This is a genomic window from Ruegeria sp. J8 (genome assembly GCF_056531925.1).
This window is the reverse complement of record NZ_JBQFMR010000008.1, coordinates 1-55943: the sequence shown is the minus strand read 5'-3', so window position 1 is coordinate 55943 and position 55943 is coordinate 1. Positions and strand designations below refer to the sequence as shown.

Genomic DNA, 55943 nt, shown 5'->3' with positions numbered 1-55943 from the left:
GGATATCCCGGTTGAAGCCGTGAAGTGGGAAAACGGTTGCGCCGTGCCTTCGGGCCCGAACGCGGGCGACTTTGACCCGATGCCGCTGGCAGATATCACTGCCAAAATGGGACGCACCGGGGGTCCGATCTCGGGCCATTTTGAGGCGACGCCCGAAGGCGCAGGTGTGTCCTTTGGCACCCACATTGTTGACGCCGAGGTCGACCCGGAAACCGGCAAGACCACGATCACCCGCTATACGGTCATTCAGGACGCTGGTAAGGCGATCCATCCGACCTATGTCGAGGGCCAGTTCCAGGGCGGTGCCGCGCAAGGTATCGGCTGGGCGCTGAATGAGGAATATATCTATGGCGAGGATGGACGGTTGCAGAACTCGATCTTCCTTGACTATCGCATTCCGGTCGCCAGCGACCTGCCCATGATCGACACGGTGATCGTCGAAGTGCCCAACCCCGGCCACCCCTTCGGAGTGCGCGGCGTGGGTGAGACGGGCATCGTGCCGCCCTTGGCCGCCATCGCCAATGCTGTGTCCAACGCAGCTGGCGTGCGGATGAAGCAACTGCCGATGTCCCCGCCGCGCATTCTGGCGGCGCTCAAGGACAATGGTTGAGGTCCACCTCTGGTCCGGCCTCCGGTCTTTGACCGGGGGTCAGCAGGTGGTGGAAGTCGAGGCCAAAACCACCGGCGATCTGCTACGGGAACTGGTCAGGACGCATCCGCAACTGGAAGGCCCAATTGAGGCGGGCGTGTCCATCGCCATCGACGGACGCGTCATCGCAACCGGTTTGACGGAACCGATCCCCGAAGGCAGTGAAGTTTACCTAATGCAGCGTCTGCGCGGCGGTTAGGACGGCGACCAAGGCTCGCGGCCAACCATGCGGTCGGCCTCGGCCGTGATGTCATTCATATGTTGTTCAAGGCTGAGGCGCAGATCTTCTATCTGCTCGTCAGACGCTTTGCGCGGCACGGTTTCCGTCCATTCTCGGCACAGAAACACGCCCTTGTTGCGCCAGGGGCGCGGCATCAGCAACCGGTCCCATGTGCCTGCCTCGCGACCATGTTCCGCGGAAAAAGTAATCCCGAACACCCGCTTGCCTGAAGTCCTCGCCCAGACTAAAGGCACCGTGGACAACACCCTTTCCGGCCCGCGTGGACCGTCTGCGGCGATGCCGATGGAAATGCCTTGCTTCATTTTGCCGATCACTTCGCGCGACACGGCAATGTTGTTCGATTTCTTGCTGGTCATGGCGATCGTGTCCATGCCGAACAGCTTTTGCACGCGACCAACCATGCTGCCGGCTCGAGCAGACGAGGTGATGGAGCAGATGGGCCCCTTGTCCAGCGGGTAGAAATAGGGCGATTGCGCCAGCCTTTGGTGCCACAGCACCACAATGACCGGTTCGCCCTGTTCGGCCAACTGGTCCAGTTCCTCATAGCCAATACGCTGCCATTCGGTGTTGCGATTGACCAGCCGGATATACCACGCAATGCGCCGCGCAGCCCAGTTCAACAGGGCTTCACTATCAGCGATCTTCTTGCGGATACTCACGAGCGGGGTCCTTCTGCCAAGCAAATTGTGTCTTATAGAACTCAACGCCATGCGCAACTTGTTTGTCGCATGGGTTTAGAGCGGCGGAATCTGAAAAAGCCTCTTGAGTCCGCCGCGCGGCTGGCATATCTGATGCCCACCTTAGGGGTATAGCTCAGTTGGTAGAGCGACGGTCTCCAAAACCGTAGGTCGCGGGTTCGAACCCTGCTGCCCCTGCCATTTCCCAATATCGCTGACATCCACGCGCCAATTTGGGCTATTCCTTTGCATTCCGGTTTCCTCCGCCCGGCGATTGGCATATTGTCCGGCGAAACACCCAAGGACCGGATGAGGATACATGTCGCGTTTCGATGGATATTTCCTGCGGCAATTGCTGATTCTGTTCGGCTTTTTCACGCTGGTTCTGGTGGGGGTCTTCTGGATCACCCGTTCGGTCAGCCTGTTTGATCGTGTGATCAGCGGCGGTCAATCGGCGATGGTGTTTCTGGAATTCACCGCGCTGACCCTGCCGACCCTGATCCGAACGGTGATGCCCATGGCTGTGTTTGCCGCCGCCGTTTATGCCACCAACCGCCTGAGCCGCGAAAGCGAGCTGACGGTTATGTTGGCGACGGGCTCCAGCCCATGGCGTCTGGCGCGGGCAGTATTTCTGTTCGGGCTAGTGACAGGTTTGATGATGGCCGCGATCAGCGTGTTTCTGCGCCCGGCCTCGGTCGAGCAGCTTGAACAACGACAGGCCGAGGTCGCAGGCGATGTCACCGCGCAGCTTCTGAACGAGGGTGAGTTTCTACATCCTGCCAGCGGCGTAACGGTTTATATCGGACGGATTGACCTGGATGGTACACTGTACGAAGTCTTCGTCTCGGACCGCCGGGATCGGGCCAGTACAGTCACCTATTCCAGTAAAACCGCTTATCTGGTCAACAATGGCAGCGGTATTCATCTGGTTATGGTGGACGGGGTGGCGTTGCGCTTGGATCAGCAGGGCAGGACCTTATCATCGACCCTGTTCGAGGATGCTTCATACGACATATCCGAACTGGCTCACGGCAACGATATGAGCCAACGAAGTCTTGAGGCGATCCCGACCCTTGAATTGTTGGAAAACCGTCAGGCGTTGACCGCAAACGAAGGGTTCAGCGAAGGAGAGCTGGTGGATGAACTGCACCAGCGGTTCTCATGGATTGCCATCTGCGTAGCGGTGGCCATGGCGGGATATGCAACCCTGATGCTGGGCAGCTTTTCCCGTTTCGGTTTGTGGCCGCAGATTTTTGGGGCGTTTACTCTTCTCGTTTTGCTGGAAGGTGTTCGGGGGTTCGTGTCGCCTATTGTGATCGACGATCCCGCGCTGTGGGCGGTTCTCTACCTGCCCGCCGTGATCGGCATCCTCATATCCTGCCTGTTCTTGCTGATTGCGGGGCGACCACTTTTGCAGAAAAAGCCGCGAGAGAGCGATCTCGCCTGGCCGCAGGCCTAAGCCGTCCGCAATTCCTGCAGGCAATCTAGAACATCGCCAAATGCTGGGCTGTCGCGGCGCGTGACCAGATAGAGCGGCAACATCAGGTCATAGGCATCTGCAACGGGCGCAACCTGCCCAGAATGAAGGTATTCAGCGATGACATAGCGTGGGAAATACCCTAACCCACCGCGCCGCAGGACATAGCGTAGGGCCATCATGCAATTGCCCAGAAACACCGTCTGGCCCGAAGCCCGATGCGCGGTGGATCGAATGTGATTCTGATAGACCTCCCCCAGTTCCAAATTGACGAAAATCGGGTCAGTTCCGGCATCAGGGGTCTGGACCAGCACCAGTCGCTCGGGTGGCAATTCGTGAAACATGACCCGTCTGTCCGACGGTTTCTCATGGGTCAAGGCCGCGTCAAGAACATGGGTGGCTACCGCATCAACCATATTCAGGTCATGATCATAGTTGAGCGTCAACAGCAGCTGCCCCAGGTCGTCCTCATAGCGGATTGCCAGATCGACCAGCAGCGGGTCCCAGATGCTCAGTTGCGCGCCCAGGCGCAGGGCGACCCGGTTCTGCGACTGCGCGGGCAGATCGCGTGAGGCAAAGGACCAGAGCGACAGCATCTGTTCAGCATAGGGCCGGAACTGCCGCCCGAATTCGGTCAGGCCGGTCCCGCCTGCCCCACGGGTGAACAGGGCTTTGCCGGTTTCATCCTCGATCAGACGAATGCGGGCGCTTACAGCGGTTTGCGTCACGTTCAGCTTGCGGGCGGCAGCGTGGAAGCCTCCGGTCTCGGCGACGCACAGAAAGGTCTCAAGGGCTTTGATTTGCATGTTGAAAGTAATTTTTGATCGAAGTGATAAAATCAATTCATTTTTTCGCTCAACTGGAGTGGAGTAAGCTTTCGTAAACGGATCGATGAAAGGACCGCTTCCATGCTGGACAAAAGCCACAAACCCACTTGGACCAGTTTCGAAGAGGCGACAAAGGCCGATTGGGATGCCGTGATGGAGTATGAAGAGGCGTACAACGCCGCTTTGCCCGACCGTATTCTGGACGCTATCCGGTCGCTGGACGAGGAGTGGACGCCATACCCGGTCAACCGCTATCAGCATAGTTTGCAGGCCGCGACCCGCGCTTACGAAGATGGGGCTGATGAGGAACTGGTGGTCGCTGCTCTGATCCATGACACCGGCGATATCCTGTCGCCCTACAATCACGGTGAGCTGTCAGCGGCGATGATGAAGCCCTATGTCAGCGAGAAGACCTATTGGATTTTGAAACATCACTGTGTGTTTCAGGGCTACTACTATAACCACCACCTTGGCGGCGATCGCAACGCCCGCGACAAGTACCGCGACAGTCCTTATTGGGAGGACTGCCGCTATTTCTGCCATGAATACGATCAGAAGGCGTTCGACCCGGACTACCCGACCAAACCGTTGGAGTTCTTCGAGCCCATGTTGCGCCGCGTGTTGAACAAGGGCGAAGGGCACATGGAGCTGAACGAAACCTCGGAAAGCTAGCAGGCCGCCATCAGGCGATAGACGATCTGAGCTGCAGTGAAGTCCCAGGCGGCATTGCCGTCGGGGGCCAGTTCGACCACGTCAAAGCCCACGCATTTGCGGCCTTTAAGGGCATGTTCGACCAACCGCAGGGCTTGGTAGTAACCGAGCCCGCCCGGAACCGGGGTGCCGGTGGCAGGCATCAACGAAGGGTCCAGACCGTCCACGTCAAAGCTGACATAGACCAGTTCGGGGAAATCCTCGGGCAGGTCGACGGCGTGGATATTGCCTGTGACCAGTTCCTCGGCATCCACATGGAAGACGTGGTTTTTCAGACGGCTTTGCGCCTCTTCGGTTGAAAAGGCGCGGACGCCGAATTGGGCCAGTTTGATGCCCTCTTCGGTCAGCAGATGCATGACTGAGGCGTGCGAGTGTTTCTTGCCCTGATAGGCGTTGCGCAGGTCCGCATGGGCGTCGATCTGCACGATACCGACGGGCTGGTTCAGCGCCCGCGCCACGCCCATCACCGCACCATAGCTGAGCGAATGTTCCCCGCCCAGTGTGACCGGCACCTTGCCAGCGCGCACCGCAGCCTCGGTGCGTTGCGCAAGGCGTTCCATCACTTCGGGCAAGGGGCCGTCGCAATCCAGCGGGTCTTCGGTGAAGATGCCTTCGACGCAGGGTTCCGCGTGGCCTGTGATGCGTTCCAGTTCATTGCTGGCCTCGATGATGGCTGCGGGACCGTTGGCGGTCCCTGATCCGTAAGACACGGTACGCTCCAGCGGCACGGGGATGACGCGGAACCGGGCGTCTTCGCTGCGCTCAGCGGCGGTCAGTTCACTGTCGAGGAAAATGCTCATGAGAGGCGGTCCTTAAAGTCGTCATAGCCGAATTGTTTGATAATCTTCAGCGCGTCCGTTTCGCTGTTCCAAAGGGCGATTGTGGGCAGGGGTACCCCGTTGAACGTGTTGGTCTTGACCATCGAGTAATGCGCCTGATCGAGGAAGGCAAAGCGCTGCCCTATCTCTAGCGGTTTGTCCCATGTGTAGTCGCCAATCACGTCACCAGCCAGACAGGAGGGGCCACCCAGACGGTAGGTATGACCTGCTTCGGCCTCGTCCATCAAGGCGGGGCGATAGGGGGCCTCGATCACGTCGGGCATGTGGCAGGTGGCCGAGATATCGGTGATGGCGAGGTTCATACCATTGGTGGGCAGGTCGAGGATTTCGCCGACCAGAATACCCGCGTCCAGCGCAACGGCCTCGCCGGGTTCGAGGTAGATGGCGACATCGTATTTCGCGCGGATGGATTTGATGAAAGTCACTAGCCCATCCCGGTCGTAGTCATCGCGGGTAATATGGTGACCGCCGCCGAAATTCAGCCATTTGAGCTGGCTGAGGAAGGGTTTGAGCTTCGGCTCAACGGCAGCCCATGTGCGTTGCAACGGCTCGAACCCCTGTTCGCAGAGCGTGTGCATGTGCAGCCCGTCGACTCCGATCAGTGTGTCTTCGGACAGTTGGCTGACGGGTGTCCCAAGGCGCGAGCAGGGCGCGCAGGGGTCGTATTTGGGTATCTCGCCTTCGGAATGTTCTGGGTTGATGCGCAGGCCGACCTGAACGTTCGCGGCTTGGGCTTTTGCCAGGAAGCGGTCCGTTTGCGTGGGTGAGTTGAAGATGATGTGGTCGGACAGCGACAGGATTTCGTCGATATCTGCGTCTTTGTAGCCAGCGCAGAAGGTCGCAACCTCACCGCCATATTCCTCGCGACCCAGTCGTGCTTCGTAGATGCCACTGGCGCAGGTACCGCCGAGGTGGTGGCGGATCAGAGGGGCCAGTGAGAACATCGAGAACGCCTTGAGCGCGCTGAGGACATGTGCGCCGGACCGGGTGCCGATCTCTGAGAGGATGGTCAGGTTCCGCTCGACCGCTTTTTCGTCGACCACAAAGCAAGGTGTGGGGACGCGGCTGAGGTCGAAATTGCGGAAGGCGCCGGCGTCTCCGGCTTGGGTCGTCATCATGTCGGACATGTCCCGCGTCTCCGATTGTGGTGAGGCCGGGGGCTCTGCCCGTCGCCATTGGTGCTTGAACCAATGGCGCATCAATGGCGACCCCCGAGGTACTTTTGAACAGAAGAAGTTCTGGGGATTAGAATTCGACGGGACCGTCAAGTTCATGAACTTGCCATGGCAGGCCGTGATTGTTCAGCATATCCATGAAGTCATCGGGGTCGAGTTGTTCCATGTTCCAAACGCCCGGCTCGCGCCAGTTGCCTTTCAGGACCTGTGCCGCGCCGATCATCGCGGGAACGCCGGTGGTGTAGCTGACGGCCTGGGAGCCGACCTCAGCGTAACATTCCTCATGGTCGCAGATGTTGTAGATATAGTAGGTTTTTTCGCCCGAGCCGTCCTTGGCCTGACCTGTGGCGATGTCGCCGATGCAGGCTTTGCCCTTGGTTTCCGCGCCCAGATCGCCGGGATCGGGCAGCAAGGTTTTCAGGAACTGGATCGGGATTATCTCTTTGCCGTCATGCATCACCGGATCGATGCGGGTCATGCCGACGTTTTCCAGCACTTTGGCGTGCATGATGTAGGCGTCGCCGAAGGTCATCCAAAAGCGGGCGCGTTCGATCTCGGGGAAGTGGGTGCTGAGGCTCTCCAGTTCCTCGTGATACATCAAGTACATGTTCTTGGGACCGATGGCGGGGAAGTCGAACTCGACCTTGTGGGTCATGGCGGGGGAGTGTTGCCACGCGCCGTTTTCCCAGTGACGCACTTCGGCCAGCACTTCGCGCAGGTTGATTTCCGGGTTGAAGTTGGTGGCGAATTCTTGATCGTTGCTACCGCCATTGGCGTCCAGCACGTCGATCTGGCGGATCGTGTCCAGCTTGTGTTTCTTGAGCCATTTGGCGAACACGCTGGTCACGCCCGGATCGAAGCCAGATCCGAGGATGGCGGTCAGGCCCGCCGCTTTGAAGCGCTCCTGATATGCCCATTGCCAGTGGTATTCGAACTTGGCCTCGTCCTCGGGCTCATAGTTCGCGGTGTCGATGTAGTGGATACCGGCCTCAAGACACGCATCCATCAGCACCAGATCCTGATAGGGCAGGGCGAGGTTCACAAGGATTTCCGCGCCGGTTTCTTTGATCAGCTTGACCGTGTCTTCGACCTTGTAGGCGTCCAGTTCGGCAGTAGCGATATCTACACCAACGCGGTCTTTTACGGCTGCGGCGATGGCGTCGCATTTCGATTTCGTGCGGCTGGCCAGAGTGATCTCGGTGAAGATGTCCGAGTTCATCGCCATCTTGTGCACGGCTGCGTGGGATACGCCGCCGGCGCCGACAACCAGTGTTTTGCCCATGGTCTGTCTCCTTCTTATTCGTAATAGGTGTAGCCGTTGATTGAGTCGCGATAGGCGCTCATCAGGGTTTTGCGGTCCTTGGCTTGCAGAGTACCGGTAGAGATCGCCTCGTCTACCATTTTGCGGAAGGCGGCAACACAGTCTTGCGGGTCGAACTCGACATAGGACAGGACCTGACTGATCGTGTCGCCCTCTTGCTCGTGCAGCAGGTCGAAGCCGCCATCGGCGCGCAGGTCGATGGTGACGACGTTGGTATCGCCAAACAGGTTGTGCAGATCGCCGAGCGTTTCCTGATAGGCACCGACGAAGAAGACGCCCATGAAGTACTCGCCGTCCTTGGGCAGGGAATGCACCGGCAAGCTGGGTGAGACACCGTCGGCCAGAATGAAACGGTCGATCTTGCCGTCGCTGTCGCAGGTGATGTCTGACAAGACGGCGCGGCGGTCGGGGGTTTCGTTCAGCCCTTGGAGCGGCACGATCGGGTGTAGCTGGTCGATCGCCCAGACATCGGGCAGGGATTGGAACAGCGAGAAGTTGCAGTGGTAGATATCGGCCACTTTCTCAAGCTGATCGTCTACATCCGTGTCCAGATCATCGCTTGCGGCCAGGGCCTTGAGGCGGGCCATCAACGACAGATAGATACGCTCGGCGCGGGCCATCTGGCGCAGGTCGACATAGCCGCGGCGGAACAGGGCGCGCAGCTCGTTACGATAGAAGGTGGCGTCGTTCCAGCATTCTTGCAGACGATCTTGGCTGAGGTATCCGTGAACGGCAGCAAGGTCCGAAACCAGATGGTTGTCGTCAGGTTCCACATCCGGTGCGGTCGGTGCATCGTAAAGCGTGCTTTCCAGCACGTTGAACACCAGCATCGAGGATGTCGCCACCACCGCACGGCCGCTTTCGGTGACCAGCGTTGGGTGGGCGATTTCGGCCTCATCCATCGCGTAGGCGACGGTCTCGACGACGTTGGCGCAGTATTCCTCGACCGTGTAGTTGATCGAGTTCTCAGCCGCTTTCTTCTCACCGGTATAGTCCACACCCATGCCGCCGCCGAGGTCCAGATGGGTCAGCGGTACGCCCTCGCGGGTAAGTTCAGTGTAATAGCGGCAAGCTTCGCCGACGGCGCGGCGCACATCGTTGACGTCCTGCACCTGCGATCCCAGATGCGAGTGCTGCAGCTTCAGGCAGTGCAGCAGCCCTGCCGCCTTCAGCTTGTCCACCGTGGCGACAAGTTGGTCCGTGTTCATGCCAAAGGCTGATCGGTCGCCCGAGCTTTCTTCCCATTTTCCGCTGATCTGGTTGGTCAGTTTCACCCGCACGCCGATCAGCGGTTCGATGCCCAGATCGTTATAGACCTCGATCACCGTGTCGGCCTCTTTCGGGCTTTCCAGAACGATGACGGTGTTGAAGCCGATCTTGCGGCTAAGGATAGCCAGCTGGATGAACTCGGCATCCTTGACGCCGTTGCAGACGATCAGTGCCTCGGGGGCCAGACGATGGGCCAGCGCCACAACCAGTTCGGGCTTGGAGCCCGCTTCCAGCCCATAATTGTATTTCTTCCCGAACTCGACGATCCGGTCGACGACCTGTGCCTGCTGGTTCACCTTGATGGGGAAAACACCACGATAGGCGCCCTTGTAGTTAACGCGCGCGATGGCATCGCGGAAGCTTTCGTTCAGATGCGCAATCTCGTGTTCCAGATACGAGGTTACGCGCAGCACCATCGGGGCCTTGATCCCCCGGTCGTCCAGATCGGACAAGATACCGGGCAGGCTTATTGCGGCGGCTTCGGGGTGTATCGGGTTGCGCAAACCGATCTCGCCCTGCTCTGTCACCTCGATGAGGCCCTTGCCCCATTTTTCAACCCCGTAGATGGAATGCGGTGCGTCGGGCGTCTGTTTCAATCAAGTCAGTCCTTAACGTAGGGTGCCGGTTTAGCGCCCGCCAATACGGCAGCAATTTGATTCGTCCAAGTGTAATCTATGTATCGCGAATTGCCGAATTTAGGCCAAGGTGCGGATTGGGATCAAGTGGTTGTCCCAATGGCATTTGGCGCGCGCCATGATGTGGGCACCCTCGGTGATCTCTCCGACCGCGCCGGTGCCTGTGGTAAAGACAAATCCCTGCTCGGCAGAGCCGATGCCGCAGACATCCTTCAAGGAATAGGCCGCAGTCAAATTGCCGGTTTCGACATCGAATTGATGCAGCGCGTTTCCTCGGGGGCAGGTGATGGCGACGGTTTTGCCATCACTGGCGAAAGCGATGCTGCCCGCGTAGCCCTGAAGGGTGCTCTGTTCTCTCTCGGGCGCGGTCAGCAGGCGCGGGGCCGTGCCGCGCCGGTGCAGGCCCAGCAGCGGCGGGTGCCGTGTTTTGTCCCCTTGCCATTGCAGCGCAAAGGCCACCAGGCCGTCGGGCCGGACAGCCAGATGGCGGATCGAGTTTCTGTGCAGCGCGCGCGGCAGTTCCTTTTGTTCTATAACCGCGCCAGAGTGGTCCAGATAGGTCAGGTTGGGGCGCATGACGGGCAGGTTCAGCTCGGTGCGCCCTGTTTCGGGGTGGGTTTCGATGCCGCCATTGGCCACAACAAGTGTTTGGCCGTCGGGCATCAGGCGCATGTCATGGGGGCCGATGCCGCCCGAGGGGAACTCACCCAATCGCGCGTAATCTCCGGTATTCCAGACGCCGATCACGCCTTGGCCTGCCTCATAGTCGTTTTCTGTGGTGTAGAGCGTCGCCCCATCTGCCGAAAACACGCCGTGGCCGTAGAAATGGCGGTCTTCTGGCGCGTCCAACCGGGCGGTTTGGGCTCCGGTTGCGCAATCGATCACCAACGCAAAAGTGCCCGGTCGGCGGGCAAATGCCACCGCCTGCGCGCGCTGAGGGTGCGCGGCCGCCGCGTGACCCCTTGCGGGCAAGGGCAACGTGAACAGGATACCTCCTCCAGCAGTCAGCCCCACCAGCCGGTAAAAGCCGTCGGGAAACAGGGCCGCCGCCAAGTAGTCGGGCGCGCCAACTTCCGCCCAACCGCCTATGGGCGTCATGCTGGTGGCGGCAAGCCCGACAAGAAAATGGCGACGGCTGGTCATGGTCAGTCACCGTCCAGTGCGTTGAACCCGGCGCTGATGCCCAGGGCAGGGCCAAGATCATTTGCGGCAATCTGGCGGATATCGTTGATCGACTGTTGCAGCGCCTCGATGCGTAAACGGCCCTGCGGGTTGGCCACGCTCGCAAATGCAGGGTCGTCCAAGGCTTGCGCGCGGGCAATCGCATTGTCGAACGCGCCGTCCATGTCTGCCGCAATGGCAGGATGATCCGCAGACAGGCGCATGGCCAGATCACGCAGAGTGATCAGCGACAGCTCCACATGGCGCAAGGACCGCGCAGACCGGCGCGCCTCGGCCCTCTTTGGACGGGGGCGGTCGAATGTGCCCAGCGGGCGTCCAAGGCGGGTCTCGGACGTGAATTGAAGGCTGGTGGACAGTGCCTTGTATAGCTCTTGCAGGGCTTCGTTTTCGGACCGATAGGGCCTGTCGCCGCCGGGTTGCGTCACGTGTTCGGCAAAGGGTTGCCAATCCCGGGCGATGGCCTTTGCGTTGCGGTCGATGTCAGTTGTGATCGCGCGGATTAGGGCGCAGCGATAGGGGGCTTGGCCCTGATCAGCAAAGGCGGGATCAAAGAGCATCATCTCCAGCGCGAAAAACCCGCGCCCGGCGATGGAGGTTTCGGCAAAGGCCTCGGGGCTTTCTACAACGGGGTCGCTGGTCGAGATCAAACCGCTCAGGGCCTTGGGCGTGAATCCCTTAGTGTCGGGCCAGAAGGCCAGCGCAAAGGCGCGGTCGTCCCGCTCGGACGGCCCGAACCGTAGGTGACTGACCAAAATCCAATCGTCGAATGCGCCATGGAATGCAGCCCGCAGGCCAGGTGATGCAGGATCGCATCCAGCCTGCGCGGTCGAGGCCAAAGTGGCGGTCGTCTCGGATAGTCTCGCATAACCGGGCAGAACGTGTGCGTCGACCACGTCCGTCAGAATCGCAGCACTGTCCTGTGCTGTGGCGGGCAGGGGCAAAGCCAAAGCAAGGGCAAGGAACAGCGGGCGCATCAGAGGCTCTCCAGAAAGCGGATCAGGGCGTCTCGGTCAAGCTTGGGCATCGACACAACCGTATCGCGCGCCGCTTGCGCCTCGCCCCCGTGCCACAGGATTGCCTCTAGCAGGGACCGCGCCCGCCCGTCATGCAGGAATTGAGTGTGGCCCGAAACCTGTTGGGTCATCCCGACGCCCCACAGCGGCGGCGTGCGCCATTCCCGACCCGTAGCGCGCGCCTCCGGGCGTTGGTCGGCCAGACCTTCGCCCATGTCGTGCAGCAGCAAGTCGGTATAAGGCCAGATCAGTTGGAAACTGTGTTCGGGCCGGTCCTCCATACGGTGCGTGACATAGGCGGGGGTGTGGCACAATGCACAGCCGGTCTGGTGGAAGACCTGCTTTCCGCGCAGCACTTGCGGGTCGTCTGCATCTCGACGTTCTGGCACCCCAAGATTGCGGCTGTAGAAGGCCACAAGGTCCATACCCTGCTGATCAATCTCGAACACACGGTCGTCGCCATCGCCATGCGGGGCATTCACGCAGTCCACCTGCAACTCCGTGCAGTCACCATGGGCCGCAGGGAACAGAGGGCTGGATATCCCGATGTCTCCGGCAAAGGCACCTGCCGATTGCTCCAAGATAGTCGGCATCCCAGCCTTGTAGCCGAACCGCCCCATCATCGGCGCATCGAATTCGGTCGACCACACAATGTTGGGGCGGCCTGAGATACCGTCCCCATCAACGTCTTCTGGGTCGGCCTTGGCCAGTATATCCCCGACCGGGATCGCTTCGAGCAGACCCAGCCCGATCATCTGCGGTGCCACACGTGGGCTGAGCATCGCCTGCGGGTGCAACGGCCCATAGCCCAGATCGGCGGCGGTATAGGTCGGTGCGCGCAACGTGACCGTCTCACCATCCAAGAGCTCGACAGGGACTTCCGTGTAGGTGATGTCCAGCCGGTATTCTGCCGGGTGGCCAGGCAGGGCGAGGTCCTGCATCTGGCCGCCGTAGTTTGGCTCTGGCTGCGTGGCGATATAGTCCGCGATCTCGGACTGGCCCGCCCCGCCAGGGATTGAGACGCGTAGGAACATCGACACCGCGCTGTCCTGTGGGCCATTCGGCGTATGGCCGCGCCCGTCCTTGATGTGGCACCGCTGGCACGACCGCGCGTTGTAAAGCGGCCCTAACCCGTCCGAAGCCAGCGTCGAAGCCGGCGACGAAACCCATAGCTTTTTGAACAGCCCGTTACCGACTTTGAAATCCAACTCCTGCTCAATCTCCAGGTTGCCCGACGGTTGCGAGAACGCATCTGCATCCGCGCGCAACCGCACGGTGGCCGCCCCTGCCGGCAGGTCCTCGAACCGTTGTGGCACGCTGAAATCCTCGGGCGCGGCGGTGACATCCGCGATCCGGGCGGCCTCGTCTTTGGTTCTGGGCTGGAAGTTGAGGTGCAGGTCCTGCAACCCGGTCGGGAAAGAGGGGGTGGCCGCCAAAGCAGCCACCGCTACGATCGAAAGCTTACTCGCCTTCGTCCATTTTCGATGCATTGAGATGCGCATAATTGGCTTCGCCAATCCTTTCATACAGATCAAGCTGCGTTTCGAGGAAGTCGATGTGACCCTCTTCATCGCTGATCAAACCTTCAAACAGGGACATGGTCACATAGTCCCCCGCCTCGCGGCAGTATTCGCGGGCCTCCACATACAGGGCGCGCGCGTCGTGTTCGGCTGCCAGATCACATTCCAGAGTTTCCTTGGGCGTCTGCCCGATGCGAAGTGGGTCCAGCTTTTGCAGGTTGGGATGGCCTTCCAGAAAGATGATCCGTTCGATCAGCTTGTCCGCGTGGCCCATCTCCTCGATGCTTTCCTCGCGACTTTTCTTGGCCATGTGACCAAGGCCCCAATCCTCCTGCAAGCGGTAGTGAAGCCAATACTGGCTGACCGCCGTCAGCTCATGCCGCAGGGATTTGTTGAGGTATTCTATGACTTTGGGATCGCCCTTCATGTGCTTTCTCCTGTGATGCTGCGGACCGCAATGTCCGAAGCTGCATGGGGATTTCCAGCTTATCGCTGGACCGCATCGTGTCTAGGAAAAGTGGCATGCATCCGCCACAATCCGCTGATTTTCCAAGGGCATGATAGATCTTGCCGGGGGTGATCACCGCATGGGGATCGGACGCGCGCATCCAATCGATCGCGGCATGGATGTCGGTGTCCGAGATATTGGTGCAATGGCAAATGATCATGGCAGAACGCCTTTAGCTGTTTATTCTGACTATAATAGTCGGTTAATTACTGAATGTCCTGCGGCAAACCGTCTGCCAGCCCTCAAAAACCTGCGAGGCGACTATGAGATGCCGCCTCACAGGTGCGGGATCACTGGAAGACTGCGTTGGGGTTGTCCAAACTGTCCGAGCCTTCAAAATCGATCTGATCCAGCTCCAGCTTGGTGACGATGCGTTCGATGGTCTTGGTCTGATCGATCAGGCCGTTCACGCCGCCCATGATCAAGGCCTCGCCACCTGCATTGCCGCGTTCCAGCATCTGGTCATAGGCGAACCCAGCCTCGGCTGTCGATTTGATCCGGTCTAGCGCTTGCATCGTATTGGCCAGCTTCACCTTCATCTCGGCATCCAACGCCGGGTCGGTCGCAGTGACAAGATCAGACAGCGATGCGCCCGAGATCGGAGTGCCGTCGATCCGGGTGTAACTGCCCAGATAGACATTCTGGATGCCCAGGCCATCGTAATAGTGGCTGTTATGGGTGTTGTCCGAGAAGCAATCATGTTCCTCTTCCGGATCATTCAGCATCAGGCCGAGGCGCATCCGCTCACCGGCCTGTTCTCCATAAGACAGCGAGCCCATGCCGGTCAGAATTGCGCTGACGCCTGCGGCCTCGTTCTCGGTCAGTGCCAAGCGCGCATCACCGCCTTCAACCCATTGTGCAGCCATCCAGTCTAGATCGCTGACCAACAAATCGGTCACAGCGCGCAGATATTCTCCGCGACGGTCACAATTCCCGCCGGTGCAATCCGCGCCACGGGCATAGTCTGTCCACGGGCGGTTTCCGGCCCCGGCGCCGTGGCCGTTCAGGTCCTGCCCCCAAAGCAGAAACTCGATTGCATGATAACCGGTGGCTACGTTCGCTTCGATTCCATCAGCCTCATGCAGGGTTTCGGCCAGCAGTTCGGGGGTGATGTGGCTGGCATCGATGGTTTGGCCCGACAGGGTAAAGCTGGGGTTCGCGATGATGTTCAGCGCGGCGAATTCGTTCTCGTCCGATGGGCCGCCATAAGTGGCATCCACATAGTCGATCAACCCTTCATCCAACGGCCACGCGTTCACTTTGCCTTCCCATTCGTCGACAATTGGGTTTCCGAACCGGTAAACCTCGGTCTGCTGATAGGGCACGCGCGCGGAAATCCACGCTGCCTTGGCCGCCGCCAAAGTCGCGTCCGAAGGGTTCGCGATCAGGGCATGCACCGTCGTCTGTAGCATTTTGGCGGCGATCAGGCTGTCATTGTATTTCGCTTGGGCGATATTGGCGTAGGTGGCGAGGATGTCGGCTTTCGAGGGGGTCTCGGCCGCGGACGCATTGGTTGCAACGCACAGCGCCAGCGCGCTGGCAGCAGCATGGAATCTGGTCATGGGATCAGGTCTTTTTTGTTAATTCAGAGAGGTCGGCGCACCTGATTGGTGCTGGCTGACAAATAACTGAGTGAATTGGTCGTCTATGTCAACCTGAGTTTTTTAATCAGGTATAAATTCCACGCTGATACCCAAGACAGATGATGCACAGATACTGGTCGGTCGAACCGAACGCAGCGAGTCTGTGGTCCAAAACTGTTTGGGGAACGAGAAAGCTGAGGAGGGGCTTGAATCCCGTTGCGCGGATCATGACCGAGTTCTGGTACGATCCGAGAGTTCGCAGGCCGCTACATCCGACATCGTCAACTTATTGGCGACGGTGAGTTTCTGGCGGGCAAACCACCACAAAGCGCCACTCCCAACCACACGGGATTTGTCACCCAAACGCCACCCAATCCCCAAAAGCGGACAACTATATTCCGCATTGCGAAATCAAACTTTCAAGGGGTTTTGGGTGATCCTGCGCAATGTTTGCAGCGGATCGCTGTCAGCCGCTTCGAGGGATTGTGACTTTATATCCGGTCTTGAACTCATTCGGCATACGTGTCGGACGTCCAGTTGTCAGATTGGTACACACATAGTCTGATCTGGCGCGCAATATCGTTTTGCTGTCACCCAATCGGATCATCTGAAACAGGCGACTGCAACGCAAACGCTCATCATTCACCGAGAGCCAGTTGTACACGACGATCTCATCATCCAAAAAAGCGGAGGACAGATAATCGATCTCGTGGCGCACTGCGGCCATACCGCGATTCAGGTCGAGGCAGGCTTGCTCGGTCAAACCGACATGCCGCGTATGTTCCCAAACGGTAGCATCCATCCATTTCAAATAGACAGCGTTGTTTACGTGGTGGAAGCCGTCCAGATCGCCCGCCGTGACCTTGAACCGTTTCCAGAAGGAGTTTGGATAATCTGCAAGTGAGGATATGTCTTCGTTCATTGCGCGAAATACACCATTGTGAGTCTAAAATGGAGAACGTGAAGAGGCCTTTGACGAGCCTACTCTGACAACCATAAGGAACGCCCTATTGTCCATTGATCCCTTCAAAGAACGGCAAGACATCTATTTGATTGCCTGAGTTTGGTTGCGAAACAACCACGGCTTTAGCAGCAGAGTTATGATTGGCATTATCAGATATGTCATCGACACAACCTGAATTGTGACGATGCTGAGCGTCTGTGCCCAACGTGGCCAACCAGTCATGAAAGGAACGAGGAAAACCTGAAGCGCAAAGACAAGGGCAAAGATCACAACGATCAATACAACAGCCATTTTATGGCGTGGTGGTGGAACGGCTGCAGGGATCTCGGGCATATCGAACCACACTTCGAGACCGGTCTCGCTTTTGCGATCTGCATCGCCATCGGATATCCCTTCCAGCTTGGCAATCCACTCGGATCGCTCGGGCGAGGTTTCCCAGGCGGCAGCATGTTCGTAATTATCGAAACGATAAATCATGACGTAGCGTCCGCCAGTCTTTTCGGAAGGGCGCAAAATGCTTAAACCTTGTTGCCCCTCGAAATGCGATGCAGCCTCGGCTATGCCTCGGATCCAATCCTCGAAATCGGCCTCGCGCCCCGGCACGACGCGACGTGAAACAGAGATCGTTACGGGGTTGTTGTCCGTGTCTCGGTGATGTGTCATGTGATCAGTCATTGTGAGCCAAGTTTCCTGCTATGAGGCGCGTGAACGACCTTTGGTCAGCCGAAACGCAGCGCCTCTGCGGTTTTCCTAAACCAACATCAATCTGTGTAATTGCAAAGTGGACCCTCGCATCGCTGAAGATCCCTGATGTCTTGGTTTTCAAGAGCTCGAGATGCTTTCAAGCTCTCGTTCCACGAGATCCAACCGGTCCTTGCCGAAAAACATTTCTTCTCCGACAAAGAAGGTGGGGATGCCGAAGACACCACGCTCGACAGCTGCGCTGGTGTTGTTTTTCAAGCGCTCTTTGACCGCATCTTCATTGGCACGCTCCAACAGATTTTGACCGTCGAGTCCTGCATCGTTCATCGCCGAGACAAACACGTCCGGATCATCCATTTTGAGCCCCTTTTCCCACATTGCGGCCATCCCTGCCGTGATGTAGTTGCCTTGGAATCCGTCAACCTCAGCGGCTGCCGCCGCCCGCATCATAAGCAACGTGTTAACCGGGAAATGGGGGTTCATTCGGAACTTCGACAGCTTATGCCGGCGAATAAACCGTTCGAACTCCACGCGGTCGTAATCCAGCTTACCTTTGACGTCCCGGAACATGAGAAACGGAGACTGATTGCCTGTCGCTTTGAATATCCCGCCCAAAAGACAAGGAATGTAGTTGAACGACGCGCCGGTTCGGGTCTTGATGTCATTGACCAGGCAATGGGCCAGATAGGCGTTGGGGCTGCCGAAATCGTAGATGAAGTCTACCTGAGCTGTCATGGTTCGCTCCAGTTACCAGGTTTCTTTCCAGGGACGCAGGTCCATCTCATGCGTCCAGGCCGTACGGGGTTGTTTGTGCAGCATCACATAATTCTGCGCGATATGCTCGGGGTTCAGAATACGGTCTTCCTCGCGCATCTGGTCCACATCCGGGAAATGTTCGCGGATAAAATTGCTGTCGATGGCCCCGTCGATCACCGTATGGGCGACGTGGATGTTTTTTGGCCCCAACTCGCGCGCCATGGACTGCGCCAGCGCCCTCAGCGCGTGTTTCGCGCCCGAAAAGGCCGAGAACCCGGCATTGCCACGCATACTGGCCGATGCTCCGGTGAAAATGATCGTCCCGCGTTTGCGCGGTAGCATCCGGGCGGCGACCTCGTGACCCATCAAGAACCCGGCGAAAGCGGCCATCTCCCAGACCTTGCGATAGACGCGCGGGGTGGTCTCGGTGATGCCAAAACGCACATTGGCCCCGATGTTGAAAACGGCGACCTCGATTGGGCCAACCTCCTCCTCGATCTTACCGATCAGATTGTGCATCTCGGTCTCATCCCGTGCATCAGCGGGATAGGCGCGGGCCTGATGACCCTCGTCGCGGATTGATTCCGCCAGCGCCTCAAGAGCATGGGCATGGCGGTCGCGGCGAACGACACAAGCGGTTAACCCCTCGCGGGCAAATGCCCGGGCGATAGCAGAGCCTGTGTCATCGCCAGCTCCGATTATCAAACATGCACCATTGGGGTTCTGCATCTCGTTCTCCTCAGTAGCTCAACATCCGGTCAGCCGTGACCGCGAAACAAACCGCGCAGCAGATGGATCGTAAATCGAGCCTGGCTGGGCAGATAGCCGCTGGATTTCGGCAGATCGTCCTGCGCTTCACGGACCCAGTGATTGTAAAAGATGTGGAAATCGGGTGAAGGTAGGTCTGACTGTTCGACAATCCGGGCCGAGGGCACCAAAATCAGTTTTGGAAACAGCGGCACGTTCAATTTTTCCAGTGCCGGGTTGCCGCATGCTGTGCATCTGCCACGCGCCAGCAAAGGCGGCTGCTTCAGGCTTTCGTATACAATTTCACCACACCCGGCCTGGTCCACGTCCGCAGCACGAAACAGCAGGATATCGCCATATTCGGCATCGTTGAACCGCTGGCAAATGGTGCAGTGACAGATCGCCCTAAGCAGCGGGCGACCTTGTGTTTTGAAGTGAACCTGCCCGCAGCTACAGGTGCCGTTGGAATGCGTCATCTAACTCTTCCTTGTTGCGGGCAGGGTTCCGTGAGATCAGGCGCGGACCTTTTTGACCGCTTTGCCGTTTTTCCAGAACCGGTACATCACGCGCAGCGCCGGCCAGACACCGTCCGCTTTGGTCTGCACCTTCTTACCTTGCGAGATGCGTTCGATCTGCATGGTGTACCAGCTGATCTCCATGATCGCCATTGCGTCGATCTTCTTCAGACCCGAACGGATGGGCGCAACATGCGATACGTGCTTGGGGTTCTGCAGAACATGAGTGCCGAACTTGGGATCGACGGCGAAGGGACGGGCCACACCGGCCATATCCAGAGCGCCGGTTGCCAGAGCTTCGCTCATGCCCTCGGACGAGCGGAAACCGCCGGTCACGACCAGAGGGGTCGAGATCTGGCTTTTGACCTTTTCGGCATATTCCAGGAAATATGCCTCGCGCTTGAGGGTGCTCTCCTTTTTGACTTCCTGCTTGCCCTTGCGGTTAACCGGGTTTTCCCAGCTGCCGCCCGAGATTTCGATCAGGTCGATGCCCAGACCGTCCAGACGCTTGGCCACTTCGATCGAGTCTTCCTCGGTGAAACCGCCCTTTTGGAAGTCGGACGAGTTGATCTTGATGCCAACGTTGAAACCGGGGCCGGTACGGGCGCGGACGCGTTTGTAGACCTCTTCGACAAAGCGGAAGCGGTTGTCAAAACTGCCGCCCCATTTGTCTTCGCGGCGGTTGTGATGCGGCGACAGGAACTGGCCGATCAGATAGCCATGCGCGCCGTGCAGCTGAACGCCGGTGAAACCTGCCTCTTCCAGACGGGCGGCGGCTTCGGCGAACCGGTCGATGATGTCCTCGATCTCGGAATCGGACAGCTCGCGCGGGGGGGCGAACATCTCATTCGGGATTGGCACGACCGAAGGTGCAACCGGTGCGTCGTTGACCATTTTGGGCGACTGCTTGCCCGGGTGGTTCAGCTGCGGCCAGATATGGGTGTTGGTCGCCTTGCCGGTGGCCGCCCATTTGCGCAGCAGGTCCATGTTGCTGTCCAGCAGCGCATCCACGACCAGCGGTTCGTTCATGTGCTTGCCGTCAACCATCATGTTGCCGGTGATCAGCAGGCTCGCGCCGCTATGGGCCCATGCCTCGTACAGCGAGACGTGGGCAGGTGTGACTTTACCGTCCGGAGTGGCCAGAGCTTCGTTCATCGAAGCTTTGCAGATCCGGTTGCGCAGAACCGTTCCCGATTTCAGCGTCAGGGAATCCCCAAGCGTTGCCATTTCTGTGTTTCCTTGATTCGTCGTTTCGATTTTCTGAGCAGCAACCATTGGTCTTTACTCCTGAATATTGCGGCGCCGGAAGCGCATCGCCTGAAGCTTTTTCAGGCTGTTGAACATGAAGTTGTCCCAGGGCGGGGCAACAAAAGCAGTAGCGTTGATGCGGCCTTTGCGGACCACGCCCTTTGCTTTCGAGAAATTGCGGAAGCCTTCTTCACCGTGATAGTGACCCATGCCCGACGGACCGATGCCGCCGAACGGGATGTCATCGGCCATCACATGAGACATGGTGTCGTTGATGCAGGCACCACCCGCATGGGTGCGGGCCAGAATGTCATTGGCGCGGCTCTTATCCCAATCGAAGTAGTAGAAGGCCAGCGGACGCGGGCGGTCATTGACGTAAGCCACAGCTTCATCAATCGAGTCGTAGGGGATCACCGGCAGGATCGGGCCAAATATCTCTTCGCGCAGCACCAGCATCTCTTCGGTCGCGCCCAGGATCAGGGTCATCGGCATCTTGCGCGTGTCGTTGAAATGCTCACCCTTGGGGTTGATGGTGATCAGCTCGGCACCTTTTGCCTCGGCGTCTTTCAGATAGCCTTCAAGGCGGGTTTTCTGACGGTCGGTGATGATCGCCGTATAGTCCTGATTGTCGCGCAGGGTCGGGTAGGCTTTGCTCATCGAATCCGCAAACGCGGTGCAAAAGGCGTTCACCTTGTCGCGCGGGCACAGGATGTAATCGGGCGACACGCAGACCTGACCGGCATTGATGCCTTTGCCGAATGCAATCCGGCTGGCGGCTTCATCAATCGGGAAGTCCTTGTGGATGATGACCGGCGATTTGCCACCCAGCTCCAGCGTAACCGGCGTCAGGTTGTCGGCAGCGGCCTTCATCACGATCTTGCCGACCTGAGTCGAACCGGTGAACACCAGATGGTCGAACGGCAACTTGGTGAACTCAGTCGCGACTTCGACACCACCGGTGACAACGGTTACTTCGTCCTCAGAGAAGATATCGGCGATGATTTCTTTCAGCAGATCGCCCGAGGCCGGTGCGAATTCCGACGATTTCAGCATCGCGCGGTTGCCCGCGGCCAGGGCGCCTACCAGCGGCGACAGGGCCAGGAAGATCGGGAAGTTCCACGGCACCACGATGCCAACCACGCCCACGGGCTGATATTGCACCTGAATGCTGGCAGGCATCAGGGTCAGCGGCGCGTGGCGGCGCTGCGGTTTCATGAACTTGCGCAAGCGCTTGCGGTAAAAGGCGATACCGTCCAGCAGCGGCATGATCTCGGCCAGTTCGGTTTCAGCCGCCGAGCGGTTCGAGAAATCCTTGCTGACCGCCGCGATGATGCGCGCCTTGTTGTCGATCAGCGCGTTGTGCAGCTTGTCCAGACGCCGCACCCGAGCCGCCCGGTCGGGCATGGGATAGGCCAGATAGGCCTTTTTCTGAGCCAGAAGCAGAGCCTCGAGATCAGGCGTTTCCGATTTAACGGGTGTCAGGTGCGGTGCGGACATTGTTAAACCCTCCTGGATTTAAATGTAATCAGTTACGGGGCCAATCCCCATTGCGGCATGGGTGGCGTTCTTGCGCTCAAGCCAGTCGGCTTCGTCGCCTGGGAAGGGCAGAACCATACCGCCTTCGACCACCCAGTTAGATTCGATGCCGATCAGCGTGACCAGCACCTTGCTTTTTTCCAGCTGGGCCGCCTCGGAGATACGCGTGTGCATCTGCTCGTTCAGTTTTTCATAGAGACCAGCGGTCCGGTCACCGCCCATGCGGACGTTGCCGTTCACGCCCAAAACAGTTCCGCGTCGCATGCTGTAGCCGGTCATGAAAACGACGTTCACGAACTCGGACGGCGCGCCAGTTAGGCCGCAATGCACATCGGTGATGACCTGCGCGATGTCAAATCGGATCTGCTCGGGGAAAGGTTTCTTGGATGCAAGAGTATAGAGCGGCATATCAATTCCTCTCCTATTGATTGAACTGCGTGATCAGCACGCCGTGGCGCATTTTTGAGATCATCGCGCGCGAAAACAGCTTGAATAGATAGGTAAAGCGTCCCCAAGGCGACAAGCGTGTCAGGTTGCCTTTCAGAATGTCGCCATAACGGGACTGGTCGAATGCACCCACAGACACCTGATCCGGGTGCTGACCGGTGATTTTGCGCCAGCATCTATCGACCTCCAGCATGAAGGCTTCGCGGCGTTGCGTTTCAAACCCGTCCGGCACTTCCATCGAGACAGTCGACGAGCGTGACCAACGGCGATCCGTGATCGTGTGCTGTTTGGCAGCGACGTTCCAGATGATCGTCAGTTTGTCGTCGCATACGTGCTCGACATAAAGCTTGCGCACGACTTCCTCGAGCGCTTTGATCTGCTCGAGTGAGATCTGACCTTCCTGAATGGCAATGAGTGATCGCATAACATCCTCCTGCCCGGTAATTTCGGTTTTTGGGGATCAATTTTCGATGATGACAGCGGACATCTTTTTGACATTATCGGCCACAGTGTTTAGGTTCAAAACATGCAAAACGCGTCCCTGAAACGATCACCGGGCAGCATCCGCATCCTGTGCGAGGAAGCAGCAAAATATGGTGTAACTCCCGAACAATGCCTGGAGGATACCGGGCTGGTCACTTTCGATCTCTACCAGAACGAGGCGACTGTGACGCTTGGGCAAGAAGTTGCGGCGATAGAAAATTTCATCAAGTACGCGCCTGACCGCCCTGGAATGGGAATTGAAATTGGTCGCCGCTACAGACCCGAAGTCTTTGGCATTTGGGGATATGCTATTTTGAGCAGCCCAACTCTTCGTGCTGGACTAAAAACGGCTATTGATTTCGCGAACCTGTCGTTCGTGATCGCCCGATTGCGTCTAAACGAGCTCGAAGATCCACCTGCCCTAAATTTGGATATCAGCGGTCTGCCAAAGTCAGTCGAGAGTTTTGTGCTGGAAAGGCACCTGACGGTTGTTAGCAACTTCACCTCGCAGTTTCTGCCCAGGTTTTCTATGTCGCGCGTGGTCTTTGAAACCACGCTGGATAATCCGGCGGTCGCGTCCGCAATAAAAACTGAACTTGGAATCAGCGTCACGCTGAGTTGTCGGAGAAACTCGATCATCCTCCCCCAAAAGCTTCTTGATATGCCCTTGCCGCAGCACAACCCAGCAACGATGGAGAATTGCCTGAGGCAATGCCGAAGCCTACTAAACCTGGAAAACTCCGATATTCCGGAAATGACGGCGCAAGTCCGCGAAGCCACTTTGTTGGAAATCAACAACGATCCAACAATCGTTTCAATCGCTTCAAAGCTAGGGACAAGTGAACGCACGTTGCGCCGTCGTCTTGCCAAGGAGGGGACAAGTTTCAGAAAGATCCAGACAGAGGCGAAACTGGCAATTGGGCATGAGTTGCTGAGCACGGCCGGCCTGGATGTTTCAACCGTCGCTTGGAGAACTGGCTATTCGGAGCCATCCAGCTTCGTAAGAGCCTTTACCAAAAAATACGGCTACTCGCCCGGCAGTTTGAAACATTCATCCCGATATGGAGACAACAAACTGACGTGCTAACAGTGGCAACGTCAATTGTTGGTTTCTGCAAGCGTTGCCGCTGATCGCGCCAGTAAGTCTACAAGCCACCCGTGACCCGGATCAGTGTTTCGGCTTTTGTGCCAGTATAGGCGCACCTCGATTTCTGGATAGTCGAACGGAAGGTTGTGCGAAACCAGCGAACCGGCGTCGACCAAGGGTCGGGCCAAACGGGTGGGGACTACAGCAATAAGGTCGGTTGCGGCAACGACTTCAGGGATGGAAACAAAACTCGACATTTGCAGAGCGATATTGCGAGCCGGAAGCGAGTTTCCCAACAAAAACTCCAAAGGGGTAGTTCGTCGACTGTTCTGGCTGCGAACAATACCAAACCTTCGCACCAGCGAAACATGTGCCAGCGTTTGAAACTCTTCCAGCGACACTCCTGTTTTTGCGCATGGATGATCGGCGGCACTGATAAGCGTAAGCGACTCACGCAATATCAGCAGCGAGTCAAAGTGGTCTTCCGGCATAGGCGTGTAGTCAACCGCGTATCCCAATCTTCCATCCTTGAGACGCACAGGAGTTTCATCCAGGTAATCTGGATGTACCCTCCACTTTAGATTTGGCGCCTGCTTTCGGGCTTCCCTCATCAATACGGGCCCCCAGATGTGTTCGACTGCATGATTCATCGAGACATCGATGGTTCGGGAAAACGTCTCTGCAGAAAACTCCTGGTCTTCGAAACTGCTTCTGATCTGTACGAGCGCAGGGGCAACCTTGGCATGCAGATCAAGTGCGCGTTGCGTCGGCTTTAGACCTCGACCGGTGCGAACAAACAACTCGTCATCGAATCCCTGTCTCAGTCGTTTGAGCGCGTTGCTGACAGCAGGTTGACTCATGTTCAGACGTTCTGCCGCCTTGGACAAGTGCTGTTCTCGCATCAAAATATCGAAGACTGGAAGCAGATTCAGGTCGTGATTTCTTAGCATTAGCTTAGTTATTTTCCAGAGTGATAATATCCTTAAGTAATATAAATTAGAAGCTATATCAAATCTGCATATTCTGACTGGCAACTTTTGGTTAGGGAGGACCCAGTTATGAATGATGAAGCAAGAGAGAAGTTTCGAGCTAAGTACCGCGCAGGCGTAAGCCCAAACTACAGCGGTCTGCTGCACCTGTCTGTCGTTGTGATCGGCGCAGGATCTTTGATCTGGTGGGGTACGACCAAACTGGTGGATTTTAAGCTCTACCAACTTTGGTTCGTTGTCGCGACCTATGTCGCCTATAATCTGGGTGAGTGGGCATCTCATAACTATTGGGGGCATCACAAAACAAAGCTTTTCAAGCTGTTTTATCAGCGTCACACAGGCGACCATCACACCTTTTTCGTGGATACGGACATGGAATATCAGATGGTCCTGGATTGGCGCGTCGTGATCTTCCCGATCTATCTGCTCGTTTTGACCACGGTGGCAATTTCAATCCCCGGAGGTCTGGTGTCCTACTTCCTCTTTGGGGGTAACTACGGCTATCTGTTCTTCATCACGATGACCTCTTGCTATCTGCTGTATGAAGTCCTGCATTTTAGCTACCACCTGCAGCGTGGTTCGGTCACCGAACGCATTTTCCGACTTATCCCCGGTTGGACGTACCTGCGTTTGTTTCACACTGTGCATCACAATCGCGACGTGATGGTTGAGGGCAACTTCAACATCACTCTGCCCTTGTTCGATTGGATTTTCGGCACGCTCTATTTCGACGCAAATGACCAGCAGAAACCATCGGATAATGGTGCGAACCCGCAGCCTCAGTAACCGAGCAGTCGCAGTTTAAGGCGGCGGGGAATTGCCCGTCGCCTAAGTATTGCTGAGCGTTTGAAAATTCAGGATCTCCTATGCCTAAATCAGACCCGCGCCCTTTTGGTCAACGGGTGGCCATGTGGCTCATCAAAAGTCCAACGGGGCTCAAAATCTCAGCCCGCGGCAGAAAGAAAGCAGCGGAAAAACAGCTTGAAAACGCGGTCAACGAAACGGTCATGATTCCGCGCCGGGATGGAACCGGTGAAGTTCGTGTACGTATCTACAAGCCCACCAATTGCAAGGGTCCGCTGCCCATTGTGGTGTTCTTCCATGGTGGTGGATACGCGACAGGCTGGCCGGAACGCCATCATGCATTATTTCAACGCCTGATGGCGTCGCGCCCCTGCATCATCGTAGCACCGGCATTCCGGCTATCGGTTGAGGCACCTTACCCAGCAGGGCACGACGATTGCTATGATACGCTGCTCTGGGTGCGTGATCATGCCAAGCAATTGGGCGGCGATGCGGACAACCTCATCCTGGCCGGGAACAGTTCGGGCGGTGGGCTGGTTCTGTCGACGGCATTGCGCGCGCGGGATTCCGGAGACGCAAAGATCGCGTTCATGATGCCTTTTTATCCAATGATCGACGACCGCGCATCCAACTGGACAAAGCTGCCAAAGAACAAGATCACATGGACACGCGAACACGGGGTGCTCGCCTGGCATTTGTTGCTGCGAGAACTACGAACGCAAAAGCGCTACGATATCTCGCCCTACGCTGTTCCGGCGCGCGTCAAAGATGTGTCCGGTCTGCCACCTAGCCTTGGTTACGTGGGTGATCTGGACATCTTGCAGGCCGAAGCCGAGGAGATGGCCGATCGCATGAAGCGAGCGGCTTGCAGCGTAACTTTCCGCACATTCCACGGTGTTTTTCACGCCATAGAAGACAGCGCTCCGCAAACGCCCCAAGCTCTCGAACTCAACGATTGGGTTTCCACTGAATTCGCTCGCATGGTGGATAGCTACTGCTCGGAATAGCCTGCAAATCAAACGCCGATTGTTCGTCAGGGCGCATCTTTGGCCGAAAGTGTCAAACAATTGACCGATGCGACGCTATTGCGAAGCGAGCCCTTTGGCCATTTTGGTGACAGGGAGGAATGCGATGCAGTTTGACTACGTGATTGTTGGTGGGGGATCAGCAGGGTGTGTGCTGGCCAACCGTCTGTCGGAAGATCCGAATGTAAGTGTGTGCCTGCTTGAGGCGGGCGGCGGCAACGGAGACAGCATATTGGTTCGCATGCCGGCCGCTGTTGTGGCCATGCTTCCGGGTAAGCCATTCAAGATCAACAACTGGACTTTTGAAACCGTCGAGCAGCCGGGGCTGAATGGCCGTAAGGGGTATCAGCCGCGCGGTAAGGTTCTGGGCGGGTCCAGCGCGATCAACGCCATGTTGTACGTGCGCGGTCAGCGCGAGGATTATGACGAATGGGCGAATCTGGGCTGCGATGGCTGGGATTGGGACAGTGTTCTTCCCTATTTCAAACGATCAGAAAATAACGAGCGTGGCGGCGACGACATGCATGGTGGGGCTGGTCCGCTGCAGGTTTCGGACCAGAAAGAATCTCGCCCGGTGACGCGGGACTTTATCGAAGCCGCTAAGCAATTGCAGATTCGCGAGCGCGAGGACTTCAACACCGGCGACAATGAGGGCGTTGGCTATTATCAGGTCACGCAGTTCCACGACAAAGCCAAGAATGGCGAGCGGTGCTCGGCCGCAGCGGCCTATCTGTTCCCGATCATGGACAGGCCGAACCTGACTGTGATCACCAAGGCGCATGCCAAAGGTCTGACCTTTGACGGCAAACGCGCGACAGGTGTGGTTTACAAGGAAAATGGCAAGGGCCGCGATATCGAGGTCAAAGCCACGCGCGAGGTCTTGCTGTGCAGCGGTGCGCTGAAGACACCTCAGTTGCTGCAACTGTCCGGCATTGGTGACCCGGCAGATCTTGAAAAGCACGGGATCGAGGTGCGACACAACCTTCCCGGTGTGGGCAAAAACCTGCAGGATCACATGGACTTCACGCTGGCCTACAAATCGGCTGATACCGACAATTTCGGCATTGGCCTTTTGGGCGGCATGAAGCTGATGGGTCACATAAACCGCTGGCGCAAAACCGGCGTGTCGATGGCAGCCACCTGCTTTGCCGAAGGCGCGGCTTTTCTGAAAACCTCGCCTGATCTGGATCGCCCCGACGTGCAGCTTCATTTCACAATTGCGCTGGTCGATGATCACTCGCGCAAGCTGCACTATGGCTACGGCTTCAGCTGCCATGTCTGCAAACTGCGCCCCGAAAGCCGGGGCTCGGTCACGCTGAACAGCGCCGATCCTTTCGCCATGCCCGCCATTGATCCGGCCTTTTTGGCCGATGACCGTGATCTCGAAACGATGATCAAAGGCGCGAAACTGACGCGCGAGATTCTTGAGGCTCCGGCGCTGGCGAAATACCGCAAGAAAGAGATGTTCGGCACCGAAAACGCAAAGACAGACGCGGATTGGGAACAGCACATCCGATCGCGCGCAGACACGATCTATCACCCGGTTGGCACCTGCAAAATGGGCACCGATGACATGGCCGTGGTTGATCCGCAGCTGCGGGTACGTGGGCTTGAGGGGCTGCGCGTAGTCGATGCGTCGATCATGCCGAACCTGATCTCGGGCAATACCAATGCGCCCACCATGATGATCGCCGAAAAAGCCGCCGACATGATTAAGGCTGCAAGCTAACGCAAAACTGCGCGCCGATCGCGGTGCGCAGGAACAAGAGGAAAGAAGATGAGCATCAACGTTGTTCTGAAAAACATGGATGAGATTCTGGCGTTCGAACAGACACCTCTGCAGGATCGCACTCTGCCGCAGACCACCTATGAGGCGCTGCAAAAAGGGGCGGCCATCAACCCTGACGCGCCTGCGCTCAGTTTTTTCCTGAGCGCCGCCGCGATGCGCACGCCCTATACGCTGACCCACGGGCAGCTGCTGGCGCGTATCACTCAAACCGCCAACGCGCTGCGTCGGATGGGTTTGGGTCGTGACGATGTGGCGGCCTTTATCCTGCCCAACATGCCCGAGACGCATTTCGCCATCTGGGGTGGCAGTGCGGCTGGTGGCATTCTGGCAATCAACCCGTTGATGGAAGCCGATCAGATGGCCGATCTGCTGAAAGGCGCGGGCGTCAAGATTCTGATCACGCTGGAGCAAACACCGGGCGTCGATATCTGGGAAAAAGCCAGCGCTGCGGCCAAGGATGTGCCCTCGCTGGAGCATATCCTGCTGGTCAACTTCGCCACCTATATGAAAGGCGATGGCGGGTGGCCCGATACACTGCCGCTACCGCCCGTCTCGGCCACCATCGAAGGCCGCGACGATGTCACCCTGACCCGCCTGCTGGACGAGATCGCAGGTGAAAATGCCGATGGTCTGGATTTCGAAGGCCCCGGACCCGATGACACCTCGACCATGCTGTGTACCGGTGGCACCACCGGCCTGCCCAAGATCGTGCGCCGGACCCATTTCGGCGAGGTTTATAACTCGTGGTGCCCCAGCCTGTACGTTGGTGCCGAGAATGTTGGCCCCGGCACCGCTGCGCTGTGTGGTCTGCCGCTGTTTCACACCAACGCTATGCTGGTGACAGGTCTGTTGCCCTGGATGCATGGCGGCCACGTCGTTCTGGCCTCTCCCTCAGGCTATCGCGGCGATGGTGTGATCGCCGGGTTCTGGGACATGGTCGAACATTACGGCATCAGCTCCTATTCTGGCGTGCCGACCATCTATGGCGCTCTGCTGCAAGTGCCACATAAGGACAAAGACCTCAGTTCGTTGCGCTTTGGGGCCTGTGGTGCCGCACCGATGCCGGTCGAATTGTTCAACACCTTCGTCAATGAAACCGGCGTCAAGATCATTGAAGCCTATGGCATGACCGAGGGCGTTCTGGCCTCGTCCATGAACCCGATCATCACGGACAATCCGCGTATCGGCTCGATCGGTCTGCGCTTCCCTTATCAGGACATGAAGATCGGCATCCTGAACGACAATGACGAATTCGTTCGCTGGGCCGATGTGGATGAGGCCGGGGTGATCTTTATCACCGGACCGAACGTGTTTGACGGCTATCTGATCGAAAGCCAGAACAAAGGCATCTGGCTGGAGCAGGACGGCAAACGTTGGTTCAACACCGGCGATCTGGCCCGCTGCGATGCCGAAGGGTATTTCTGGATGACCGGCCGCAAGAAAGAGCTGATCATCCGCGGCGGCCACAATATCGACCCCAAGATCGTCGAAGAGACGATGCACAAGCACCCTGCAGTGGCCATGGCTGCCGTAATCGGCCGTCCCGACGCCAAGGTGGGAGAGGTTCCAGTGATGTACTTCCAGAAGTCCGCGGGTATCGATGTGGATGTGTCCGATCTTGCCGCCTTTGCGCAAGAGCATGTCTCGGAACGTGCGGCGGTGCCGAAAGACTTTATCAGCCTCGACGCCCTGCCAGTGACTGCTGTTGGTAAAATCCACAAGGTCACGCTGAACATGATGGAAATCGAACGCACCATCCGTGAACTGGCGGGTCAACACGCAGCCGAAATCGGATCACTTGAGGTGGTGCAGGATTCGAGCCGCGGCATTGTTGCAAAACTGGCCCTTTCCAGCGGTGAAGACGCCATGCGTCACGCTTTGGGGCAGTTCACTTTCACCGTGGATATGTAAACCACTCACCCAACGGGTCCGTTATAGCGTCGTGGGAGGCGAAACAGGCGGGCCCGTTTTCCTAAAGAGGGAGGAAAAAAATGGATTTCGCAATCAACGTGGTGGTGCCTGCGGCGCAGGCTTTCATCATGTTCTCACTGGGGCTTGGTCTTGAGATCGACGACTTCCGCCGTGTGTTCCGTCGCCGCACCGCCTTCGCCATCGGTGCCATTTCACAAATCGTCCTGCTGCCAATCGCGGCGTTTTGCGTCATCATGGCGTTCAGCCTGCCGCCTGTCATGGCCGCTGGTCTGATGTTGCTCAGCTTCTGCCCCGGCGGCGTCAGCAGCAACGTGATCACCAAGCTTTCACGCGGCGATCTGGCCCTGTCGGTGTCGATGACCGCTGTCACCAGCGTTATGGCCTTCCTTACCGTACCGCCGCTGGCCACCTGGTCGGTGCTGTATTTCATGGGGGAAAGCGCGCCTGACTTCTCGTTCTTCGAGATCGCGATCTTTACCTTCCTGGTGACAACGCTGCCTGTTCTGACCGGTATTGTCGTGCGCCACTTCTTCAACGGTTTGGCCCGTCGCCTTGAAAACCCTCTGCAGAACGTCGCCGTCATCTTTTGGGCCGTTCTAATTCTGGCGCTGTTCGCAGCCAACCGCGAGCTGATCATCACCTACATGCCGACGCTGGGCTATTCGACAATGACGCTGCCGCTGGTGCTGATGTTGCTTGGTCTGGCCTTTGGTAAAATCCTTGGCCTCAGCAAGACCGAAGGCAAAACGGTTGGCATTGAAACCAGCGTTCAGAACTCGCCCTTGGGCATTACGCTGGCGATTGTGATCACCGGCACCAGCACATCGCTGAGTGACGTGCCGATGGCGCTGCCATCCGCGCTGTATTCGATCACAATGTACCTCGTAGTTTTGCCGTTCATGTTCTACTTCCGCTGGAGAAGTCGCGGAGATGTACGTCAAAGCGTGGCTGCAGAGTAAGCCTCTGACCAAATATCAGAGTATGCACACGCAAATTCTGATCACGAAAACCTGCCCTTTTTGGGCAGGTTTTTTTTGACGCTGCCTTTCCAATGGGCGAGCTTTCAACGAGTGTTTTCTGCGGCTTGGATCGAGAAGTAATTGCCAGGCTGAGGTGCCCGGGAGTTCTGATATGAGAACAGCAAACACTGAAATGTTCGGCAGCGGACGTCCCGTCATTCAGGGCGGATTGCACCATGTAGGGTTGGCTGAATTGATTGCTGCTGTGTCGAACGCGAGTCGGTGGGCACAATCACTGGTCTAGCCTAGCAGGTGCCCGCCGACCGCGCCAATGAACTCGCAAGGTGCAAGGACATGACTGGCAAACAAATCGCGGTTAACGCCAAAAAAGCGCTCGCTGCGAAATACAGAACGCGTTCCGCCTGACGCAATGGTTTCGCGGGTCCTGGTCACAGAGAAAAGAAACGCGGTCCAGTTCGCCAACATCATCGATGCTGTCATTGGCGTGTAAGCGCCTTCATTCCAAACAGAGAATCTAGAGTGGGGGGTGTGGTAGCGGAGGAGGGACTTGAACCCCCGACACGCGGATTATGATTCCGCTGCTCTAACCAACTGAGCTACTCCGCCATGGGTGAGAGGCGATTTAAGGGAGGGGCCCGAGAGGGTCAAGAGGGAAATCTCCCTGAAACCGGATTCTTTTTGTGCCGGGCCTCAACCGGTTTCGGATGCGGATTGGTTCGGGTTGACAGCGCCTTCTGCGATGCTGCGGATAAAGGTGGCGCATGCGTCGGGCGCGGTGATCAGGATCATGTGGCCCAACCCTTCGATCTGTTCGTTGGTCAGACCATATTGCGTCATCGGCGCGCCGTGGGCAGTGGGGGACAGGATGGCGTCCTGTGCGCCGTACAGAATGCCTCCGGGTACTTTGAGGTCTGGATAGCGGGCCACTTGTGCCTCAAGGCTATCGTCTATGCCAACTACGTCCTGGGAGGCGGTGATGAAGGCTGATGGTCGCAGACCCAATGCGCCGCCGGCGCGGTCCAGGAAATCATCCGGTGCCGGTTCGGGGTCGAAGACGGCGCTGAGAGCATGAGGGGCGGTCTTGGCGGCCATGGGGACGGCAATCGTATTGCCGATGAAATTGCGCAACCATTCGGTCCTAATTTCGAGCGGTTTGAACACGGGCGGCGGGCCGGACATCACCTGTGTCAGCGGAGCCAGAAGCGCCAGTGCCTTGACCTTGTCAGGATAGTCCAGCGCCATCGCCAGCGAAACTGCGCCGCCCAGCGAATGGCCGACCAGAACGGGGTCGGACACGCCTTTGATATCGAGAAACTCCTGGATCATCCGGCCCTGCTCGGGCAGGCGTCCCAGATCGGCGGACTCGCGGGTTGAATACCCGCATCCGGGCCGATCGACAGCGATGACATGGTAGTCATCCGCGAGCATATCCACCAAGGCATAGGTATAGTGCTGAAGCTGCCCGGTGAGGCCGTGGATCAGGACAAGGCTCTGATTGGATGGATCGCCTTTTTCGACATAGTGGATGCTGCCGCCGGGCACAGGCTGGATCTGCCCCAGTTGCGGGACACGTCTGCCGCCGTCTTGAGTCAGCTTACGGGTCCACAGGTTCATCGCACCAAAAAATACAGCGACGAAAAGAACGATAATCAGAAAGGTCATCTCAATGGTCTCCGCTTTGGGATTTGAGGGGTTGGTAATGCTCCAGACCCGATTGGGCCATACGCTTTTCAAATTCAGACACGGTGCCGGGCCAGAGGGTTGTGTTGCGCCCCTCGGCATCCTGATACCACGAAGCGCAGCCGCCCGTCTGCCAGACACTGTCTGTGTGTCGGGCCTGCATCTCTTGTTCAAAGGCGGCCTGTCTGGAAGCGTCAGGGGTGATTGCATGCAGACCACCGCGCTGCATCTCGTCCAGAACGCGGCCAATATGGCGGACTTGCGCTTCGATCATCAGAACGACCGAGTTATGCCCCAGCCCGGTATGCGGCCCAAGCAGTATGAAGAAGTTCGGGAATCCGGCAATCGCAGTCCCCAGATTGGCCTGCATCCCCTCGCCCCAGGCGTCGCGCAGGCTCAGCCCATCCGCGCCGGAGATGTTCAGATAATCGACCATATCGGTGACGTGAAACCCCGTGCCCCAGATCAATATATCAGCCTGCGCCTGTGACCCATCGGCGGCGGTGATCTGGTCGCCCTCGATTTTGGTCACGCGATGCGGCACCACCGTAACGTTGTCGCGCGCAAGGGTGGGGTACCAATCGTTCGAGCTGAGGATGCGCTTGCAGCCGATCTGATAGGCGGGGGTCAGCTTTTCGCGCTCGGCCGGGTCAGTGATGGCTTTTTCAAGCGCGGTGCGCCACATCTTCATGGCGAAATTGACGGCTCCCTTTTCGCGGCGAAAAACACGGTGGCGGTATTCGAACACCATGTAGATCAGCTTTCGCCGTAGTTTCGGCAACAAGGGCATGCGCTGGTACAACCTGCGCACCCATGGCGCGATGGGGCCGTCTGGTCGGGGCAGAACATAAGGCGCGCTGCGCTGGTAGATGGTGACCTGCCCGGCCATTTTCGCAATCTCGGGCACGAATTGAACCGCCGAGGCCCCGGTACCAATCACCGCGATCCGTTTACCCGACAAAGGTACTTCGTGATTCCATCGGGCAGAATGAAAGCTGGGGCCAGGAAAACTGTCTGCGCCGGGAATATCGGGGATGCTGGGCACATGCAGCGCGCCGATGGCCGAGACCAAAATGCGCGCGGACCAGATGTCCCCGCCTTCGGTTTCAACCCGCCAATGGCTGCCATCCCACCGGGCGGTTTTCAGTTTCTGCTGGAACTGGCAAAGGTCGTACAAACCTTCATTCTGCGCGACCTTGCGCAAATAGGCTTGAATTTCGGCCCCACCCGCATAGGCGCGGCTCCAGTCCGGGTTCAGGTGCGTGGCCATGGAATAAAGATGCGAAGGCACATCGCACGCGACGCCGGGATAGGTGTTTTCCCGCCATGTGCCGCCGATATCGCTCGCTTTTTCAAGGATCGTGATATCGGTGATCCCGCGCTTGCGGGCCTCAATCGCCATAATCAGCCCCGAGAACCCGGCGCCGACGATCAGCATATCGGTTTTATGTTCCACGCGCCCCGCCCCTCCCAAAACGATCCAGATGGTTGTTTCAGGATATAGGCAGGGTGGGGCGCGTGGATAGGGTCTCGTTAGGTCAGGGGCGGATCACGGTTTGATCAGGCGCGCAGTTTCTCACCTTTTGCGTCGAACGGGGGCTCTTTCAAGATAGTGGCCTTGTGCGGTCGACCCAGCACCATCACCTCGACCTCATCGCCGGGCTGGGCGTTTTTGACATACCCAAGCGCCAGCGACATTCCGACCGTGTAGCCGTAAGTGCCGGACGTTACACGACCGATGCCTTCACCGTCTTTGAAGATCGGCTCACCGCCGGTCGCGTCGGCGTTGGACGCGGTCACGTCGGCCTCATCCAGATGCAGAAGAACCAGCCGTTCTCGGGCGGGGTTTTCAAGCACCTTTTGCGCGGCCCCTTTGTTCAGGAAACCCTTGTCGAACTTGCACAGACGGTCCAGCCCAACCTCGTGCGGCCAGTATTCGGGGCTGTATTCGCGGCTCCACGAGCCATAGCCCTTTTCCACCCGCAGCGACATCAGCGCGCGGCTGCCAACGGGACCTGCGCCGAAGGCTTTGCCCGCTTCCAGCAGCGCCTCATAAAGCTGCGCCTGATCTTCGGTCTTGCAATGCAACTCCCACCCCAGGTCACCGGTGAAGGACACGCGCAGGGCAAGAACTTCGACGCCTGCAAGCTCGATCATCGCCGAACGCATGAACGGGAAATCCTCGGTTGCCAGCGAGGTGTCGGTCAAGCGGTGCAGGATCTCACGTGATTTCGGACCGGCGACGTTAAAGCCGCAAATCGCTTCGGTGTGGCTTTCGAATGTGGTGCCTTCGGGCAGTGGAACCTGCTTGAAAAAGCGTTTGTGATACCGCTCGGCCATACCCGAGCCGATGATCCAGAATTCGTCCTCGGCCACGCGGGTGACAGTAAAGTCGCCTGCAATCCCGCCGCGTTTCGAGATCAGAGGTGTCAGGCAAGAGCGGCCAACCGCCTTTGGCATAGTGTTGGCAAAGACTGCGTTCAGCCAATCCGCCGCGCCGGGGCCTTTGCAGATGTATTTGGCAAAGTTCGAGATATCGATGATGCCCGCACGCTCGCGCAGCATCTTGCATTCTTCGCCCACAGGGGCCCACCAGTTCTGGCGGGTAAAGCCGTTGGTATCCACCGTGCCCGACTCATCCGCGAACCAAAGCGGATGCTCCCACCCGAAATTCAGGCCAAAGACCGCACCCATGGCCTTTTGGGTTTCGTAGATCGGGCGCACGCGGGCAGGGCGGCCTGCGCTGCGCTCCTCGTTCGGGAAGTGGATCGCAAAACGGTGGGCGTATTGGTCGCGCACCTTGGCTTTAGTGAATTCCTTTGTCGCCCAGGTGTCAAAGCGGGCCATGTCCCAGGCGAACATGTCGTATTGGGTTTCGCCTTCGATGATCCACTGCGCGGCCATAAGGCCCATGCCACCGGATTGCGAAAAGCCGGGGAGGATGCCGTTGCAGCAGAAATAGCCATCAACCTCGGGCACCGGCCCCATCAAGACATTCGAATCCGGAGACCAGATCATCGGGCCGTTGATGACGCGCTTGATCCCGGCTTCGCCCACGGCGGGAAGGCGCTCGATGGCGTTCATCATGTTCTCTTCGATCCGCTCCAGATCATCGGGGAACAGGTCATGGGCGAAGTCCAACGGCGTGCCGTCCTCGGCCCAAAACTTCATGTCTTTCTCATAGGCCCCGACCAGCAAACCGTTGCCTTCCTGACGCAAATAGTACTCGCCATCCCGGTCCGAGACTGAGGGCAGGCGTGTGCCATGTGCCTGCACATCCGGCATGGATTCGGTGACGAAATACTGGTGCTCGGTTGGTTGCAGTGGCAGTTCGATCCCAGCCAGTTTGGCGACCTCACGACCCCACAGGCCAGCGGCATTCACCACCCAAGGGGTTTTGATGTCGCCCTTGGGCGTGCGCACGATCCAGCTGCCATCTTCTTGCTGCTCGGTCGCGGTAACGGGGGTGAAACGGTGGATCTCCGCACCGCGCTGACGCGCACCCACCGCATATGCATTGGTTACGCCCGACGGGTCCACATTGCCACCATCAGGTTCGAACATTACGCAGCGGATACCATCGTAATTGACCAGCGGGTTCAGGCGTTGGGCCTCTTCAATGCTGATCTCATAGAAGTTCATGCCATAGAGCTTGGCCTTTGCGGCCTGCAGGCGAAGTTGATGTTCGCGCTCTTCGGTCTGCGCCAGATACAGCGAGCCGGGCTGGAACACGCCGCAGCTTTGGCCCGTTTCGGCTTCCAATGCATTATAAAGGTTCATTGTATAGTGCTGAATGCGGCTGATATTTGTGCTGTCATGCAGCCCGTGGATGTTCGCCGCCGCGTGCCACGTTGAGCCCGAGGTCAACTCATCCCGTTCCAACAGGACGACATCCGACCATCCGAGTTTGGTCAGATGATAGAGGATCGAGCATCCGATCACCCCGCCACCAATCACCACTGCCTGTGCATTCGTTCTCATGTGCCTGCCATATCCAAGTTGGGTTCTTTGCGCTTTCTGTCACCAAGGACGTCGCGCGGACAACGGAGAATAATTTCAATCTGGGTTGAGCAGGTTTAACCTGAGGCTAATCCGAAAAATCCAACCGGTGCGCGCGCCCATGGGCGGCCAGTCTTGCGTTCAGGGTATCTGCCTCGGGCGCGCCGGATTCCAGCGCAAAAACAAACGCATGGGTCAGATAGAAACAGGCCGCGTCGGTATCCCGCGCGGCCTCGCGTTCGTCTGCAGCCAAGGTGTAATAGCGGATCAGCGCGTCGTGATCATCGCGAGCATGGGCCTCGAGCAGCAGGTGATCCAGCTTGGACTTGTCCATCGAACCTCCGTCGGGACCGGCCATTGAAAACCGACCGGTCCGCAGTTTCAATCCGCGCGACCGTTTTCGATCTGCGTTGCGACCCAATGGTGGAAATTATGCGTCGGTCCGTCCATCGCGGGCGAGAACCGTCCGCCGTCAAACAGAACACCATGGCGACCCTTTTGCATGCCTTCTACAACAAAGACATCCTCTTCGAATACCGTCTTCCAAAGCTGCGCGTTCGAGGCGCGCAACCCGTCATGCTGCGGCGTATCTTCAATGCTTTTTGCGTAGTACAGTTCAATGTGTTCGACGGTGTTTTCCTGATCGACAGGTTCTAACACGATGGCAAAAGCGTGGTCGCGCTGCACGCCCAGCAGTACATTGGGATAAAGAGCGATATATTCGGCACCCTCGTCCCATTTGTCGCTGAGGCCCGGAAAATCTTCGAAAGTTGCCCCATCCTGATCGGTGAGTTGGCGATAAACCAACGTGCCCTGACCGGAATAGTGCCCGCGTGCTTCGATGTTGTAGTGATCTTCCAACCGGGAATAGCTGTTCAGACCGGGATGAACCCACGGCAGGTGATAGCTTTCGCAATAGTTCTCGACCGCCAGCTTCCAGTTTGTCTTGACCTCAAGCTTGAACGAGGACGTCTCGCCGCCGTGATGCACGGGCTGGTCGAACTCCTTCCAGCGCTCAAGAAGAGCGGCGTGGGCGTCTTCGAACGCTGGGGCGTTGCCGTCGACGTTCACAAAGATCACATCGCGCCAGACGTAGGACCGCACGCGGACCAGTCCCAGATCACTGCGGTCAACGTCTTCATGGGTGTTGTGACCGGGTCCGCCTACATGAGGGGTTGCGCGCAGCTCACCCTTCAGGCTGTAGCACCAGCTGTGATAGGGGCAGCGGATCGCGCCTCCGATCTTGCGAGGAGTGTCCACCAGGATCATGCCGCGGTGACGGCAGGTGTTCTGAAATACGCTGATTTCGCCGTCGCGATCGCGTACGATCAGCAGGGGCATGCCCAGAAAGTCCACAGGTTTGGCATCACCCTCCTCGGGTACGTCCTTACCGAAGCCAACCCCGGACCAATTCGCATAAAGAACCGATTTCCGTTCCTCGGCAAAAACTGCAGGGTCGACATAGTGTTCATTCGGCAGACCGTTGGCGATATTCACGTCGGCCAGAACGGAGGACAGAGGGCTATGCTTGTTCATCGGGCTCTCCTAAGATTGGTTTTAACTGTATTGGGGAAGGCGTGCGGGCGTCTCAATATCAGAAAACCTCATCAGAGAGTTATCTGATCTAAACCGAGCCGTCCTCTACCTCTTGCAAGATCCAGTTCTTCAGTGCGCGAGCGCTCTCTGACAACTCGTTGTCGGGGCGCCCAACAAGGTAGAATTGGTTGGGTGCGGTCAACCTATGAGGGCCGATGATGACCAATTTACCCGATTGCAGCATCGGTTGGATCAGCCGTCGCCAACCCAGCGCCAGACCAGCCCCCTTGCGGGCCAATTGCAACGCAACCGAGTAGCTGTTCACGCGCGAGTCGATTGGGATCGCACCATTGTGACCCATTTGATGGAACCATTCCGGCCATGTGGTCCAGCTGCGATCATCTGAGTCCAAATGGATCAAGCGCTCGGCGGCGAGGTCTTCCAGTGATGCGTCAACCAGGCGTTCGGCTATGTCCGGGCTGGCTACGGGCACAAGGTGGTCGCGAAACAAGGGGGTGTGTGAGAGGCTTTGATCGCTGTCACGACCATAACGGATGAAGAAATCAATATCGGGCCTGTCGCGAAAAGGCCGGTCCTGCGATAGTTGGTCGACATTTATCTCAGGCTTTTCGCGCCAAAACCGGATCACTGCTGGAGAAAGCCATAATGCAGCAACGGCCGTTGTTGATCCAACGGTCACCTTGCCGATTGCGGCCTGGTCCCGGATTGTCGCCAGTGTCTTGGAGATTTTGGTAAAGGACGACGACAGAGTCTCAAACAGGGCTTTTCCGTCTTCTGTCAGATCCACACCCCGATGCTTGCGTTGGAAAAGGACGGCGTTCAAGTCCCCCTCGAGCGCTTTGATCTGATGGCTGACCGCCCCTGGGGTGACAGACAATTCTTCAGCTGCGTTTTTGAAGCTGAGATGCCGTGCGGCGGCTTCGAAGGCGGATAAGGTGGTAAGGGGCGGAAGGTTATAGTGGCGTCTGGACATGTTGGCTTAAGAATCAGCTTTCGTGGTCGCGTTAGATCATTTCAATCGAGTATTAGTTTATTTGGGGTTGAATGCCAGATTGCCTCGCCAATTAGATGAATTTTACGGTCACGATTTCGGTGGATGTCGCCAAAAACGACAAAAATGTCGGTTCTGTCTAATGTCCCGCACGGGGCACGCTATAGTCGCATTCACCAAATTTATTGGGTCATGCACACGGTTTCGAGTGTTCTTCAACGGGGCTCAGACAGGCGGGCGAAAAAACAACAGCGAATGCTGACATTCGGAAAATGGCCGAAAGGGAAACTGATGGATTGGCATAGCCTCACCCCCGATTGCCAGATTAAACCACAGGTCAATAGCGATCTGCGACTTGTTCCACACAACGCAGATCGAATTGTCGGATCAACAGGTGGCGATTGGTGGAAAGCGTGCGGCACGTCCGATCTGGAAAGTTCATTTATCACATAATTGCGAAATCTCTGGGGGAAGCGCGCCGGTCGCGGTAGCTTTCCCCAAAAACGAACGACAACACGGAGGAAGTAGATGTCGATAAAGGACCCGTTTACGGACTTGGACATAAAAACGGCGGATAGCGGTTTTTATGAAAACAACAGCGTACCGATTGCGCTAATCAGTAAAGGCATCATGGTTGCGCTGGTGCTGTGGGCTTTGGTGTTCCCGGCCAATGCCAACAGCACTCTGGGCAGCTGGAACTCTCAAATCTTGGAAGTGTTCAACAGCTTCTACATCATCATCGTTGGCTTGTTTTTCTTCTTCCTGGCGGTCATTGCGATTCTTCCTTCGACGGGCAAGCGCGTAATGGGTCAGCCAGGCGAAAAGCCCGAGTTCTCGAATTTCTCGTGGTTCTCGATGATGTTTGGCGCCGGTCTGGGTGTGGGTCTGATGGTGTTCGCCACAGCCGAGCCTCTGGGCCTGTGGGGTTCGAACCCCGTTGTGGTTGCGGGCGAAGTCCCGGGTAACGTGCCAGATGCTGTGCAGTCGGCTTATCGCTACACCTATCTGCATTATGGTTTCCACGCCTGGGCAATCTATGTGGTGACCGGCCTATCTTTGGCCTACTACGCGTATACACGCAACATGCCATTGACCATCCGCGCGGCGCTGACGCCGCTGTTCGGCAAGCTGATGAACGGCTTCTTGGGTCACGTGGTTGACGTGCTGGGCGTGGTCGCGACCATCTTGGGTGTGTCGGTGACGATCGGGTTTGGCGTAAGCCAGTTCATCGATGGGCTGTACGCAATTACTGGTATGGAATGGATTATGGACTTGGGCGGCGAGGTTCCGACACCATCGAAAGTGGGTCTGATCTCGGGTCTGGCTGTCATCATGGGGCTGTCGATCATCTCGGCGGTGTCGGGTGTCGGCCGGGGCGTTAAATATCTGTCGAACCTGAACCTTGTTCTGTCGATCATCCTGCTGGGTACGTTCGTTGTGTTTGGCTCGTTTGTCTTCGCGATGACCACCTATGGTACGGCAATGGTCGACTATATCCTGCACTTCGTATCGCTGAGCTTTGGTGCCTATGGCCCGCTTTCAGCTGAAGCTTTTGCAGCGGCCTTGCCGGCCGAGGCGCAGGCCCATGCGGATGCGCTGATGGGTGGTGCGACGAATGCTTGGGGCAGCTTTGACGGCTTCAAGAGCGGTCTGGAAGGCGCAGCGGCTGAGCTGGACGAAGCGACGCTGGCCGCAGCCTATGCTGCAGGCGAGCAGGGCCGTCAGTTCGGCTGGCAAGCCGGCTGGACCACGTTCTACTGGGCTTGGTGGATCGCCTTCTCGCCCTTCGTGGGCCTGTTCCTGGCGCGCATCTCAAAGGGTCGCTCGGTGCGTGAGTTCATCCTGGGCTGTGTGTTCGCACCGGCGCTGGTGTGCTTTGCATGGATGACCGTTCTGGGTGGTACCGCGATTGATCTGGAATTGGCTGGTGCAGCGGAAGGCGCGATCATCGGTGCGTCGAATACCAACAAGCTGTTTGTGACCTTGTCCTACATGATTGACGGCGGTCTGCTGTCGATGCTGAACGTGATGTGCGTGATCCTGATCATGACCTTCCTGGTGACCTCTGCGGACTCGGGTATTCTGGTTATGAACACGATCATGTCGGGCGGCAGCCAAGAGACTGGCATTAAGCACCGTATCATCTGGGGCCTAATCCTGACGGCTGTGATCGGTACGCTGATCCTGGCGGCTGGTGACAACAACCCGCTGGATGCGCTGCGCAACGCAATGATCATCGGCGCGTTGCCCTTCACCATGGTGATGGGGCTGATGATGGTGGCGCTGGCCAAGGCATTGTTCCGCGACGGTCTGCGCGACAAGAGCGAGGTGGCGCAGGCGGCTGAATAAGCCTCCATTGCTCAAGGTAAGAGGCGCCGCCCCAAATTGGGGCGGCGTTTTTCATGTCACGACCTCACTCAAGGTCGTGAAAAAGTGGAACGAAACAGGCGGATGTGCCTGTCGTTGACAGGCGATCTGGCAAAGCAGCGACCTCTGTGGTGCAGCTTTTTAGACGGTTTCTGAAACTGGTGAAAGATCTGCATGCGGGGGGAGCTGGCCTGCCCTTGGGCGAGTCGGGCTTGGCAGGCGCTCACCCCCTATTCCCGCTCGTACCCCCTCGTTACAACAATACTGGTCAACTGAATTGCGGGATTGATCATCAGTATCCGGCGAAATGGGCAGAACTATTGTCAGAACATGTCCATTCTAAGAGCCAATTTGGAAACAAATTGCAGATTTGCCTTAATTTGTTGTGCGACATGAAATCTACTTGGTGGGAATTGACCGACGTCTGATGCAGCTAATGTTTGCGTTAAATGTCTTTCTGTGACATTTTCGTGAAGACAGTCATTTAACACTTTAGGGAATTTTTGGCGAAAAATCACAATCGAATGTTTTTGGATGTACCCATGTCTTCAGCAGGAGTTAGAGCTGGAGGACGATTATGAACTTAGGAACCGCTGGTACCGCTGTCCCGTCTGCTTTGATCGCTGCGTCTGTGACGTCGCGCGAGGCACAGATTTGCCGAGCCTCTCAGGCGGCTGAGGCAGCTTTCGAACGGATTGCACAGACAGCGAGGGTCACCCAAGAGCACCCGACCGAGTTCCAGGATCGGGTGTTTTCGATCTTTCGTTGGTATTTCCTATCGGCCTTTTGTACCCGGCTTTTGTCGGGCGCGGCGCACAGGATGGAACATCAGACTCTTCAGATGTCGATGGATATCATCAGCGCTGTCAAAATGGTTTTGTCCGATCACGAGGTCGAAAAAGCGATGTCCCTGGTTCAGAAGGAACAGACCTGCCCGACCGAAGTGCGCGCAAATGGCATTGGTGCACGAGGCCATATGGTGGGCTGGGTCGCGGCAGGACTGCAAAAGAAAGGCCGTGACTTTCCCAAAGAGATCGAGAGCGCTCTGGCCGGTGCTTTGGCCGCATCCGGGCGCCTGAACTAGACTGGTTCTTCAGGTCCGGGTTGCGGTTCCGAACGGCAGAGAAAGCGTGCGGTTCAACACTCGATCGGGCACTTTGATCAGCCATTGGAGTCTTGATCCTGTCAGCACTTTACAGAAGACGATTCCGAACACTAGCGCCGCCAGAACTGAAAGCGGGATCACCACCAGCGGCTCGGTAATACCCAAAATTTTGGATAGAATGATGCGCGTCCCTGCCACGGGAAGGAAATGGGTGAGGTAGATATACAGGCTGAAACTTCCGATTGTAACCAACCACTTGGCCTTACCCGCGTTCGAGGCCAGAACTACCGTTCCAATGATTGCCGAGGCGGACAGGGCCGATAGGGAAAAGTAGACCAGAGGAAGTTTCTCGAATCCTCCCGACAGCGCAGCGATGCTGAGCCCGAGGAACCCGATCCACAATGCGATCACCGGTAGCGCGCGCGCCTTGACCGCCGAAGATCTGATCCATTCAGACGCATATACTCCGATCGCGAAATAGACGAACAGCTTGGCCAGTTTATCGGCGATGACGACCACGCCTTCGGGCCAGACATTCAGCAGGAACTGCGCCTGTATGATGGCCGCAAACCCGACAATATAGACCGGGGGAACGCCGCGCAGCAGGCGCAATATTACGAAAGACAGCATGAGGGCGTAGAGAAACCAGATCGTCGGCAGCGGGTCCCAGGGGATTATCAGGATTTCCCACCAATAGGTGGTCGAATTGGTAATAGCGTTCAGTCCAAACCGAAAGGTGAAGATGATCATGGACCACAGAAGGTAGAAATAGAGGAAATAGATCACCTTGCCGCGGATGAACTTGTCTGCGGGGCCGTCGATAGCCTTTTTGGCAAACAGCCCGGCTACCAGAAAGAACAGGGGCATGCGCACGGGATCGAGGCTGTAGTTGAAGGTTCTGATCCATTCGGGGAAGGTCGGGTCGAACCGGAACCCGGCGATAGAATGGTGTAGAACCACGAAAATGATCGTCAGGCCTTTTACCGCATCAATCCAGCCCAAGCGCCCTGCCAATGATTGCGTTGGGGCCGCGTTGCTATTGTCCGAACGAATATCAGTCACTCTTTAACTCCCGAACCTGCACACAAGGTTACAGAGAAATGCCACCTGAAATGGGAAGCTTATGAACACAATGGCGAAGGGTCCCATGCCGCGTTGGGCCGAGTCAACACTGTTGGTGCCGAGGGCAATTGGCCAGCGGCGCCGCAGCAGCGAGACGAGTATTGAAAATCAGTAATTTGGGAATGGTGCTGCTGGAGAGAATTGAACTCTCGACCTCTCCCTTACCAAGGGAGTGCTCTACCTCTGAGCTACAGCAGCGCTGTGGGCGGGTGATTAGACTCAAACGAAACGCGGCGCAAGGGTGTCTGGACGGTTTTTTTCGCCTCCTGTAGAGAAAGATCATGACGGAAAAAAATTCACCAAAAAAACAAGGCAAACCCAGTGATGCGCGCGAAGAGCGGCTGAAGGCCGCGCTGAAGGCAAACATGGCGCGGCGCAAGGCGCAGGCCAAGGCGCGGGCGGTCGCTGGGAGCAAGGCCGATAAGGACGAGGGATAAGAGCAAATGGATTCGATTCTGGTAACGGGTAACGGGCCGCTAAACGGTCAGATCCCGATTGCAGGGGCTAAAAACGCGTGTTTGACGCTGATGCCCGCAACGCTGCTCAGCGATGAACCGCTGACGCTGACCAACGCGCCGCGTTTGAGCGATATCAAGACCATGACCGCCCTACTGCAATCGCTGGGGGCCGAGGTGTCGTCGTTGCAGGACGGGCAGGTGATTGCCATGTCCAGCCATGATCTGACCAGTCAGACGGCGGATTATGACATCGTGCGCAAGATGCGGGCCTCGAACCTTGTGCTGGGGCCTTTGCTGGCGCGGTTCGGGCAGGCGGTCGTGTCGCTGCCCGGTGGCTGTGCGATCGGTGCGCGCCCGATGGATCTGCATGTGGAAGGGCTTGAAGCGCTAGGCGCCGAGATCGAACTGAAAGACGGGTACCTGCACGCCAAGGCCCCCGGTGGGTTGAAAGGCGCGGTGCATGAGATGCGTTTTGCTTCGGTCGGGGCGACTGAGAACATTGTGATGGCGGCCACGCTGGCCAAAGGTACTACCGTCCTGAAAAACGCAGCGCGCGAGCCCGAGATCGTCGATCTGGTCGAATGCCTGCGCAAGATGGGCGCGCAGATTTCAGGCGAGGGGAGCTCGACCATCGAAATTCAGGGCGTCGACCGTTTGCACGGCGCGACCCATCAGGTTGTCACTGACCGGATCGAACTGGGCACTTATATGCTGGCCCCGGCGATCTGCGGCGGTGAGGTCGAGTTGCTGGGCGGGCGGATGTCGCTGATCGCGTCCTTTGCCGAAAAGCTGGAAGCAGCGGGTGTCAGCGTGACGGAAACCGCAAATGGTCTGATGGTCGCGCGCAAGAACGGGCGTGTTCGGTCGGTGGATGTGGTCACGGAACCCTTCCCTGGTTTCCCCACGGATTTACAGGCGCAAATGATGGCGCTGATGTGTACTGCCGAAGGTGTGTCCGTTCTTGAAGAGCGTATCTTTGAGAATCGCTTTATGCACGCCCCTGAACTGGTACGAATGGGGGCCAATATCGAGGTACATGGCGGCACGGCCACGGTAGCGGGCGTCGAACGTTTGAAAGGCGCGCCTGTGATGGCGACCGATCTGCGGGCCTCGGTCTCGCTGATTCTGGCCGGGCTGGCGGCCGAAGGTGAGACGACGGTTAGCCGGGTCTATCATCTGGATCGTGGCTATGAACATGTGGTGCGCAAGCTGGAAGGCGTAGGTGCAAAGATTGAACGGATCAAAGGCCAATGACAGACGCAAGTTTCCATGACGGGCGCGAGGCCCCGCTGAATCTTGGTGCCGAGGATGCAGATGACCTGCAGGTGATCTCGACCCTGACACAGGACGCGGTGTTTCCAATAACCGAGATGACATGGCGGCCATCCCAACGCCGCTTTGGCCTGCTGCTGAACCGCTTTCGGTGGGAGGACAAAGACGCCGCCACCCTGCGCGACCGCCCGTTTGAGCGGGTACAGTCGGTGCTGGTGTTCGACTCGGTGCTGTCGGTTGCAAGTCAAGGGATCGACCGCAGCGACAAGGACATGGTGATGTCCCTCTTGTCGATTGATTTTGAGCCCGGCGAAGATGGGGCAGGCCGCGTGGTGCTGACTCTGGCCGGGGATGGTGCGATCCGATTGCTGGTCGAAGCTGTGGATGTGTCCCTCAAGGACGTCACGCGGCCCTATCAGGCACCGTCTGGGCAGGCGCCGCATCATCCGGAATAAACGGGGCATAGCGCAGGCGTTTTCCGGGCCTTCCACAGGCCTGGTCCTGCGCCGTGCGACCGTGTTCGATGTGTTCCAGATGAGCCGCGCTCTGATCCGCTCGATCACCTATCTTTGTGCGGCAGACCATCACAAGCAGCCCGCGCTGCTGGCGGCCTGGACGGCCAACAAGGACCCTCAGACGATCCGACGCTGGATACAATCCGGCGCGCAGCTTTGGCTGGCCGAGATTGACGGGCAGGTGGCCGGGGTCGGCGGGCTGCACAACCGTTCGGAAGTGTCGCTGCTCTATGTCGATCCAGCCTATGTGCGGCGTGGTGTCGGATTAGCCCTGTTGATCCGGCTGGAAAGTGAACTGGTCGATCAAGGGTGTGCGGTGGCACATGTTTATGCCACTGCGACGGCACGGGAATTCTATCGCCGGTTTGGCTGGAGGGATGGGGGTGAGGCCGAAGAATGGCAGGGCGTCCTGCAATATCCGATGCGCAAATCGCTGCACCCGACCGACGAAGGGTTGAGGCCCTTCCCCTCGGGCGATATGTCCCGATGAAACGCCCCGGAGTGCAAGACGATGCCAGTTTTCCTTGAGACAAGCTCGACCGATTTCGAAACCGCCTTTGCCGCGCTGTTGTCGGCCAAGCGCGAAGACAGCCCCGACGTGGATGCGGTTGTGGCCGAGATCATTCAGGACGTGCGCGCGCGCGGCGATGCGGCGGTGATCGAGCTGACGGCCAAATTCGACCGGCTGGAACTGACCCCTGGTACTTTGGCGTTTTCGGCTGATGAGATCGCGGCGGCAGTGGCTGAGGTCACGGATGAGGATCGCGCCGCGCTGGAACTGGCTGCGGCGCGCATCCGGGCCTATCACGAAAAGCAAATGCCCGCCGATCACGAATGGACGGATGAGGCCGGGGCCACGCTGGGCTGGCGTTGGTCGGCCGTGTCGGCGGCGGGGCTTTATGTGCCGGGTGGGTTGGCCTCGTACCCTTCGTCGGTCTTGATGAATGCGATTCCGGCCAAAGTGGCGGGGGTTGAGCGTCTGGCGATTGCCGTGCCCACGCCGGATGGGGTGGTGAACCCCTTAGTTCTGCTGGCCGCGCAGTTGTCGGGTGTGGATACGATCTATCGCGTGGGTGGGGCACAAGCGATTGCCGCGCTTGCCTATGGTACGGACAGCATCGACCCGGTGGACAAGATTACAGGTCCGGGCAATGCCTTTGTCGCCGCGGCAAAGAGGCGGGTGTTTGGCAAGGTGGGTATCGACATGATCGCGGGCCCCTCCGAAATTCTGGTGATCGCCGATAAGGACAACGACCCCGATTGGATCGCGCTTGATTTGCTGAGTCAGGCGGAACATGACGAAAGTGCGCAGTCGATCCTGATCACTGATGATGCAGCTTTCGGTCGGTCGGTTGCCGCTGCCGTGGACAAGCGCCTTGAGACGCTCGAGCGCCGCGCCATCGCAGGCGCAAGCTGGCGCGATTTTGGCGCAGTGATCACCGCGCGCGATCTGGATGAGGCCGCCGCGCTGTCGAACCGTATCGCCCCAGAGCATCTTGAACTCTGCATTGCCGACCCTGTGGCGCTGAGCGCAAAAACCGTCCACGCAGGCGCCATCTTTCTGGGCCAATACACGCCCGAGGCCATCGGCGACTATGTTGGCGGCCCCAATCACGTGCTGCCCACCGCGCGCTCGGCGCGGTTTTCTTCGGGGCTGAGCGTGATGGATTTCCTCAAACGCACCACGCTGTCCCAGATGACCCCCGCTGCGCTGCGCGCCATCGGTCCTGCTGCGGCGCAACTGGCGCGGTCTGAAAGCCTTGAAGCTCATGGCCTGTCCGTCACGGCCCGGCTGGATCGTCTGAACGACTAAAGGCGCAAACCAACAGATATCAGGTGGAGGGCAGTTTGGAACACGTAGCAACCTTGTGGATCGGCAAACGGTTCAGCTTTCTCGAGCACCTGTGCCTTAAATCCTTCGCGGATGTGGACCAGACGCCCATCGTCTATCACTACGGCGATCTCGAGGATATCCCGGACTATATCGAGGCCCGGGATGCGCGGGAGATCTTTGACACACCCGAGATCTACCGCGACCCGATCATGCGCTCGGTCGCAGTCCACGCCGATCTGTTTCGCTTGAAACTGATGCAGCAGACCGACTACATCTGGGTGGACGCGGATGCCTATGCTGTTCGGCCGTTCGAGACCCGTGAGGGGTATTTGTTTCCCAAAGCCAATCTGGCACGGCAGCGGATGATGAACGGGGTTGTGGCTCTGCCCAGCGACAGCCCGGCTTTGAAGAAGATGTGCGATTTCGCTTTCGACAGCGACCTCGTGCCGTTCTGGTGGTCGGATGACAGAAAGCACGCCTATCGGGACATTTACGGGCAATCCACCTACTGGAGCCTGCCTTTGTCAACGCTTGGGCCGCCGCTGTTTTTCCACAGCCTTTATGGGACGCCAGAGCATGACATGAGCTTGCCGAGAGTCGAGCTTTACGCCGTTCCACTCCGGCATCGCGGTCTGTGGAACGAGCCTGATATGTCCAAGCTGGAATTTCTGGATTGGCAAAGCAAAATGTCCATCCATTTCTTTGGGTCGTGGTTTCGAAAGATATTCAAGGACCGGGAGATCAATTCCGGATCTTTGGTCGACACCTTGTTGCGCAAACATGCGATTGACCCGTCCCTGTATCCGCTGTGACAAAAGCCACAGGGCCGCGTTGCTCATTCAATTTTCTTGCGATAAGTCTGACCCGACCTGAATGGACCACGTACGCATGACCCGCATTTCGCACATAGAACTGGATGACCGAAACCTGCCCCCGCCGACGCCCGAGATCGAGCAGGAGCGCAAGGTCGCGATCTATGATCTGCTGGAGGAGAACTCCTTTGCGCTGCCCGCGCGCGACGATCGCGTGGTGCCTGACGGCCCCTATCATCTGCAACTGTCCATCCGGGACAAACGGCTGGTTTTCGATATCGCCACCGAGACCGAGGAAAAAGCCGCCGAATTCCACCTGTCGCTGGGCCCGTTCAAGCAGGTGGTAAAAGACTATTTCCAGATATGCGAAAGCTATTTCGACGCGGTGAAATCGCTGCCACCCAGTCAGATCGAAACCATCGATATGGCGCGGCGGGGCATTCACAACGAAGGCAGCCGGGTCCTGCAAGAGAGGCTGGAAGGCAAGGCCGAAATTGACACCGACACCGCCCGCCGCCTGTTCACGCTGATCTGCGTGCTGCATTTCGGGGGGTGACGGGTGACGCCTTTGCCGCAGTCGATTCTGTTCTGTTGCGACCACAACTCGGTTCGGTCTCCGATGGCCGAAGGCATCATGAAAAAGTTCTACGGCACCGGTACCTATGTGCAATCTGCCGGTGTCCATAACGATCTGGAGATCGACGGTTTCTGCGTCGCCGTCTGCCAGGAAATCGGCGTTGAGCTTTCGCGACACAGGTCGCGTTCCTTCGACGAGATGCAGGAATGGGGCGATGACCTCAGCTCGTTCGACCTGATCGTGGCGTTGTCACCCGCCAGCCAAAGGCGAGCGTTGGATTTGACCCGTATTTTTCATCTGGATGTCGATTATTGGCCAATAATGGACCCTACCGGACTGGGCGAAAGTCGTGAAGACAAGCTAACGCACTACCGACAGACCCGCGATCAGATCATCAAACATCTGAAGGACCGCTGGGGCGAACCAACGGAGTGACCATGAACCAGACCGTCGAAACCTATTTCAAAGCCTTCAACGCAGGTGACGTTGATGGTATGCTGGCCTGCCTGTCCGACGACGTGGCCCACCATGTGAACGAAGGCCAGATTCGCGTCGGCAAAGAGAAATTCGCCGCCTTCTGCGCCCACATGAACCGCTGCTACCGTGAAAACCTGACCGACATCGTGGTGTTCGACGCCCAAGGCGGCACCCGGGCTGCGGCCGAGTTCATCGTGAACGGCACCTATCTGGAAACCGATGAGGGCCTGCCCGAGGCGCATGGTCAGACCTACCGCCTTCCCGCTGGGTCTTTCTTTGATTTGAAAGACGGCAAGATCACTCGCGTGACCACCTTTTACAACCTGGCCGACTGGACCAAACAGGTGTCCTGTGGCTGAGGTCACAGACGTCCGCCCCCTGACCGGAGCGGCGCTTGAGGCCGCTCTGGACGATGTGGCCCGGTTGCGCATCAATGTGTTTCACGCATGGCCCTATCTCTATGATGGGGATCTGGGCTATGAGCGGAAATACCTGCAAGCCTACCGCGACAGTGCCCGATCCATCGTGGTAGGGGCCTTTGACGGCGACCGTCTGATCGGGGCCTCAACCGGTGCGCCTCTGGCCGATCATGCCGAAGATTTTGCTGCGGCTTTTGACGGGTCAGGTGTGGATCTGTCGGATGTTTTCTACTGCGCCGAATCCGTTCTGCTGCCTCACTACCGGGGGCAGGGTGTTGGTCACAAATTCTTCGACCAGCGCGAAGCTCATGCCCGCGCTTTGGGTTTTGCGAAATGCGCCTTTTGCAGCGTGCAGCGCCCTGTCGACCATCCGATGCGACCAGAAAGCTATAGGCCTTTGGATGCGTTCTGGCGGGCACGCGGGTATGAACCCCTACCCGGTGTCGTGGCGCAGTTTTCGTGGAAGGATATAGGAGAAGACGGCGAGACGCAGAAACCGTTGCAGTTCTGGATCAGGGATCTGAACGCGTAGCTGCGCCTTTCGGTCTCAGCGTGTCTGTTTGCGGCTGAGAAGGCCGTACTTCACCGCCCATCCGCGAAAGGACCGGCGTTTGGGTTTTTCCAGTCGAACCTCGGATTTTGTCTGTGCCCCGCCTTTGCGATTGAATTCGAACACGTCAATGACACGCTCAGCGCAGCCGCAGGCCTCGCCCATACCGACCTTGGTGAAATAGAACTTTTCGAAGCTTTCGGGGTTTTGCATGGTGATCCTCCTGACCCTATTGAACCAAGTCTGGGCCGGCAAGCCAATTCACTTTCCCGTCGGGCCTGTGTCGGGTCTATACATATCGCGCGATCCTGTCCTAGGGTCGCGCCAATCCATTGCTGAAGGACGCAGCCCATGAAAGTCGCAACCGCCGCCTATGACCTCGACTGGCTCGACAGTTGGGCGCAATATGAGGACAAGCTGAGCCGCTGGGTCAGCGAGGCCGCCGGGCAGGGGGCCGAGTTGCTGGTCTTTCCTGAATATGGCGCGATGGAGCTGTCGACGTTGGACGGGGCCGATGTGGCAGGCGATCTGGAACGTTCGATCCGCGCGGTGTCGGACCGGATGGCAGATGCGCAGGCCCTGCATCAACGGCTGGCGCGCGAATATGGCACCTATATTCTGGGCGCGTCCGCTCCGGTTGTGGATGGACCGGGCCGCCCGGTGAACCGCGCCGCGCTTTATGCGCCCGATGGCCAGCAGGATCACCAAGACAAGCAAATCATGACCCGGTTCGAGCGTGAGGCTTGGGATATCGCCCCCGGCGGCCCGTTGAAACTGTTCGACACCAAGCTGGGCAAGATCGGCGTTCTTATCTGCTATGACAGCGAATTTCCCCTACTGGGCCACGCGCTCAATGACGCGGATCTGATCCTTGTACCTTCATGCACCGAGGCACTCTCAGGCTATTGGCGGGTGCGGATCGGTGCGATGGCGCGTGCGCTGGAAAACCAGTGTGTGACGGTCATGGCGTCGCTGGTTGGTAAGAATGAGTGGTCCGAGGCCGTGGATATGAACACAGGCACCGGTGGCATCTTCGGCCCGCCGGACAAAGGGTTCCCCGGCACCGGCGTATTGGCTGAAGGACAGTTGAACCAGCCCGGCTGGACTTACGCCGATATCGATCTGTCGGCCATTGCAGAGGTCCGCGCCGATGGCCATGTGCTGAACCGAACCCATTGGGATGAGCAAACGCCCCGAGTCGAATCGGTCACAATCTCTGCTCTTTCGTGATTCCGGCCTTGAAATAAGCCCGAAATAGGCTCATTTAAGCGCACATCCTCGCAGATTCTGCGAGTGAAACGTAAATGTGGAGACAACATGGCCAAGGAAGATACGCTCGAATTTCCCGGTGTCGTGAAGGAACTCCTGCCTAATGCGACGTTTCGGGTCGAGCTGGAAAACGGCCATGAGATCATCGCACATACGGCAGGCAAGATGCGCAAGAACCGCATCCGTGTTCTGGCTGGCGACAAAGTTCAGGTCGAGATGACCCCCTATGATCTGACCAAGGGTCGGATCAACTATCGCTTCAAGTAACGCCCTATCTCATGGCGTTTATCCTCGGATCGGGCAGCCCAAGGCGGCTGGACCTGTTGGCTCAGCTTGGCGTGCAGCCCGATGCGATCCGCCCCCCGGACATCAACGAAACGCCCCTGAAGGGCGAGCTGCCCGTTCCCTATTGCAGCCGCATCACGCGCGAAAAAGTGCAGGCGGTGCAAGCGGATGGCGACGATATCACGCTGTGTGCGGATACCACCGTGGCGCTGGGCCGTCGTATTCTGGGCAAACCCGAAAACGCAAGCCAGGCGGCTGAGTTTCTGCACGCCCTGTCCGGGCGTCGCCACCGGGTTATCACCTCGGTCGCGGTGCGACGCGGGGATCGGGTGCTGCAACGCGACGTGGTCTCACAGGTCAAGGTCAAACGCTTGTCGGATGTTGAGATCAATGCCTATCTGGCGACCGGAGACTGGCAGGGCAAAGCAGGCGCCTACGCCATCCAAGGCCCCGCTGGCGCATTCATCCCGTGGATTTCGGGATCGTTCACCGGTATCGTGGGCCTGCCCTTGTCTGAAACCGCCGCCCTTTTGCAAGGCATCGGCTATCCCCTGTATCGTGAGGCATCATGAAGGGTCGCACCATCGTTCTGGATCATATCAAGGGTCGTGAGGCTGCGGCACTGATGGTCGACGGCAAGCTGGATGATTTCCTGATCGCCGCCGATGCGCCTGCACCGGGCACGATCTACCGCGCCCGCGCGGATCGGCCGGTAAAAGGGCAGGGCGGCATGTTCCTGTCTACGCCCAACGGCCCCGCGTTTCTGCGGCAGGTCAAGGGGCTTGCCCCCGGTGCGCTGCTGCTGGTGCAGGTGACGGGCTATGCCGAACCGGGCAAAGCCTTGCCTGTGACCGACCGTGTTCTGTTCAAAAGTCGCTACGCGATTGTCACTCCGGATGCGCCGGGCCTGAACATCTCGCGCTCGATCCGGGATGAGGACGAGCGTGACCGCCTGCTTGAGATCGCTCATGAGGTGATGGACGGTAGCGATTACGGTCTGATCCTGCGCTCGTGCTGCGCCGGTGAGGACGCGGGCGAAATTGCCGAAGATATCAGCGCCATGCTGGCCCACGCGGACGCAGTGGTGAACGACCCTGGAACCGAGCCGGAACTGCTGCTTGAAGGCGACGGCCCTCATGTTCTGGCCTGGCGCGACTGGACCGACCCGGCCGAGGTCGAAACCCGCGCAGGTAGTTTCGGCACCCATGGCGTGCTGGAGGCATTGGACACGGCCCGCGGCATTTCTGAGCCTTTGTCCGGCGGGGGGCACCTGTTCATCCAGCCCACCCGCGCGCTGGTCGCCGTTGACGTCAATACCGGCGTTGACACATCCTTGGCAGCTGGAACCAAGGCTAATTTCGCCTGCGCCAAAACGCTGGCCCGCGCCTTGCGTGTGCGGGGTTTAGGAGGGCAGATCACGCTCGATCTGGCACCAATGCCCAAGAAGGACCGCCGAGGGTTCGAGTCCGCTCTGCGCGCCGCCTTCAAGTCCGACCCGATCGAAACCACACTGGCAGGCTGGACGCCGTTAGGGCATTTCGAATTGCAGCGCAAACGGGCCCGGCTGCCGCTGAGCGAGGTGTTGAAATGAGCTGTCCGATCTGCGGTGAAGACACTGTTGCCACGTACCGCCCGTTTTGCTCGAAGCGCTGCGCGGATGTCGATCTTGCCAAGTGGCTGAACGGTTCTTACGCGGTGCCGTCGCAACGTGAAGAGAACGCTGAGGCGGATGCCGAAGTCGACGAAACCGGTCATTCGCGTCCGCATTGAAAAAATGTAAAAAAGGCTCTGGACACTGCCAGTGGCAAGTCATAGAACGCCTCCACCCAACGGCAGTCGCCGTTCCCGTGCCCGGGTAGCTCAGGGGTAGAGCAGTGGATTGAAAATCCTCGTGTCGGTGGTTCGATTCCGCCCCCGGGCACCACTTAAATCAAATAAAAACATATGCTTAATGAACTTGACACGCATACGCCGCGGTACGTTTTCGCGTTTGGGTGACAATTTGGGTGACAGCTGACGAGTTTTGCGCCTGGTATTCTTGTATGCAGACATTGATGGACACCGCAGCGAAGCACTGCTCTAAGCCCGAATGTATGAACCGGCTGCTGTTCGCAAGTAAGGTTTTGCACGTGCTCGGAAGTCGCTGATATGTATCCGGCCTTTGGATCGGCACGCGGGCCGTGGCCTTATTGGGGTTACGCTGGCACCGTGGTCTCATTAGCGGACAGGCCGTTGTAGCCATCTGGGCTCTCAGACTCTGGGAGCGTGCGGTTTCCGTTCCATGCTGTTTCTCATTCGCGAACTCCTTTGGGTCATGAGCGGCGTCTAAATGCCGACCATGACCTCATCTCTTGGGGCATCGAATGGTCTTCTGCGCCGCAGCACGCTCCAGACCATGCGGGCGAGCTTGGACAGAGCCGCACCAATCAAGAGAACGTTTGACTTACATTCCCTACTAATCCCCTACTAAATGGCACACCCCACCCTAATGACGGGTCCAGTTGCAAGCCACGAGCAAGCTCTCCCGGTCCAGGCTCGATCGCGGGGTAACTTTGGTCCATAGAAGGAGAACGGTTAACGTGACGGTTTCCGCTTCGTGAACGGTGAGTTTTCCAGATTTTCATAGACACATTTTCGCCATGATGAGACGATTTGCGGGTGGGTGGTATGTAGTGATTTTAGCACGAACTGGTTATTCGAACTAGATTTGAGGGGGTTATTGAGTGCAGCATGCCACCCCACGAGTGCCATTGAATGATAGATTGCAGCTACCCATCATGTACTTGAGGCCCAATATGTTGAACGTGGCTCTACGAAACCCAGCCGATTCCATGCGGCGCACCGCCCGCCCCCTCCATGCACGGCGTTCGCGTACCCAGGGCTCTTGCTGAACCGCGGGCCAAGGTCGGCTTGTCGGTAAAGAGGCAGAGACCATTATATGACCTCTGCCTTATCCCTTTTTGGAAGGCGGGTTTTCTCCACCTTTCGACGCCCAATTTGGACCAACAATGCTAAGAGCTTTG

The 55943-nt window shown here is 57.9% G+C and carries 57 protein-coding genes and 4 tRNA genes (1 of these 61 running past the window's edge); 29 read left to right on the top strand and 32 right to left on the bottom strand.

The window, feature by feature from the left end:
- Together ACR0L1_RS16655 and ACR0L1_RS16650 are read left to right on the top strand one after the other, a co-directional pair.
- On the top strand, positions 1-610 hold the 3' end of the coding sequence (locus tag ACR0L1_RS16655; RefSeq protein ID WP_480859934.1) for a xanthine dehydrogenase family protein molybdopterin-binding subunit. It extends 1646 nt beyond the left edge of the window; the window shows 610 of its 2256 coding nt (coding positions 1647-2256); the start codon falls outside the window, past its left edge; its stop codon occupies positions 608-610.
- The gene (locus tag ACR0L1_RS16650) at positions 603-848 is read left to right on the top strand and encodes a MoaD/ThiS family protein (protein ID WP_170353360.1); all 246 of its coding nucleotides are present in this window, start codon (positions 603-605) and stop codon (positions 846-848) included. The genes ACR0L1_RS16655 and ACR0L1_RS16650 overlap by 8 nt, the downstream gene beginning before the upstream one ends.
- Here ACR0L1_RS16650 and ACR0L1_RS16645 read toward each other — a convergent pair.
- A complete protein-coding gene (locus ACR0L1_RS16645) occupies positions 845-1549 on the bottom strand; it encodes a lysophospholipid acyltransferase family protein (protein ID WP_170773862.1) in 705 nt (234 codons plus the stop codon). The genes ACR0L1_RS16650 and ACR0L1_RS16645 overlap by 4 nt on opposite strands.
- 143 nt (positions 1550-1692) lie before the next feature.
- Here ACR0L1_RS16645 and ACR0L1_RS16640 point away from each other — a divergent pair.
- Positions 1693-1768 (top strand) — tRNA-Trp (locus ACR0L1_RS16640).
- A 118-nt stretch (positions 1769-1886) separates the two neighbouring features.
- Positions 1887-3026, top strand: coding sequence for an LPS export ABC transporter permease LptF (gene lptF, locus ACR0L1_RS16635; protein ID WP_480859932.1), 1140 nt, complete (start codon positions 1887-1889; stop codon positions 3024-3026).
- On the opposite strand, the gene ACR0L1_RS16630 is transcribed toward lptF, so the two are convergent.
- Entirely contained in the window at positions 3023-3850 is an 828-nt protein-coding gene (locus ACR0L1_RS16630) for a LysR family transcriptional regulator (RefSeq protein WP_170790731.1), read from the bottom strand. The genes lptF and ACR0L1_RS16630 overlap by 4 nt on opposite strands.
- 102 nt (positions 3851-3952) lie before the next feature.
- Here ACR0L1_RS16630 and ACR0L1_RS16625 point away from each other — a divergent pair, with 102 nt between their 5' ends.
- Positions 3953-4543, top strand: coding sequence for an HD domain-containing protein (locus tag ACR0L1_RS16625; protein ID WP_170752218.1), 591 nt, complete (start codon positions 3953-3955; stop codon positions 4541-4543).
- On the opposite strand, the gene speB is transcribed toward ACR0L1_RS16625, so the two are convergent.
- The 19 genes from speB to ACR0L1_RS16530 all read right to left on the bottom strand — a co-directional run bounded on the left by speB (position 4540) and on the right by ACR0L1_RS16530 (position 22966).
- Positions 4540-5382, bottom strand: a complete 843-nt coding sequence (gene speB, locus ACR0L1_RS16620; protein WP_480859930.1) for an agmatinase — start codon at positions 5380-5382, stop codon at positions 4540-4542. The two genes, ACR0L1_RS16625 and speB, sit on opposite strands and share 4 nt — an antisense overlap.
- Positions 5379-6548, bottom strand: coding sequence for a carboxynorspermidine decarboxylase (nspC, locus tag ACR0L1_RS16615; RefSeq protein ID WP_480859929.1), 1170 nt, complete (start codon positions 6546-6548; stop codon positions 5379-5381). The genes speB and nspC overlap by 4 nt, the downstream gene beginning before the upstream one ends.
- A gap of 118 nt (positions 6549-6666) precedes the next feature.
- Positions 6667-7878 (bottom strand): saccharopine dehydrogenase family protein, encoded by a 1212-nt coding sequence (locus ACR0L1_RS16610; protein ID WP_170790736.1) that lies wholly within the window; start codon positions 7876-7878, stop codon positions 6667-6669.
- Between the two features lie 14 nt (positions 7879-7892).
- Entirely contained in the window at positions 7893-9782 is a 1890-nt protein-coding gene (speA, locus tag ACR0L1_RS16605) for a biosynthetic arginine decarboxylase (protein ID WP_170790738.1), read from the bottom strand.
- A 99-nt stretch (positions 9783-9881) separates the two neighbouring features.
- A complete protein-coding gene (locus tag ACR0L1_RS16600; protein WP_480859926.1) occupies positions 9882-10964 on the bottom strand; it encodes a DUF1513 domain-containing protein in 1083 nt (360 codons plus the stop codon).
- A 2-nt stretch (positions 10965-10966) separates the two neighbouring features.
- Positions 10967-11977, bottom strand: coding sequence for an imelysin family protein (locus ACR0L1_RS16595; RefSeq protein WP_480859924.1), 1011 nt, complete (start codon positions 11975-11977; stop codon positions 10967-10969).
- The gene (locus ACR0L1_RS16590; RefSeq protein ID WP_480860065.1) at positions 11977-13506 is read right to left on the bottom strand and encodes a di-heme oxidoreductase family protein; all 1530 of its coding nucleotides are present in this window, start codon (positions 13504-13506) and stop codon (positions 11977-11979) included. Before ACR0L1_RS16590 ends, ACR0L1_RS16595 begins: the two co-directional genes overlap by 1 nt.
- The gene (gene bfr / locus ACR0L1_RS16585) at positions 13478-13963 is read right to left on the bottom strand and encodes a bacterioferritin (protein WP_170773884.1); all 486 of its coding nucleotides are present in this window, start codon (positions 13961-13963) and stop codon (positions 13478-13480) included. Before bfr ends, ACR0L1_RS16590 begins: the two co-directional genes overlap by 29 nt.
- A complete protein-coding gene (locus ACR0L1_RS16580; protein ID WP_170790743.1) occupies positions 13911-14204 on the bottom strand; it encodes a (2Fe-2S)-binding protein in 294 nt (97 codons plus the stop codon). The genes bfr and ACR0L1_RS16580 overlap by 53 nt, the downstream gene beginning before the upstream one ends.
- A gap of 130 nt (positions 14205-14334) precedes the next feature.
- Positions 14335-15606, bottom strand: a complete 1272-nt coding sequence (locus tag ACR0L1_RS16575; protein WP_480859922.1) for an imelysin family protein — start codon at positions 15604-15606, stop codon at positions 14335-14337.
- Between the two features lie 487 nt (positions 15607-16093).
- Complete coding sequence (locus ACR0L1_RS16570) at positions 16094-16549, bottom strand: acyl-CoA thioesterase (protein WP_170790747.1); 456 nt, start codon at positions 16547-16549, stop codon at positions 16094-16096.
- 123 nt (positions 16550-16672) lie between these two features.
- Positions 16673-17254, bottom strand: a complete 582-nt coding sequence (locus ACR0L1_RS16565; RefSeq protein ID WP_480859920.1) for an antibiotic biosynthesis monooxygenase — start codon at positions 17252-17254, stop codon at positions 16673-16675.
- A gap of 159 nt (positions 17255-17413) precedes the next feature.
- Positions 17414-18028 carry a DsbA family protein gene (locus ACR0L1_RS16560; protein ID WP_480859918.1) on the bottom strand — a complete coding sequence of 205 codons (615 nt, stop codon included), beginning with the start codon at positions 18026-18028 and terminating at the stop codon, positions 17414-17416.
- A gap of 12 nt (positions 18029-18040) precedes the next feature.
- Positions 18041-18778: an SDR family oxidoreductase gene (locus tag ACR0L1_RS16555; RefSeq protein ID WP_480859916.1), complete on the bottom strand. Its 738-nt coding sequence runs from the start codon at positions 18776-18778 to the stop codon at positions 18041-18043.
- A 29-nt stretch (positions 18779-18807) separates the two neighbouring features.
- Positions 18808-19272, bottom strand: a complete 465-nt coding sequence (locus tag ACR0L1_RS16550) for a GFA family protein (protein WP_480859915.1) — start codon at positions 19270-19272, stop codon at positions 18808-18810.
- A gap of 36 nt (positions 19273-19308) precedes the next feature.
- Positions 19309-20538: an NADH:flavin oxidoreductase/NADH oxidase family protein gene (locus tag ACR0L1_RS16545; protein ID WP_170790752.1), complete on the bottom strand. Its 1230-nt coding sequence runs from the start codon at positions 20536-20538 to the stop codon at positions 19309-19311.
- A 54-nt stretch (positions 20539-20592) separates the two neighbouring features.
- Positions 20593-22056 carry a coniferyl aldehyde dehydrogenase gene (locus ACR0L1_RS16540; RefSeq protein WP_480859912.1) on the bottom strand — a complete coding sequence of 488 codons (1464 nt, stop codon included), beginning with the start codon at positions 22054-22056 and terminating at the stop codon, positions 20593-20595.
- A gap of 18 nt (positions 22057-22074) precedes the next feature.
- Complete coding sequence (locus ACR0L1_RS16535; protein ID WP_170790754.1) at positions 22075-22503, bottom strand: 4-oxalocrotonate tautomerase; 429 nt, start codon at positions 22501-22503, stop codon at positions 22075-22077.
- 13 nt (positions 22504-22516) lie between these two features.
- A complete protein-coding gene (locus ACR0L1_RS16530; protein ID WP_170786859.1) occupies positions 22517-22966 on the bottom strand; it encodes a hypothetical protein in 450 nt (149 codons plus the stop codon).
- Positions 22967-23068: 102 nt separating this feature from the next.
- Between ACR0L1_RS16530 and ACR0L1_RS16525 the strand changes: the two genes are divergently transcribed.
- Positions 23069-24112: an AraC family transcriptional regulator gene (locus ACR0L1_RS16525; protein WP_170790756.1), complete on the top strand. Its 1044-nt coding sequence runs from the start codon at positions 23069-23071 to the stop codon at positions 24110-24112.
- Between the two features lie 11 nt (positions 24113-24123).
- Here ACR0L1_RS16525 and ACR0L1_RS16520 read toward each other — a convergent pair whose 3' ends face one another.
- Complete coding sequence (locus tag ACR0L1_RS16520; protein ID WP_480859909.1) at positions 24124-25062, bottom strand: LysR substrate-binding domain-containing protein; 939 nt, start codon at positions 25060-25062, stop codon at positions 24124-24126.
- A 108-nt stretch (positions 25063-25170) separates the two neighbouring features.
- Between ACR0L1_RS16520 and ACR0L1_RS16515 the strand changes: the two genes are divergently transcribed.
- From ACR0L1_RS16515 to ACR0L1_RS16495, 5 genes are all read left to right on the top strand, one after another.
- Positions 25171-25887: a sterol desaturase family protein gene (locus ACR0L1_RS16515; RefSeq protein WP_480859908.1), complete on the top strand. Its 717-nt coding sequence runs from the start codon at positions 25171-25173 to the stop codon at positions 25885-25887.
- Between the two features lie 80 nt (positions 25888-25967).
- Positions 25968-26912 (top strand): alpha/beta hydrolase, encoded by a 945-nt coding sequence (locus ACR0L1_RS16510; RefSeq protein WP_480859906.1) that lies wholly within the window; start codon positions 25968-25970, stop codon positions 26910-26912.
- 124 nt (positions 26913-27036) lie between these two features.
- Complete coding sequence (locus ACR0L1_RS16505) at positions 27037-28659, top strand: GMC family oxidoreductase (RefSeq protein WP_480859904.1); 1623 nt, start codon at positions 27037-27039, stop codon at positions 28657-28659.
- 48 nt (positions 28660-28707) lie between these two features.
- Positions 28708-30630 (top strand): acyl-CoA synthetase, encoded by a 1923-nt coding sequence (locus ACR0L1_RS16500; RefSeq protein ID WP_480859902.1) that lies wholly within the window; start codon positions 28708-28710, stop codon positions 30628-30630.
- An 80-nt stretch (positions 30631-30710) separates the two neighbouring features.
- Entirely contained in the window at positions 30711-31610 is a 900-nt protein-coding gene (locus tag ACR0L1_RS16495; RefSeq protein WP_480859900.1) for a bile acid:sodium symporter family protein, read from the top strand.
- Positions 31611-32160: 550 nt separating this feature from the next.
- On the opposite strand, the gene ACR0L1_RS16490 is transcribed toward ACR0L1_RS16495, so the two are convergent.
- The 7 genes from ACR0L1_RS16490 to ACR0L1_RS16460 form a co-directional block, all read right to left on the bottom strand.
- Positions 32161-32237, bottom strand: a tRNA-Met gene (locus tag ACR0L1_RS16490).
- An 84-nt stretch (positions 32238-32321) separates the two neighbouring features.
- Positions 32322-33293, bottom strand: a complete 972-nt coding sequence (locus ACR0L1_RS16485; RefSeq protein WP_480859899.1) for an alpha/beta fold hydrolase — start codon at positions 33291-33293, stop codon at positions 32322-32324.
- Between the two features lies 1 nt (position 33294).
- Positions 33295-34767 carry a flavin-containing monooxygenase gene (locus ACR0L1_RS16480; protein WP_480859897.1) on the bottom strand — a complete coding sequence of 491 codons (1473 nt, stop codon included), beginning with the start codon at positions 34765-34767 and terminating at the stop codon, positions 33295-33297.
- Between the two features lie 104 nt (positions 34768-34871).
- On the bottom strand, positions 34872-37292 hold the full coding sequence (locus ACR0L1_RS16475) for a GcvT family protein (RefSeq protein ID WP_480859895.1): 2421 nt from the start codon (positions 37290-37292) through the stop codon (positions 34872-34874).
- 106 nt (positions 37293-37398) lie between these two features.
- Complete coding sequence (locus ACR0L1_RS16470) at positions 37399-37644, bottom strand: hypothetical protein (RefSeq protein WP_170773974.1); 246 nt, start codon at positions 37642-37644, stop codon at positions 37399-37401.
- Positions 37645-37691: 47 nt separating this feature from the next.
- Positions 37692-38846, bottom strand: coding sequence for an aromatic ring-hydroxylating oxygenase subunit alpha (locus ACR0L1_RS16465; RefSeq protein ID WP_480859893.1), 1155 nt, complete (start codon positions 38844-38846; stop codon positions 37692-37694).
- Positions 38847-38934: 88 nt separating this feature from the next.
- Positions 38935-39840, bottom strand: coding sequence for a LysR substrate-binding domain-containing protein (locus tag ACR0L1_RS16460; RefSeq protein ID WP_170773978.1), 906 nt, complete (start codon positions 39838-39840; stop codon positions 38935-38937).
- Between the two features lie 546 nt (positions 39841-40386).
- On the opposite strand from ACR0L1_RS16460, the gene ACR0L1_RS16455 reads away from it, so the two are divergent.
- Entirely contained in the window at positions 40387-42207 is a 1821-nt protein-coding gene (locus ACR0L1_RS16455; protein WP_480859891.1) for a BCCT family transporter, read from the top strand.
- A gap of 595 nt (positions 42208-42802) precedes the next feature.
- Positions 42803-43309, top strand: coding sequence for a hypothetical protein (locus ACR0L1_RS16450; RefSeq protein WP_480859889.1), 507 nt, complete (start codon positions 42803-42805; stop codon positions 43307-43309).
- 9 nt (positions 43310-43318) lie between these two features.
- Here the strand turns inward: ACR0L1_RS16450 and ACR0L1_RS16445 are convergent, their stop codons facing one another.
- Together ACR0L1_RS16445 and ACR0L1_RS16440 are read right to left on the bottom strand one after the other, a co-directional pair.
- Entirely contained in the window at positions 43319-44392 is a 1074-nt protein-coding gene (locus tag ACR0L1_RS16445) for an acyltransferase family protein (protein ID WP_170790778.1), read from the bottom strand.
- A 183-nt stretch (positions 44393-44575) separates the two neighbouring features.
- A tRNA-Thr gene (locus ACR0L1_RS16440) sits at positions 44576-44650 on the bottom strand.
- Between the two features lie 83 nt (positions 44651-44733).
- On the opposite strand from ACR0L1_RS16440, the gene ACR0L1_RS16435 reads away from it, so the two are divergent.
- The 10 genes from ACR0L1_RS16435 (at position 44734) to ACR0L1_RS16390 (ending at position 51348) form a co-directional block, all read left to right on the top strand.
- A complete protein-coding gene (locus tag ACR0L1_RS16435; RefSeq protein ID WP_480859887.1) occupies positions 44734-44889 on the top strand; it encodes a hypothetical protein in 156 nt (51 codons plus the stop codon).
- Between the two features lie 6 nt (positions 44890-44895).
- On the top strand, positions 44896-46164 hold the full coding sequence (gene murA / locus ACR0L1_RS16430) for a UDP-N-acetylglucosamine 1-carboxyvinyltransferase (RefSeq protein ID WP_480504856.1): 1269 nt from the start codon (positions 44896-44898) through the stop codon (positions 46162-46164).
- The gene (locus ACR0L1_RS16425) at positions 46161-46637 is read left to right on the top strand and encodes a DUF2948 family protein (RefSeq protein ID WP_170773990.1); all 477 of its coding nucleotides are present in this window, start codon (positions 46161-46163) and stop codon (positions 46635-46637) included. The genes murA and ACR0L1_RS16425 overlap by 4 nt, the downstream gene beginning before the upstream one ends.
- Positions 46638-46716: 79 nt before the next feature.
- Positions 46717-47187 (top strand): GNAT family N-acetyltransferase, encoded by a 471-nt coding sequence (locus tag ACR0L1_RS16420; protein WP_480859885.1) that lies wholly within the window; start codon positions 46717-46719, stop codon positions 47185-47187.
- 21 nt (positions 47188-47208) lie between these two features.
- Positions 47209-48510, top strand: coding sequence for a histidinol dehydrogenase (hisD, locus tag ACR0L1_RS16415; RefSeq protein WP_480859883.1), 1302 nt, complete (start codon positions 47209-47211; stop codon positions 48508-48510).
- A gap of 35 nt (positions 48511-48545) precedes the next feature.
- Positions 48546-49343, top strand: coding sequence for a glycosyltransferase family 32 protein (locus ACR0L1_RS16410; protein ID WP_480859882.1), 798 nt, complete (start codon positions 48546-48548; stop codon positions 49341-49343).
- 76 nt (positions 49344-49419) lie between these two features.
- Positions 49420-49899 carry a UPF0262 family protein gene (locus tag ACR0L1_RS16405; RefSeq protein WP_170773997.1) on the top strand — a complete coding sequence of 160 codons (480 nt, stop codon included), beginning with the start codon at positions 49420-49422 and terminating at the stop codon, positions 49897-49899.
- A gap of 3 nt (positions 49900-49902) precedes the next feature.
- Positions 49903-50355: an arsenate-mycothiol transferase ArsC gene (locus ACR0L1_RS16400; RefSeq protein WP_170773999.1), complete on the top strand. Its 453-nt coding sequence runs from the start codon at positions 49903-49905 to the stop codon at positions 50353-50355.
- Positions 50356-50357: 2 nt separating this feature from the next.
- Positions 50358-50756 carry a ketosteroid isomerase-related protein gene (locus ACR0L1_RS16395; protein ID WP_170774001.1) on the top strand — a complete coding sequence of 133 codons (399 nt, stop codon included), beginning with the start codon at positions 50358-50360 and terminating at the stop codon, positions 50754-50756.
- Complete coding sequence (locus ACR0L1_RS16390; RefSeq protein ID WP_480504844.1) at positions 50749-51348, top strand: GNAT family N-acetyltransferase; 600 nt, start codon at positions 50749-50751, stop codon at positions 51346-51348. The genes ACR0L1_RS16395 and ACR0L1_RS16390 overlap by 8 nt, the downstream gene beginning before the upstream one ends.
- A 15-nt stretch (positions 51349-51363) precedes the next feature.
- On the opposite strand, the gene ACR0L1_RS16385 is transcribed toward ACR0L1_RS16390, so the two are convergent.
- Positions 51364-51579 carry a hypothetical protein gene (locus tag ACR0L1_RS16385; protein ID WP_480859879.1) on the bottom strand — a complete coding sequence of 72 codons (216 nt, stop codon included), beginning with the start codon at positions 51577-51579 and terminating at the stop codon, positions 51364-51366.
- Between the two features lie 138 nt (positions 51580-51717).
- Here ACR0L1_RS16385 and ACR0L1_RS16380 point away from each other — a divergent pair, with 138 nt between their 5' ends.
- From ACR0L1_RS16380 to ACR0L1_RS16355, 6 genes are all read left to right on the top strand, one after another.
- A complete protein-coding gene (locus ACR0L1_RS16380) occupies positions 51718-52596 on the top strand; it encodes a carbon-nitrogen hydrolase family protein (protein ID WP_480859877.1) in 879 nt (292 codons plus the stop codon).
- 87 nt (positions 52597-52683) lie between these two features.
- Complete coding sequence (gene infA / locus ACR0L1_RS16375) at positions 52684-52902, top strand: translation initiation factor IF-1 (RefSeq protein ID WP_005978431.1); 219 nt, start codon at positions 52684-52686, stop codon at positions 52900-52902.
- An 11-nt stretch (positions 52903-52913) separates the two neighbouring features.
- Entirely contained in the window at positions 52914-53492 is a 579-nt protein-coding gene (locus tag ACR0L1_RS16370) for a Maf family protein (RefSeq protein WP_480859876.1), read from the top strand.
- Entirely contained in the window at positions 53489-54511 is a 1023-nt protein-coding gene (locus ACR0L1_RS16365) for a ribonuclease E/G (protein ID WP_480859874.1), read from the top strand. The genes ACR0L1_RS16370 and ACR0L1_RS16365 overlap by 4 nt, the downstream gene beginning before the upstream one ends.
- The gene (locus ACR0L1_RS16360) at positions 54508-54690 is read left to right on the top strand and encodes a DNA gyrase inhibitor YacG (RefSeq protein ID WP_170790804.1); all 183 of its coding nucleotides are present in this window, start codon (positions 54508-54510) and stop codon (positions 54688-54690) included. Before ACR0L1_RS16365 ends, ACR0L1_RS16360 begins: the two co-directional genes overlap by 4 nt.
- A gap of 79 nt (positions 54691-54769) precedes the next feature.
- Positions 54770-54844 (top strand) — tRNA-Phe (locus tag ACR0L1_RS16355).
- Positions 54845-55943: the final 1099 nt, after the last annotated feature.

What these genes read in the sequence shown, in the direction of transcription:
- ACR0L1_RS16600 (WP_480859926.1), bottom strand. Translation starts at nt 10,964, where the DNA reads ATGACCAGCCGTCGCCATTTTCTTGTCGGGCTTGCCGCCACCAGCATG.
- ACR0L1_RS16365 (WP_480859874.1), top strand. Translation starts at nt 53,489, where the DNA reads ATGAAGGGTCGCACCATCGTTCTGGATCATATCAAGGGTCGTGAGGCT.
- ACR0L1_RS16610 (WP_170790736.1), bottom strand. Translation starts at nt 7,878, where the DNA reads ATGGGCAAAACACTGGTTGTCGGCGCCGGCGGCGTATCCCACGCAGCC.
- ACR0L1_RS16550 (WP_480859915.1), bottom strand. Translation starts at nt 19,272, where the DNA reads ATGACGCATTCCAACGGCACCTGTAGCTGCGGGCAGGTTCACTTCAAA.
- ACR0L1_RS16425 (WP_170773990.1), top strand. Translation starts at nt 46,161, where the DNA reads ATGACAGACGCAAGTTTCCATGACGGGCGCGAGGCCCCGCTGAATCTT.
- ACR0L1_RS16380 (WP_480859877.1), top strand. Translation starts at nt 51,718, where the DNA reads ATGAAAGTCGCAACCGCCGCCTATGACCTCGACTGGCTCGACAGTTGG.
- ACR0L1_RS16525 (WP_170790756.1), top strand. Translation starts at nt 23,069, where the DNA reads ATGCAAAACGCGTCCCTGAAACGATCACCGGGCAGCATCCGCATCCTG.
- ACR0L1_RS16420 (WP_480859885.1), top strand. Translation starts at nt 46,717, where the DNA reads ATGAGCCGCGCTCTGATCCGCTCGATCACCTATCTTTGTGCGGCAGAC.
- ACR0L1_RS16570 (WP_170790747.1), bottom strand. Translation starts at nt 16,549, where the DNA reads ATGAACGAAGACATATCCTCACTTGCAGATTATCCAAACTCCTTCTGG.
- ACR0L1_RS16535 (WP_170790754.1), bottom strand. Translation starts at nt 22,503, where the DNA reads ATGCCGCTCTATACTCTTGCATCCAAGAAACCTTTCCCCGAGCAGATC.
- ACR0L1_RS16520 (WP_480859909.1), bottom strand. Translation starts at nt 25,062, where the DNA reads ATGCTAAGAAATCACGACCTGAATCTGCTTCCAGTCTTCGATATTTTG.
- ACR0L1_RS16395 (WP_170774001.1), top strand. Translation starts at nt 50,358, where the DNA reads ATGAACCAGACCGTCGAAACCTATTTCAAAGCCTTCAACGCAGGTGAC.
- lptF (WP_480859932.1), top strand. Translation starts at nt 1,887, where the DNA reads ATGTCGCGTTTCGATGGATATTTCCTGCGGCAATTGCTGATTCTGTTC.
- bfr (WP_170773884.1), bottom strand. Translation starts at nt 13,963, where the DNA reads ATGAAGGGCGATCCCAAAGTCATAGAATACCTCAACAAATCCCTGCGG.
- nspC (WP_480859929.1), bottom strand. Translation starts at nt 6,548, where the DNA reads ATGTCCGACATGATGACGACCCAAGCCGGAGACGCCGGCGCCTTCCGC.
- ACR0L1_RS16500 (WP_480859902.1), top strand. Translation starts at nt 28,708, where the DNA reads ATGAGCATCAACGTTGTTCTGAAAAACATGGATGAGATTCTGGCGTTC.
- ACR0L1_RS16530 (WP_170786859.1), bottom strand. Translation starts at nt 22,966, where the DNA reads ATGCGATCACTCATTGCCATTCAGGAAGGTCAGATCTCACTCGAGCAG.
- ACR0L1_RS16470 (WP_170773974.1), bottom strand. Translation starts at nt 37,644, where the DNA reads ATGGACAAGTCCAAGCTGGATCACCTGCTGCTCGAGGCCCATGCTCGC.
- ACR0L1_RS16575 (WP_480859922.1), bottom strand. Translation starts at nt 15,606, where the DNA reads ATGACCAGATTCCATGCTGCTGCCAGCGCGCTGGCGCTGTGCGTTGCA.
- ACR0L1_RS16450 (WP_480859889.1), top strand. Translation starts at nt 42,803, where the DNA reads ATGAACTTAGGAACCGCTGGTACCGCTGTCCCGTCTGCTTTGATCGCT.
- ACR0L1_RS16565 (WP_480859920.1), bottom strand. Translation starts at nt 17,254, where the DNA reads ATGACACATCACCGAGACACGGACAACAACCCCGTAACGATCTCTGTT.
- hisD (WP_480859883.1), top strand. Translation starts at nt 47,209, where the DNA reads ATGCCAGTTTTCCTTGAGACAAGCTCGACCGATTTCGAAACCGCCTTT.
- ACR0L1_RS16545 (WP_170790752.1), bottom strand. Translation starts at nt 20,538, where the DNA reads ATGGCAACGCTTGGGGATTCCCTGACGCTGAAATCGGGAACGGTTCTG.
- ACR0L1_RS16460 (WP_170773978.1), bottom strand. Translation starts at nt 39,840, where the DNA reads ATGTCCAGACGCCACTATAACCTTCCGCCCCTTACCACCTTATCCGCC.
- ACR0L1_RS16650 (WP_170353360.1), top strand. Translation starts at nt 603, where the DNA reads ATGGTTGAGGTCCACCTCTGGTCCGGCCTCCGGTCTTTGACCGGGGGT.
- ACR0L1_RS16370 (WP_480859876.1), top strand. Translation starts at nt 52,914, where the DNA reads ATGGCGTTTATCCTCGGATCGGGCAGCCCAAGGCGGCTGGACCTGTTG.
- ACR0L1_RS16405 (WP_170773997.1), top strand. Translation starts at nt 49,420, where the DNA reads ATGACCCGCATTTCGCACATAGAACTGGATGACCGAAACCTGCCCCCG.
- ACR0L1_RS16465 (WP_480859893.1), bottom strand. Translation starts at nt 38,846, where the DNA reads ATGAACAAGCATAGCCCTCTGTCCTCCGTTCTGGCCGACGTGAATATC.
- ACR0L1_RS16590 (WP_480860065.1), bottom strand. Translation starts at nt 13,506, where the DNA reads ATGCATCGAAAATGGACGAAGGCGAGTAAGCTTTCGATCGTAGCGGTG.
- ACR0L1_RS16515 (WP_480859908.1), top strand. Translation starts at nt 25,171, where the DNA reads ATGAATGATGAAGCAAGAGAGAAGTTTCGAGCTAAGTACCGCGCAGGC.
- speB (WP_480859930.1), bottom strand. Translation starts at nt 5,382, where the DNA reads ATGAGCATTTTCCTCGACAGTGAACTGACCGCCGCTGAGCGCAGCGAA.
- ACR0L1_RS16435 (WP_480859887.1), top strand. Translation starts at nt 44,734, where the DNA reads ATGACGGAAAAAAATTCACCAAAAAAACAAGGCAAACCCAGTGATGCG.
- ACR0L1_RS16630 (WP_170790731.1), bottom strand. Translation starts at nt 3,850, where the DNA reads ATGCAAATCAAAGCCCTTGAGACCTTTCTGTGCGTCGCCGAGACCGGA.
- ACR0L1_RS16485 (WP_480859899.1), bottom strand. Translation starts at nt 33,293, where the DNA reads ATGACCTTTCTGATTATCGTTCTTTTCGTCGCTGTATTTTTTGGTGCG.
- ACR0L1_RS16495 (WP_480859900.1), top strand. Translation starts at nt 30,711, where the DNA reads ATGGATTTCGCAATCAACGTGGTGGTGCCTGCGGCGCAGGCTTTCATC.
- murA (WP_480504856.1), top strand. Translation starts at nt 44,896, where the DNA reads ATGGATTCGATTCTGGTAACGGGTAACGGGCCGCTAAACGGTCAGATC.
- ACR0L1_RS16560 (WP_480859918.1), bottom strand. Translation starts at nt 18,028, where the DNA reads ATGACAGCTCAGGTAGACTTCATCTACGATTTCGGCAGCCCCAACGCC.
- ACR0L1_RS16360 (WP_170790804.1), top strand. Translation starts at nt 54,508, where the DNA reads ATGAGCTGTCCGATCTGCGGTGAAGACACTGTTGCCACGTACCGCCCG.
- ACR0L1_RS16555 (WP_480859916.1), bottom strand. Translation starts at nt 18,778, where the DNA reads ATGCAGAACCCCAATGGTGCATGTTTGATAATCGGAGCTGGCGATGAC.
- ACR0L1_RS16505 (WP_480859904.1), top strand. Translation starts at nt 27,037, where the DNA reads ATGCAGTTTGACTACGTGATTGTTGGTGGGGGATCAGCAGGGTGTGTG.
- ACR0L1_RS16580 (WP_170790743.1), bottom strand. Translation starts at nt 14,204, where the DNA reads ATGATCATTTGCCATTGCACCAATATCTCGGACACCGACATCCATGCC.
- infA (WP_005978431.1), top strand. Translation starts at nt 52,684, where the DNA reads ATGGCCAAGGAAGATACGCTCGAATTTCCCGGTGTCGTGAAGGAACTC.
- ACR0L1_RS16625 (WP_170752218.1), top strand. Translation starts at nt 3,953, where the DNA reads ATGCTGGACAAAAGCCACAAACCCACTTGGACCAGTTTCGAAGAGGCG.
- ACR0L1_RS16540 (WP_480859912.1), bottom strand. Translation starts at nt 22,056, where the DNA reads ATGTCCGCACCGCACCTGACACCCGTTAAATCGGAAACGCCTGATCTC.
- ACR0L1_RS16475 (WP_480859895.1), bottom strand. Translation starts at nt 37,292, where the DNA reads ATGAGAACGAATGCACAGGCAGTGGTGATTGGTGGCGGGGTGATCGGA.
- ACR0L1_RS16455 (WP_480859891.1), top strand. Translation starts at nt 40,387, where the DNA reads ATGTCGATAAAGGACCCGTTTACGGACTTGGACATAAAAACGGCGGAT.
- ACR0L1_RS16595 (WP_480859924.1), bottom strand. Translation starts at nt 11,977, where the DNA reads ATGCGCCCGCTGTTCCTTGCCCTTGCTTTGGCTTTGCCCCTGCCCGCC.
- ACR0L1_RS16385 (WP_480859879.1), bottom strand. Translation starts at nt 51,579, where the DNA reads ATGCAAAACCCCGAAAGCTTCGAAAAGTTCTATTTCACCAAGGTCGGT.
- ACR0L1_RS16510 (WP_480859906.1), top strand. Translation starts at nt 25,968, where the DNA reads ATGCCTAAATCAGACCCGCGCCCTTTTGGTCAACGGGTGGCCATGTGG.